A 44,910-nucleotide genomic window follows, 5' to 3' on the forward strand; every position below is an offset into this window, starting at 1 on the left:
CATCGCCGCCGCGGCGCGCGAGGACGGCCGCCACGTCCGCGGCGTCGACATGACGGGTCTGGCGCAGAAGGGCGGCGCCGTGGTCTCCGACGTGCGCATCACCGATGGCGCCGTCGAGCAGTCGGGGCTGGTGCCCGCCGGCGCCGCCGACCTGCTGCTCGCCTGCGACGGCCTGACGTCCGCCGATCCCGCGAACCTCGCCGTGATCGGGGCGTCCCGCACCACCGCCGTGGTCTCGTCGACGTCGACGCCCACCGGCGTGATGTGCACCGACGTCCGCGCCGAGCGTCCCGACGGCGTGGCGCTGGCCGGGGCGATCGGCCGCTCCGCCGCCCGTGCCGTCACCGCCGATGCGGCGGCCGTGGCCCGCGGTCTCTTTGGCGACGCCACCGTGCAGACCACCCTGCTGCTCGGCGCGGCGGTGCAGGCCGGTGCCCTGCCCATCTCCCCCGCCGCCGTGGAAAACGCGCTGCGCTCCAACGGCATCGCCGTCGGGGCCAACATCCAGGCCTTCCGCCGCGGCCGCCAGCTCGTCGCCGCACCGGAGGCCGTGGCCGCGGCGCTGCGGAACGCGACTCCGGGGGCCTCCCGGGACACGTCGTCCGGTGCCGCCACCGACGCGGCCGGCGCGCCCGCCTGGTCCCTGCGCCTCGTCGACGACGTCCTGGGTTCCCCGGTCGAGGGCGGCCTGCCCGTGGAGCTGCCGTCCGATCTGCGCCATTCGATCGCCCTGCGCGTCGCGGAGCTCCGGGCCTGGGGCGACGAATCCGATGCACGCGGCTACCTCGACGACCTCGCGGTGCTCGCCGGCGCCGAGCGGGCGATCGCCCCGCGCGGAACCACCCTGCTGCGCGCCGCGGCGTTCGGGCTCCACAAGCTCACCGCGTACAAGGACGAGTACGAGGTCGCCCGCCTCGCCCTGGACACCGGTTTCCTCGACGGGGTCGCCGGCGAATACGGCGACGGCGCAGACGTGGCGTTCCTGCTGCACCCGCCGTTCCTGCGGGCGCTGGGCATGGACCGGAAGCTCCGCATGGGTGCGGCGGCCCGCCCCGCGCTGCGTGCGCTGACGAAGGCCAAGCGCCTGCGCGGCACCGCACTCGACCCCTTCGGGCGCACCTCCGCCCGACGCTTCGAGCGTGAACTCCGCGATGCCTATCGCACCCGGCTGCTCGGCTTCGCGGCCGAAATGAACGGGGAGGCCGACGACGTCGCCAAGCAGAAGCTGCTTTCCGACGCCACCGCCCTGGCCGCCCTCGCCGACTCCGTGCGGGGTTACGAGGACGTCAAGGAGCGTTCCGCGGCGCCGCTGCTGGCGGCGCTGGGCATGACCGCCGAGGGATGGCCGGAGAAGCCGGAGTAGCCCGACCAGGCGGGAAGGGCCCGCCGCCACCGTAAATGGGGGCGGTGGGGTCGCCCGGGCGGACCTAGTGTCGGAAGCATGTGGTCGGTGAACGTCGATGCGGGCGCAGTGGCCCCCGGAGGCGCAATCGAGGCCGGTCCATAGGATGGATGCCATGAGCCCACGGGTGCCCAAGCTGCGCAGGCCCGATTCGACCGTCGAGGCCGGCATGCTCCGGGCCGCCACCCTGGCCATGGCCTGCGCGTGGCCGCTGTGGTTGATCGAGCGGATCCTGTTCAGCTACCCGGACTCGGCATGGTCCGAGCATTGGTTCCCGTCCGTGACGGCGGCGATCTTCGCATCCTCCATCGTGTTGATGTTCGTGGCGTGGATGACCGGGCGCAGTTCGACGATGATCCTGGCCAACCGCATCGCGGGGTGCTCGGTGCCGATGGCGATGGTCCTGGTCTTCATCGCCGTCGCGCAGGGCGACGTGGGCCCGCAATCCGCGGTGTGGTTCACCGGATTCGCCGGCGTGCCCGCCGTGGCGTTCGCCCTGACGGTTCCCCTGAGGCTGGGCCTCCCCTGGTTCGTGTTCACCGTCGGCGGCGTCACCATCACCAACGCCGTGCTGCAGGGCCGGACGGAATGGGACGAGCTCGTCGGCGACGTCGGATTCGCGCTGATCAACACGTTCGCCTTCGTCGTCTTCGCCGCCGCCGCGATCCGCGTATCGCGGGTCACCGACTCGTTCGAGGCTCGAGCGCGGCTCGATCATGCCCGCGCCGCGACGCTGCGGGCCAGGAACAAGGAGATGACCAGGTTCACGGCGCTGGTCCACGATCACGTGCTCTCCGAATTGGCCGCGATCTCCGGCGGCCTGAAGCCTTCGGGCACCGTCGATCTGCGATTCGGATCGGGGCTCGCGGAATCGAGCGCCGTCGGCGCCGACCGGCTCATCGACATGGTCGCCGAATGCGTCCATCGCGAAACCCCCGACTGCGACGTCATCGTCGGCAGAAGGGAGGTCCGGAGCGGGATGGAGTTCCCCGAACCGATGGTCGCCAACCTCATCCTGTCGCTGGCGGAGGCGGCGCGCAATTCCGCGAAGCACGCCGGACCGGGCGCGCGGCGGCGCTGCACCGTCGACGTCGCCGACTCGGCCGTTCGGGTGACGTACGCCGACGACGGTGCCGGATTCAGCGTCGATGACGTAGCCGACACGCGCGCGGGGCTGCGGATTTCGATCCTCGGCCGCATGGCCTCGGTGGAGGGCGGTTCCGCGAAGGTCGAGTCCGTGCCGGGCACCGGAACCGAGGTGATCCTGTCGTGGGTCGGCGAAGAACCGGACTCCGAACCCGCCCCCTTGCCCGTCGGCTCCGACGAAGAGCCGGTCACGTCGATCCTCGGCATGAACGTGGTCTATTCATGGCAGTTCGGGGCCATGATCGTGTTGGTGATGGCGTTGATCAACTACTCGGGCGGGAACTTCTTCGGGTGGGCGGAGCTGGCGTGCCTCGGTTTGATCACCGTGGGCGTCGTCCTGCTGATGCCCGGTGACCGGCCGAAGTTGCCCCGTGCGCGCACGGTCGGTTTGATCGTCGTCGCTGCGTCGGTGGCCGCGGTCGGCCAATGGAAGACGGTCATCGATGTGGTGTGGAACTGGGATCGCCTGATCTTCCTCAACATGATGGTATTGCTTGCGTCCCTCGTCGCCATCCGCGGGCGCCCGGGCGGGGCTTTCCTCATGGTGGGATCGGCGGCGGTGGTCGTGGAGGTGCTCCGATACGCGGGCGTCTCCCCCGCCCCCGAGGTCACCGCGGCCACCGTGCTCAGCTTCTCGATCCTCGTGGCCGCGGCCGGTTTGGTGAACTGGGGCGTCCGGTACTTCTTCCGGCGGCTTCCGCAGGCGAGGATCGACCAGATGGCGGCTGCGGCGGATGCGGCCTCCGCCGTGGAGCAGAAGGAACGCCGCCGGGACAATCTGACGTGGCTGGAGCGCGAAATCCGCCCCGTCATCGACGCGGCCCGCGTCCTGGACCCGGCCACGGAGCGCCTGCGCCTCCGGGCGCGGCTGACGGAGTTGCGGTTGCGCGACGTCCTGCGCTCCCCGCTTCTCGACGTCCCGGCGCTCAGCGCCGCGATTTGGGATGCGCGCGCGAGGGGCGTGGAAGTCCGTTTGCTCGACGACCGGACCGGGTGGAAGCGCACCGGCGACCACGTGGAAGATGGCGACGACGGTGACGTTGCGGACTCCGGCGACTCCGGCGACACCGGCGATGCCGCCGACGGTCGCGACTTCGGCGGTGATGGCGTGGACGGACCCCGCGCGGTGGAATCGAACCTGGGCGCCATGATCGAGGCCCTCGATGGGGCCGCCGAGGGAGAAACCGTGACCATCCGTTTGTCGCCTCCCCACCGCGACGTCTTCGCCACCATTTCCAACGAATCGGGCGTCGCCCGGCTGACCGCGGGCGGCGTCCGAGTCTGACCGCCGTCGGGGGCACCGCATGCCCCCGCCGTAACGTTCCCCGCGTCACGAACGTGGCCGCCCGTTGGGGCTAACGGTGTGGAAGTGCCGTGACCTGCGGGGTAAGTTTGGAAGCGTGAGCCAGAAGCCGCGCCGAATCGCCGCCATCGATGACCATGAGCTGTCGTTGCGGGGTTTGGCGGCCATCGTCGGCGCAGCCGACGACATCGAGTTGGTGGGCGTCTACCCGACGGTCCCCCAGCTCCTCGACTCGCTGGCCGACGCCGATCGGCTCGATCTCGTGGTGCTCGACCTCCGGTTGGGAGACGATTCGCAGCCGGAGGACAATGTCACGGCGCTGGCGGCAATCACCGACAACGTGATCATCCTGTCGTCCCTGGAGAGCCCTTACCTGGTGCGTCGAGCCCTCAAAGCCGACGTCTTGGGAATGGTGCAGAAATCGGAATCGCCGGAGACGATTCTCGAGGCCATCCGGGAGGCGTCCCTGGGCCGCGGCGTGCCCACCACGGAATGGGCCGCGGTGATCGATTCGGACCCGCACATCGACTCGGTCGGTCTGTCGGATCGCCAGCGTGAAGTGCTGGAACTCTACGCATCCGGCGAGCCGGCGAAGCGGGTCGCGCGGCTCACGGGACTGGCCCAGGACACCGTCAACGACTACCTGGGCCGGATCCGGCTGAAGTACGCGGCCGCCGGCCGTCCGGCTCCGACCAAGGCGGACCTGTTTCGCCGTGCCCAGGAAGACGGCTTCTTGCCCGGTCCCACCGATCCCGAGTAGCCGTGGACGGAGGATGGGGCGAAACCCCGTTGCGGGCGGCGGTTTCGGCTGCGCCACTCGATCATCGCTTCGGATGAATTCGGGGCTGGACAACGGGTGCCCCATAAGTGGTGTCTCGCAAAAGGCCCCGCGTGGGCTTCTAATGGTTGGGTACCCGTCATATCTTGACCCAGGAGCACTACGCCATGACGACCGTCCTCGACACCAGCGGTGCCGCTCTCCACGTGGATTCACTCCTCACCACCCGTGAAGCCCAGGTTCTCGATGCGTGGCTCAATGCCCCGAGCAAGGCCGAAGCCGCCGCAAAGCTGCGGTTGACGGAAAACACGGTGCGCACCCACATCCGCCGTATCCGGGCGAAGTACACCAGCCTCGGCTACGACGTGTCCACGAAGGGGCAGCTCATGGAGCGCGTCATCCTGGACGGGCTGCTCTAGCCAAGCGACGCGAGGGTCCGGCCCACGCAATCGGTCCGCGGCGTGAAAGGGCTTCCGAGCGAAAGACCCTCGTCACCTACAGCTACGCCAATTCGACGATCTCCATGTATTCGTCGTTCCACAGGTCCTCGGTGCCGTCGGGAAGCACGATCACCCGCTCCGGCTCGAGGGCTTCGACGGCTCCGGGGTCGTGCGTGACCAGCACGACGGCGCCCGTGTAGGTCCGCAGCGCGTCCAGCACCTGTTCGCGGGACTGCGGGTCGAGGTTGTTGGTCGGCTCGTCGAGAAGCAGCACGTTGGCCCGGGAGGACACCAGGGCCGCCAGGGCCAGGCGCGTCTTCTCGCCGCCCGACAGCGTGCCCGCAGGCTGATCGAGCTGCACGCCCGAGAACATGAAGGCGCCCAGCAGGCCGCGCAGCTCCTGCTCGTCGACGTCGGGGCACGCGTCGACGGTGTTCTGCCACACGGACTTGTCCGGGTCGATGGTGTCGTGCTCCTGGGCGAAGTAGCCCACCTTCAGGCCGTGGCCGGAGACGATGCCGCCTTCGCCGTCGGTGCGCTCGACTCCCGCCAGCAGCTTGAGCAAGGTCGTCTTGCCCGCGCCGTTGAAGCCGAGGACGACCACGCGCGAACCCTTGTCGATGGCCAGGTCGACGCCGGCGAAGACCTCCAGCGAGCCGTACATCTTGGTCAGGCCCTTGGCGTTCATCGGCGTCTTGCCGCAGGCGGCGGGCTCAGGGAAGGAAATGTGGGCGACCTTGTCGGCGACGCGGACCTCGTCGAGGTCCCCCATCATGCGCTCGGCGCGGGCGACCATCTGCTTCGCGGCGCGGGCCTTGGTGGCCTTCGCGCCCAGCTTGTCGGCCTGCTTCTTCAGCTGCGAGGCCTTCTTCTCGGCGTTGGCGCGCTCGCGGCGGCGGCGGGCCTCGTCGGTCGCGCGGGCGTCGAGGTACTTGGACCAGCCCATGTTGTAGACGTCGGCCTCGGCGCGCACGGCGTCGAGGAACCAGACCTTGTTGCACACGTCGCCCAGCAGCTCGACGTCGTGGCTGATCATGATCAGGCCGCCCTCGTGCTTGGACAGGAATCCGCGCAGCCAGGTGATGGAGTCGGCGTCGAGGTGGTTCGTGGGCTCGTCGAGAAGCAGGGTCGTCGCGGACTTGCCGGCGCCGGCCGAGGCCGCGAACAGAATCTGGGCGAGCTCGACGCGGCGGCGCTGGCCGCCGGACAGCGTCTTCAGTTGCTGGTCGAGGACCCGCTCCTCCAGCCCCAGCGCGTCGCAGATGCGGGCGGCTTCAGCGTCGGCCTCGTAGCCGCCGAGGTCGTGGTAGCGCTCCTCGAGCCTCGAGTACTTCCGGATCGCGGCGTCGCGCTTGCCGTCGGACTCGGAGGTCTCCATGATCTCCTGCTGGCGCTCCATGTTGCGGCGGATGGAGTCCAGGCCGCGGGCCGACAGCACGCGGTCGCGCGCGGTCTGCTCGATGTTGCCCTCGCGGCTGTCCTGCGGCAGGTAGCCGATGTCGCCCGAGCGGATGACCTTGCCGCCGTACGGCTCCCCCTCGCCCGCCAGGATGCGCATCGTGGTGGTCTTGCCGGCGCCGTTGCGGCCGACGAGGCCGATGCGGTCGCCCGGCTGGACGCGCAGCAGCTCGCCCGGGGCATCCAGGAGGGTGCGGGCTCCGACGCGGACTTCGAGGTCATGGGTGACGATCACGTCGCGCCACCCTACCAGCCGCTTTGCCCCGTCCCGGCATCGGTCGAGGGCGGTCCGCGGCGCCGGATATGGTGGGCGCATGAGTTCGCGTTTCCGCGCCGTGGTCCTGGGCCTCGGCCCCGCCGGCCGCATCGCCGCGCATCGAGCCGCCGCACGCGGGTGGGACGTCCTCGCCCTCGACCCGGCGGGCGGGTCCATGCCGTCGACGGTGGGCGCGTGGGCGCATCAGCTCCCCGGCTGGCTGCCCGCCGACGCCGTCGCGTCGCGCTTCCGGCCCACGGTGATCACCTCCGACGGTCGGCGGCGGGTGCTTGACGACGCCTACGTGGTGCTCGACACGGCGCGGCTGTCGGAGCTCGGCGGGTTCGAGGTGCGACGTGAGGCCGGTTTGGGCGGCGGCCGAGCGACGTACATGTCCTGGAACGATGACCGGGACCAGAACGTCGGTCCAGTCGCCCGGTTGAAGGAAGCGATCGGGCGTCTCCGGGAGCTGGTCACCACGGATCCGAGTCAGGGGCCGTCGGTGTCCATCGACCATGAGCATTACCACTCTTCGGACGATGAAATCCCCGATGGTTTCGTCGACCCCAACGGCGTGGGCGGTTCCTTCGCCGCATGGACGAGTCCCGACATCCTCGTCGACGCGGCCGGGGCGGCCCCGGACGCCGCGGTGCTCGAGGCCAGGCAGCTCGCCTTCGGCCATGTGTTCCGCGAAGCGGACCTCCCGGATACCGTGCGGGTGCCCGTGCTCATGGACTTCACCGTGCCCGGCGGCGCAAATGCCGACCGTGAGGGCGACGACGACCACGGGGAGTTTCCGGCCACCTTCTCGTACCGTCTGCCGCTCGGCGACGGCACCTGGCTGATCGAGGAGACGATTCTCGCCGCCCGCGCCTCCTCCGACGCCGATGACCCCCGCCGGGCCGGCCTGCACGCGCACCTGCGGCGAATGCAGTCGCATCGGCTGACCGAGCTCGGGGTCGATCTTGCGGCGGCGATCTCCGACGAGATCGTCGACTTCCCCATGGGCCCGTGGCGGCTGCCGGACAATCGGCCACGAACCCCGTTGCACGAAGCGCTCGAATTGGTGCCGGTGCCGGGCCGCTCCACCATCTCGCTCGACCTGTCTTTCCTGGCCCGCCCCGTCGGCGGGGCGGGTACCCCGGGCTACGGGCACTTCGGCGCCGGCGGAGGCTGGATGCACCCCGCCACCGGCTACTCCGTCGGTGCGGTGCTCGCCGACGTCGACCGATTCCTCGACCGCCTCGCGGCACGCGGCGACGCTTCCCCGCCCGGCGGCCGGATGCTGGCGTGGCTGCACAGGAGGGGCCTGCACGTGATCCTCGGCTTCGACGCCGACCGGACCCGCGAGTTCTTCGACGCGTTCTTCACGCTGCCGGACCGCGCCATCCGCGAGTACCTCACGGGCACGTCGACGCCCAAGACGATGGCGGTCATGGCCCGGATCGCCGTCCCGCTCGCCCGGAGGAGCCCGGCGACGCTGCTCCGGCTGCTCACCACCTTCGCCGACGGCAAGCCGGTCGACGGTTAGGCGGTTTCCCGCCGAAGTTCTCCCGCCGTCCCGCGTCGGCCGTCGCGGCCCCCGCCGAACCACGACGACCCCGAACCGGCCTCCACGTTCCCCGGGCTGCGCGACACCGTCGCAAAGCAATCGCCGAAAGCCCGGGGCGCCGCGGCCCGAGGCATATGATCGGGGAATGACCGCATCCCTCGACGCGAAGGGCCCGCAGGGCCATCCGGGGCAGCTGCAACGCACCCTGCGCGCGCGACACCTGAACATGATCGCCATCGGCGGGGCCATCGGCACCGGCCTCTTCGTCGCCTCGGGTGCGACCATCTCCGAAGCGGGGCCGGGCGGCGCGCTCGTCGCGTACGCGCTCATCGGCTTCATGGTGTGGCTGGTGATGCAGTCCCTCGGCGAAATGGCCGCCTACCTGCCGGTCGCCGGATCCTTCCAGGAGTACGGCACGCGGTACGTCTCCCCCAGCTTCGGCTTCGCGCTCGGCTGGAACTATTGGTTCAACTGGGCCATCACCGTCGCCGCCGAGCTCGTCGCCGCGGCGCTGGTCATGCGCTACTGGTTCCCCGACGTGCCCGCGATCGTCTGGTCGGCCGGCTTCCTGTTGCTGTTGTTCCTGCTCAACGCGCTATCCGCCCGGGCTTTCGGCGAAGGCGAATTCTGGTTCGCCGCCATCAAGGTGATCACCGTCGTCGTGTTCCTCATCATCGGCGTGGCCATGATCTTCGGCATCATGGGCGGCACCTCCCCCGGCGTGCAGAACTGGACCACCGGCGAGGCTCCCTTCGTCGGCGGCGGCATGGGCATCCTCGCGGTGTTCATCGTCGCCGGGTATTCGTTCCAGGGCACCGAGCTCGTCGGCGTCGCGGCCGGCGAGGCGGAGCATCCGGAAAAGACGATCCCCAAGGCGATCCGCACCATCTTCTGGCGGATCCTGCTGTTCTACATCGGCGCCATCGCCGTCATCGGCTTCCTGATCCCCTACACCGACCCGAGCCTGCTCAACGCCTCCGAGGACAACATCGCCGTGTCCCCGTTCACCCTCGTCTTCGACCGGGCGGGCATCGCCATCGCCGCGGGCCTGATGAACGCGGTGATCCTGACCTCGGTGCTGTCGGCCGGAAACTCCGGCCTCTACGCCTCGACCCGCATGCTGTACTCGCTGGCCCGCATGGGGCAGGCGCCGCGATTCTTCGGCAAGTTGTCCAACCACGACGTGCCCATGCGCGCTCTGGTGGCCACGGCGTCGATCGGCATGTTCGGGTTCCTCACGTCCATCGTCGGCGACGGTGCGGCCTACACCTTCCTGCTCACCCTGTCGGCGCTGGCCGGGTTCCTCACGTGGATCGGCATCTCCTACAGCCACTACCACTTCCGCAAGGCGCTCACGGCGCAGGGTGTCCCGCTGACCTCGCTGCCGTACAAGGCGCCGTTCTTCCCCGCCGGAGCGGTCATCGCGCTGCTCATGTGCTTCGGCGTCGTCATCGGCCAGGCCTACGGGCCGATCACCACCGGCGAAAACCTCTTCGCCATCCTCTCGCCGTACCTGGGCATCCCGGTGTTCCTGGCACTGTGGTTCGGGCACAAGCGCGTCACCGGATCGAAGGCGGTCAAGCCCGAGGAAGCGGACCTGTCGCGCGAGTAGCCGAAACGAAAAACCGTCCCGCCCAGTCCACGATCCCCCTCCGAGGAGGCGGAATCGGACTGGGCGGGACGGCTTCATCGACGGCCCCGGGACAGCTTGCGCCGGGACCGGGATCGCTTACACCGAGAAGCCGAGCGCGCGCATCTGCTCGCGGCCGTCCTCGGTGATCATGTGCGGGCCCCACGGCGGGGACCAGACCCAGTTGAGCTGCATCTCGGTGATTTGCGGGTGATCCAGCACCAGCGTCTCCGTCTGGTCGAACAGCATGTCCGTCAGCGGGCACGCGGGCGACGTCAGCGTCATGTTGATGACGGCCTTCGACTTGCCCTCGATCCAGATGTCGTACACCAGGCCCAGATCGACGACGTTGACGCCGAGCTCGGGGTCGACGACGTCGTACATGCGGTCCTCGACCTCGATGACCAGCTGCTCCTGCTCGGGGGTCTGCTCGGGGCGCGGCGGAACCTCGTAGGTGCTGCCGTCGAGGCCCGGGGCCGGGTTCTCGCCGTTCTCGGCGGTCTCGGGCTGCGGGGCAGCGCCGGTCTCCGGGGTCTCCGGAGCGTCGGTCTCGGGGATGTTCGTCTCGGTCATCGGTTCACTTCCTTGTCTCCGGGGTTGTCGGTGCCGGCGTCGGGGGCGTCGGAGCCGGTCAGCGCGTCGGCGGTGGCCGCCTGGAACGCCTTCCAGCCCAGCAGTGCGCACTTGACGCGGGCGGGGTACTTGGCCACGCCGGAGAAGGCGATGCCGTCCCCGATGAGGTCCTCGTCGCCCTCTTCCTTGCCGCGCGAGGTGATCATGCGCTCGAACTCGGCGAGCTTGGCCATGGCCTCGTCGACGGGTTTGCCCACGATCTCCTCGGCCATGACGGACGTCGACGCCTGCGAGATCGAGCAGCCCACGGCGTCGTAGGACACGTCCTCGACGGTGGTGCCGTCGTCGGAAAGCCGGACGCGCAGCGTCAGCTCGTCGCCGCACGACGGGTTGACGTGGTGGACTTCCGCGTCGAACGGATCGCGCAGCCCGCTGTGCTGGGGGTGCTTGTAGTGGTCCAGGATCACTTCCTGGTACATCGACTCCAGCTTCACTCCCGGCTCCTTTCCTTTGCGGCCAGTTCGTGGCCGATCTTCCTTGCTTTGCGACGCCCGCGTTCCCGGGGCATCACGCGCCGAAGAACTCCTTCGCGTCGCGGATGGCGTCCGCGAGGGCGTCGACTTCCTCCAGCGTGTTGTACAGGTAGAACGATGCGCGCGCGGTGGACTGCACGCCGAGGGCGCGGTGCACCGGCCACGCGCAGTGGTGGCCGACGCGGATGCACACGCCCCGGTCGTCGAGGACCTGCCCCAGGTCATGGGGGTGGATGCCCTCGACCTGGAAGGAGATCGCCGCGCCGCGGTTTTCGGCGGTGTCCGGGCCGATGATGGTGACGCCGTCGATCTTCTTCAGCGCGTCCAGCGCCGCGACGGTGAGCTCGTGCTCGTGCGCCGCGATCGCGTCCATGCCGACGGCCGACAAGTACTTCACCGCCGCGCCGAGCCCGACGACCTGGCTGGTCATCATGGTGCCGGCCTCGAACCGCTGCGGCGGCGCCGCGAACGTCGTCTCCTCCATGGTGACGACCTCGATCATCGATCCGCCCGTGAGGAACGGCGGCAGCGTCTCGAGCAGCTCGGGGCGTCCCCACAGCGCGCCGACCCCGGAGGGGCCGAGCATCTTGTGGCCGGAGAAGGCGAGGAAATCCACGCCCAGCTCCGTCACGTCGATGGGCATGTGCGGCACCGACTGGCAGGCGTCGAGGACGGTCAGCGCGCCGACCGCCTTGGCCCGGCGGACCATCTCGGGGACGTCGGCGACGGCGCCGGTCACGTTCGACTGGTGGGTGAAGGCCACGACCTTGACGGACTCGTCGAGCTCGAGCGAATCGAGGTCGATGCGGCCGTCCGGGGTGACCCCGTACCACTTCAGCGTCGCGCCGGTGCGCCGCGCCAGCTCCTGCCACGGCACGAGGTTGGCGTGGTGCTCCAGCTCGGTGACGACGATGACGTCGCCCTCGCCGATACGGTGCTCCCCCGCGCGCTCGTCGCCGAGCGAGAAGGCCACCAGGTTCAGCGCCTCCGTGGCGTTCTTGGTGAACACCAGCTCGTCGTAGCCCGCGCCGATGAACGACGCGATGGCCTCGCGCGCGTCCTCGTAGGCGTCGGTGGCCTCCTCCGCCAACTGGTACGCGCCGCGGTGCACGGGTGCGTTGTGCTGGGTGATGAAGTCCACCTCGGCCTCGATGACCTGGCGGGGGCGCTGCGACGTCGCCCCGGAATCCAGGTACGTCAGGCGGCGCCCGTCGCGCACGGAACGCGACAGGATGGGGAAATCACCGCGGAGCGAGCGATCAAGCATTGACGAACCGCTCGTAGCCGTGCTCCTCCAGCTCGTCGGCCAGCTCGGGGCCGCCGGACTGCACGATGCGGCCGTCGGCGAAGACGTGCACGTGGTCGGGGCGCACGTAGTTCAGGATGCGCTTGTAGTGGGTGATGATGAGGATGCCGCCGTCGTTTTCGTCTTGGTAGCGGTTGATGCCGTCGGAGACGACGCGCAGGGCGTCGACATCCAGGCCGGAGTCGGTCTCGTCGAGGACCGCGAACTTCGGCTTCAGCAGGTCGAGCTGCAGGATCTCGTGGCGCTTCTTCTCGCCGCCGGAGAAGCCCTCGTTGACCGAGCGCTCGGAGAACGACGGGTCGATCTCGAGGTCGGTCATGGCCTCGCGGACCTCCTTGACCCAGTGGCGCAGCTTCGGGGCCTCGCCGCGCACGGCGGTGGCGGCGGTGCGCAGGAAGTTGGACATGGAGACGCCGGTGACCTCGGTCGGGTACTGCATGGCCAGGAACAGGCCGGCGCGGGCGCGTTCGTCGACCTCCATCTCCAGGACGTTCTCGCCGTCCAGGAGGATTTCGCCCTCGGTGACCTCGTAGCGCGGGTGGCCCGCGATGGTGTAGCTCAGGGTCGACTTCCCGGAGCCGTTGGGGCCCATTACGGCGTGGGTCTCGCCCGACTTGATGGTCAGGTTCACGCCCTTGAGGATCGGCTTCGGCTCGCCGGCCTCGTCGGTCGGCAGAACCTGCGCGTGGAGATTGCGGATTTCCAGGGTGCTCATGGGATGGGCTGTCCTTTTCGTTTCGTCTTCGTCGCTGTTCGCGTCTGTGTGGGGTGTGGCTCGGGGCCGGGGCGGCTAGAAGCCGCCGGTTTCGAGCTCGTGGTCGATGAGCGCGATGAGGCGCTCCCGGATCGACTCCACGGGGATCAGGTTGATGACCTCGTTGAAGAATCCGCGGACGACGAGGCGGCGGGCCACGTCCTCCGGGATGCCCCGCGACAGCAGGTAGAACAGCTGGTCATCGTCGAAACGGCCCACCGTTGCGGCGTGGCCGGCGCCGGCGATCTCGCCGGTCTCGATCTCCAGGTTGGGCACCGCGTCGGCGCGGGCGCCCTCGGTGAGCAGGAGATTGCGATTGAGCTCGTAGGTGTCGGTGCCGGAAGCCTCGGCGCGGATGAGCACGTCGCCCACCCACGCGGTGCGGGCATCGGTCTTGCCGGAGCCCGGCTCGCCCTGGAGCGCGCCCTTGTACATGACGTTGGAGCGGCAGTTCGGCACGGCGTGGTCGACGAGCAGGCGCTGCTCGAAGTACTGGCCGGCGTCGGCGAAGTAGACGCCGAGCAGCTCGGCGTCGCCGCCGGGGGCGTTGAACTTCACGCGCGGGACGACGCGGACCACGTCGCCGCCGAAGGTGGCCACGGAGTGGCGCAGGACCGAGTCGCGGCCCAGCGAGGCGTGGTGGCCGGACAGGTGCACGGCACCTTCGTCCCAGTTGGCGAGGCTGACGACGGCCAGTCGGCCGGCGTCGCCGACGACGAACTCGACGTTGTCGGCGTGGACGCCCGTGCCGCGGTAGTCGAGGATGACGACCGCCTCGGCCTGCTCGCGCACGTCGATGACGATGTGGCCGTAGGAGACGTTGCCCTCTCCCGGGCCGTCGACCGTGACGGTGACGGGTCCGGCGGACACGGCGCCCTTGCCGAAGGTGACCACGGTCGCCTGCTCGAAAGACGAGTAGGCCTGCGCGGCGACGCGATCGGTGGGCGTGCCGGCGCGGCCGAGGCGCTCGTCGTCGCGGCCCACGGTCTCGACGGTGACGCCCTCGGCGTCCGCGCCCTCCACCGTGATGGAGGCGGCGACGGGGTCGCCGGCGGTGCCGTCGTGGAGGCCCGCGAGGCGGCGCAGCGGGGTGAAGCGCCACTCCTCGTCGCGGCCGCGGGGGACCGTGAAGTCCTCGACGTCGAAGGAGGCGAAAACGTCGCCCTTGTTGGCCAGCACCCGGCGCTTATGCTCGGACTGGCCCTCGTTGGTGATAACGCTGGTCATTGGATTAACCGACCGAACCTTCCATCTGCAGTTCAATGAGGCGGTTGAGCTCGAGGGCGTACTCCATCGGGAGCTCCTTGGCGATGGGCTCGACGAAGCCGCGGACGACCATGGCCATGGCCTCCTCTTCCTCGATGCCGCGGCTCATCAGGTAGAAGAGCTGGTCATCGGAGACCTTGGAGACGGTGGCCTCGTGGCCGAGCGTGACGTCGTCCTCGCGCACGTCGACGTACGGGTACGTGTCCGAGCGGGAGATCGTGTCCACCAGCAGCGCGTCGCACTCGACGTTGGAGTGGGAGTGCTTGGCGCCCTTGTTGACCTGCACCAGGCCACGGTAGGCGGCGCGGCCGCCGCCGCGGGCGACGGACTTGGACACGATGTTCGACGACGTGTGCGGCGCCATGTGCACCATCTTCGCGCCGGTGTCCTGGAACTGGCCCTCGCCGGCCATGGCGACGGACAGAACCTCGCCGCGGGCGTGGGGGCCGGTCATCCAGACGGCCGGGTATTTCATGGTGACCTTGGAACCGATGTTGCCGTCGATCCACTCCATGGTCGCGCCCTCTTCGGCCTTGGCTCGCTTGGTGACCAGGTTGTAGACGTTGTTCGACCAGTTCTGGATCGTCGTGTAGCGGCAACGGCCGCCCTTCTTCACGATGATCTCGACGACCGCCGAGTGCAGCGAGTCCGACTTGTAGATCGGCGCGGTGCAGCCCTCGACGTAGTGGACGTAGGCGTCCTCGTCGACGATGATCAGCGTGCGCTCGAACTGGCCCATGTTCTCCGTGTTGATGCGGAAGTAGGCCTGCAGCGGGATGTCCACGTGGACGCCCTTGGGCACGTAGATGAACGAGCCGCCGGACCACACGGCCGTGTTGAGCGCGGAGAACTTGTTGTCGCCGGCCGGGATGACGGAGCCGAAGTACTCGTGAAAGATCTCCGGGTGCTCCTTGAGCGCGGTGTCCGTATCCAGGAAGATGACGCCCTGCTCCTCCAGGTCCTCGCGGATCTGGTGGTAGACGACCTCGGACTCGTACTGCGCGGCGACGCCGGCGACGAGGCGCTGCTTCTCCGCCTCCGGGATGCCGAGCTTGTCGTAAGTGTCCTTGATGTCCTGCGGGAGATCCTCCCACGTCTGCGCCTGCTTCTCGGTGGAGCGGACGAAGTACTTGATGTTGTCGAAGTCGATGGTCGACAGGTCCGCGCCCCACGTGGGCATGGGCTTCTTGTCGAAGATCTCGAGGGCCTTGAGACGCGTGTTCAGCATCCACTCGGACTCGTTCTTCTTCGCGGAGATGTCGCGGACGACGGCCTCCGACAAGCCGCGCTCGGCGGCGGCGCCGGCGGCGTCGGAATCGTGCCAGCCGTACTGGTAGGCGCCGATCGAGTCGATGATTTCCTCGTCGGTTTGCGGTGCCTGCACCTTCGCGGATTCGTTCTGGGCGAGGGTCATTGTCCGCTCCTTTCTGCTGGTGCGTGGGTAGTGACTGGGGTCAGGGGGATGTTCGTCGTGCAAATCCCGTTGCCGTCGGCGATGGTCGCCAGCGGCTGGGTGTGCTGCCCCAGCAGATTACTGACCGCCTCATGTTCGGCGGCGCACAGCTGGGGGAAGTCCTGCGCGACATGGCTGATCGGGCAATGGTGGTGGCAGATCTGGACGCTGCCGGTCGTCTCGCTGACCGTCGCCGCGTAACCGTGGCGGCGGAAAGCGGTGACGACCGCCCCGACGACGTCGTCGAGGTCGGTTTCTCCGCCCACCGGCTCGATGCCGGCGAGGATCTCGGCGACCCGCCGCCGCGCGAACGCGGAAACGGCGGCGTCTCCCCCGGCGTCGCGCAGTGCGTCGAGCGCCGCGGCGGCCAGGGAATCGTAGGCGTGCCCGAACTTGGCCCGTCCTTCGTCGGTGAGACGGAAGGACTTGGCGGGCCGTCCGCGTCCGCGGGGGCCGGTCGACGGCGCGGGGGCCGTTTCGGCGAGGCCTTCGTCGACGAGAATGTCCAGGTGCCGGCGCACTCCGGCGGCCGACAGTCCCAGCTCGTCGGCGATGGTGCCCGCCGAGGCCGGATTGTGTTCGAGCAGCGCGAGCAGGATCCTGCGGCGCGTGTCTCCGTCGCCACCCTTGATGGGCGCATCGTCGTTGGCCATGCCGCTGGTTCACCTCCCGTGTGTTGCGGGGCGGGCGATCGCTTCTGCCCGGCCCGTGAGTGGGTCCGCACCCGGTGGCTTCCGGGTATTAGACAACACGAGTGTTCCGTAAATCGCACCAGATGTCCAACGCCCCCGCCCGGCGTGTCCCGCACCAGCGATGATGGCCGCACCGATCGAATGAACAATGTTCGATCCGGTCGTTTGATAGTCGGATTGCTCGCCCGCGATCGCGGCGGCGGGCCCTCTCCCGGCCGCGGCCGACATCGCTTCTGCGCCACGCCGAACCGGGCCCCGTGCGCCAACGGTTAGACTCTACCCGTGCCAGAGACTCCCCTTCGCGGCGGCTCCGCCCGCTGGATCATCGACGCGTTGCCGCGCATCGGCCGCGCCGGTTCGCGGTCGGCCTCGCTGCACCGCGGCGTCGAGTCTCCACTGGCTTTCCGCGTCGATCACCGGGAACTGCGCCGCTTCACGTGGCTGCGGTGGCTCGGCACGCTCGGCGCGATCCTCGTGATGGTCGGCGGCGTCGGCGCGGGCGCCACGCCGGTGGTCGGCAACATGTTCTGGCAGACGTCCATCGGGTCGATGCTCGGCCGGATGCTCATTTCCACGACGATCGTCACGTTCACCGGAATCGGGATGCTCATCGTCGCCTGGCTCGGCGTCGGCGCATTCGTCGCGGCGGGCGCCCGCACCAGGGTGTCGTCGGTGGATACGGGCATGCTCGTTCGCACGTTCGCGGGGTGGGTCATCCCCCTCATCTTCACCGCCCCGCTGTTCACCCAGGACATCTATTCCTATCTCGCCCAGGGCGCGGTCGTGGATCGCGGCATGGACCCGTATGCAGCCGGCCCCGTCGAACTCCTCGGCGCGGAGGACCCGCTGGCCCGATCGGTGCCGTTGATCTGGTCGAACTCCCCCAGCCCCTACGGTCCAACGGCGATGATCGGCGCGTGGGCCATTTCGGCCGCCACCGGCGACGCGGTGCTGCCGTCGGTGTTCCTGCACCGGATCGTGGCGGTCATCTCGCTGTACGTCGTCGCGTGGGCGCTGGTGCGACTGGCGCTGCGGTGCGGCGTCAGCCCACAGTTCGCGCTGTGGCTCGGCGTGCTCAATCCCCTGACCCTGCTGCATCTGGTCGGCGGCGTGCACAACGAGGCCCTGCTTCTCGCACTGCTCCTGTCCGGCCTGGAGCTGTGCCTGGTCGCGCTGCACGGCAAACCGATCCCGGGAACGCCCGACCAGCCCGTCGAACCCCGCGCACCCGCACTGTCCCGCAGGGGGTGGCTCCTGTTCGCGGGCGGCGTCGCTCTCATCTCGTTGGCGGGCATGGTCAAGGTGACGGGTTTCGTCGCCCTCGGTTTCGTCGGCATGGCGCTGGCCCGGCGCTTCGGCTTCACGACGTTCTCCGTGGTCCGCGCAGCCGCCTGCACCGCCGCATTCGCCGCGGTCACCATCGTTTCCGTGTGCCTGGCCTCCGGCCTCGGTTTCGGGTGGATCACCAGCCAGGGCGGCGCCGCGACGGTGCGGTCGTGGATGTCGCTGCCCACCTTGCTGGGCATCGCCGCCGGTTTCGCGGGCCGCGTGTTGGGCATCGGCGACGTTTCCGAAGCGGCGCTCGCGCTGACCCGGGGCCTGGGCATCCTGCTCGCGGTCGCCTGGCTGCTGCGCATGCTGTGGGCGACGTTCCGCGGCCGCATCCACCCGCTCGGCGGCTACGGGCTGGCCATGTTCGCCCTGGTGCTGCTCTTCCCGGTGGTCCATCCCTGGTATCTGCTGTGGGCGCTCGTGCCGCTGTCGGGCTGGGCGAACCGGTCCCAGTTCCGGTGGGCCGTCGTCGCCTACTCGGCGGTGTTCAGCCTCACCGTCCTGCCCCGCGGGCTGGGTCTGCCGCCGGGCACGGTCGTGCAGATCTATCTCGGTTCCGTGGCCGCCTTCGCCGTCGTCATGGCCGTGGTCTTCGCGGTGTCGTGGCGCACGAAGGTGTTCCGGTTGCGCTGATCGGGCACCGGGGCGAGCCCCGGCCGGTCCGGCCCTCGGGGCGCTCGCCTAGTATGAGCTTTCGTGACCAGGAACATCGACTCCCCGGCGCTGGAGCTGACCGGCGTGACCAAGCGCTTCGGCGACGTCACCGCCGTCGACGGGCTGGATCTTTCCCTCCGGCGCGGCCGCGTCCTCGCCCTGCTCGGGCCCAACGGCGCCGGCAAGACGACCACCGTCGAGATGTGCGAGGGCTTCGTGCGCCCGGATGGCGGCGAGGTCCGCGTGCTGGGTCTCGATCCGATGCGGGACACGGACGAGCTGCGCTCGCGAATCGGCATCATGCTGCAGGGCGGCGGGGCGTATCCGGGCGTCCGGGTCGGCGAAATGGTCGAGCTCGTGGCGTCGTACTCCGCCGATCCGTTGGACGTGGATTGGCTTCTCGACGTCGTCGGCCTGTCCCGTCACCGACGCACCTCGTATCGCAGGCTGTCCGGTGGCCAGCAGCAGCGGCTGTCGCTGGCGTGCGCTTTGGTGGGGCGGCCGGAGCTGGTGTTCCTGGATGAACCCACGGCCGGCCTCGACGCGCAGTCGCGGCTGGCGGTGTGGGATCTGGTCAATTCGCTGCGGCGCGACGGCGTCACGGTCGTGCTCACCACCCACTTGATGGACGAGGCCGAAGCCCTGGCCGACGACGTGCTGATCATCGATCGCGGCCGCGCCGTCGCCTCTGGCACGACGGCCGACATCACGGCCGGCACCTCGACGCAGGCCGCGGTCCTCGAAGTCGATCGGGCCATCGACGCCGAATCTCTGGCAGCGCATTTGCGCGGAGCCGGCGGCGACGGACCGGAGATCGCGGTGGAGTCCACCGGCCCAAATCGCTACCGGGTCACCGGCGCCGCCAGTCCCCGCGGGATCGCCGCGATGACCGGTTGGTGCGCCGACCACGACGTCCTGGTCTCCGAATTGCGCGTGGCCAGGCGAAGCCTCGAGGACGTGTTCCTCGACATCACCGGCCGAGAGATGAGGAACTGACATGGCCCCCACGACCCGGTTCCCGGAGGGCACCTTCGCCCCCGCCCCGAAGCGCGCGCCGATGGGCCGCGTGCTGGCTTCCCAGACCAAGCTGGAATCGACGCTGATTTGGCGCCACGGCGAGCAGATGCTGCTGACCATGATCATCCCGTTGGCGATGCTCGTCGGCTTCACCCTGGTGCCGGTGCTCGGCCGCGAGGATCCGATCATCACGGTGTTTCCCATGGTGCTCGCCGTGGCGACCATGTCGTCGGGTTTCACCGGCCAGGCGATCGCCGTCGGCTTCGACCGCAGGTACGGCGCGCTCAAACGCATCGGCGCTTCCGCGCTGCCGAAATGGGGGATCATCGCGGGCAAGGCGGCTGCCGTGGCGATCATGGTCACGGCGCAGTTCCTCATCTTCTCCGCGGCCGCGCTCGCGCTCGGCTACCGCGCGCCCGTCACCGCGTTCCTCCTGGCCTACGTGGTCACGATGATCGGCACGACCGCCTTCACCTCGATGGGACTGCTCATGGGCGGCACTCTGGGCGCGGAGCTGATCCTCGGGCTGGCCAATCTGATCTGGTTCATCCTGCTCGGCGCGGCCACGTTCGTCGCCGTCGGGCCGGAGCTCGGCGACGGCGCACGGATGGCCCTGTCGGTGCTGCCGTCGGTGGCGCTCACCGAGTCTCTGATAGCCGCCTTCGACGGCCGTTTGGCCTGGTTCCCGCTCGCGATCCTCGTCGCCTGGGGCGCCGTGTGCGCCATCGCGGCGACACGTCTGTTCAGGTTCGAGGCCAAGGGGGATTAGCGAACCCCGGGGGGTAAGGTGGGAAGGCGTGAGCGACGCCGACCGTAAACTCCCCCTGTCCTTCCTGCCTCTGCCGACGATCGCCCAACAGCGGGTGATCGCCCTGCTCGTGCTCATCGCCCAGGCGGGCATCGCCGTCACCGGCTCGATCGTCCGCGTGACCGGCTCCGGTCTCGGCTGCGACACCTGGCCGCAGTGCCACGAGGGCAGCTTCACGCCGGTTGCGGGCGCGGCCCCCTGGATCCACCAGGCCATCGAGTTCGGCAACCGGTTGCTGACTTTCGTGCTCGCCGCGCTGACGCTGATCATGTTCCTCGCCGTGCTGCGGGCCGGGCGGCGCAAGGCCATCCTGTGGCTGGCGTTCCTCAACGGCCTGGGCATCATCGTGCAGGCCGTCATCGGCGGCATTTCGGTGCTGGTCGACCTGACCTGGTACTCCGTCGGCCTGCACTTCCTGGCCACCATCGTCCTGGTGTGGCTGGCCGGCATGCTCTACGTCAAGGTGCAGGAACCCGACGACGGCCATCCCGTGCGCATCTACGCCAAGCCGCTCCGCGATCTCGCCGGGGCTTCCGCTCTGGCGCTGACCGCGACGCTGGTCACCGGCACCATGGTCACCGGCGCCGGCCCCCATGCGGGCGACGCCTCGATTTCCCCGGAGGACCGCCTGCAGCTGCCGATCATCGAGCTGTCCCACGTCCACGCGGGCTTCATGTACCTGTACCTCGGCATGTCCATCGGCCTGGTCGTCGCGCTGATCGCCATGAAGGCGGACCAGGGGCTGCGCAAGTGGGGCTGGTGGCTGGTGGCGCTGATCCTCGCCCAGGGCGCGGTCGGCATGGTCCAGTACTGGGCCGGCGTCCCCGAGGCCCTCGTGCCGGTCCACGTGGCGGGCTCCGTCGCGCTGACGGCGGTCACCGCCGTGCTGTGGCAGCTGGGTTGGCGCCACGCGGGCGGCACCGCCACGGCCACCGGTTCTCCGGCCGGGGATGCGGAGCACAATTCCGCCAAGGCGAAGGTCGCCGCCTAACGCCCTGCCGGTGCGCGGCACGCGCCCCGCTCCCGAGCCTCGGGCTGCGGCGCCCCGCCGGTAGTCTGGCCGCATGCGCGGAATCATCATCGAGTCCTTCGGCGGCCCCGACCACCTGATCTTCCGCGAGGACCTCCCCGACCCCGTCCCGGGCACCGGGGAGGTCCTCGTTTCGGTGGACGCGGTCGGCGTCAACTTCACCGACGTGTACCAGCGGGAGGGCATCTATCCCCGGCCGCTGCCGTTCACCCCCGGATCGGAGGGAGTCGGCCGCATCATCGCGCTCGGCGAGGGCGTCGTGGGAGACGCTGCCGACGACGCCGCAACCGCCGACGACGCCGATGCCGACGGCGCCTGGTCGGTCGGCGATCGCGTCGCGTGGTGCAACGCGCCGGACTCCTACGCGGAGCAGGTCGTCGTGCCCGCCGACTCGCTCATCGCGATGCCCGACGGCATCCCCGACGACGTCGCGGCCTCCGTTCTGCTCCAGGGTCTGACCGCCCATTTCCTGGTCCACGACGTCGGTCGGCTCTCCCCCGGCGATACGGTCCTGCTCACCGCCGGCGCGGGCGGCGTGGGGCTTTTGCTCACGCAGCTCGCCGTCGCGGCGGGCGCGCGGGTCGCTTCGGTCGTGTCCTCGGACGCGAAGGAGGAATTGGCCCGGGAGGCGGGCGCGGACCTGGTCCTGCGTTACGACGACGATTTCCCCGCCCGCATCCGCGATTGGACCGGCGACGATTCCCCGTTCGGCCCCGGCGCCGACGTCGTCTTCGACGGGGTCGGCGCGGCCACCTTCGACGATTCGCTGCGCTGCGCGCGCGTCCGCGGCCTCGTGGCGCTCTTCGGCGCCGCTTCGGGGGCGGTCCCGCCGATGGACCCCCAGAAGCTCAACGAACACGGCTCGCTGTCCCTCACGCGCCCCCACCTGCGCCACTTCATCCGCGATCGCGCCGAACTCACCGCCCGCGCCGCCGACGTCCTGGGGCGCATCGCGGACGGCACGCTGCGGGTCCGCGTCGGGGACCGCTTCCCGCTTGCCGACGCCGACGCGGCGCATCGGGCACTGCAGGCGCGGTCCACGACGGGATCGGTGGTGCTGGTGCCGTAGGCGTCGTCAAGCACGGGCCCCGCAACGCGAAAACCCTCCCGCGACCGCCATGGTCCGGGAGGGTTCGCGCGTGAAGGGGCTAGAAGCCGAGCATCTCGGCGACGGTCCGCAGGCCGAGCACCGCATCGACGGACAGGCCCACGCACACCAGCGCGAGGTAGTTGTTGGACAGCAGGAACAGCTTCATCGGCTTGATCTCGCCGCCGGCCTTCACCGACTTGTGCAGCGCGATGGCGCCCCACATGAACCAGACGCCCGCCAGGACGGACACGACCAGGTAGACCCAGCCGGTCGCGGGAATGAGCAGGAACGTGGTCAGCACCGTGGCCAGGGTGTAGGCGATGATGCGCACCGTGACGTACAGCGGCGGGCGGACCACCGGCATCATGGGCACGCCCGCGGCCTCGTAATCCTCGCGGTACTTCAGGCCCAGCGCCCACGTGTGCGGAGGCGTCCAGAAGAAGATGACCAGGAACAGGACGATCGCCTGCCACCAATGCAGCCACCCCGTGACGTCCGGGGCGTTGTCCGTGATCACGGCCCAGCCCACGAGCACCGGCATGCAGCCGGCGGCGCCGCCCCACACCACGTTCTGGTCCGTGCGGCGCTTGAGCCACATCGTGTACACGAACACGTAGAACGCGATGGTCAGGAGGATGAACACGCCTGCCAGCAGCGAATCGCACAGCAGCCACAGCCACAGGAAACTGGCCACGGTGAGCACCGAACCGAAGATCATCGCGTTGCGGTTGCTCACCGACTGGCGAGCGAGCGGGCGCTTGCGCGTGCGGTTCATCACCTTGTCGATGTCCGAATCCGCGACCATGTTGAACGTGTTCGCGGCCGCGGCGCCCATCCAGCCGCCCACCAGGGTGAGGAGGATGAGACCGACGTGGACCTTGCCGCGATCGGCCTGCAGCATCGCCGGAATCGCGGCGACCAGAAGCAGCTCGATCACCCGGGGCTTGGTCAGAGCCACGTACGCCTTGACGGTGTCCAGCAAAGGGGTTCCTCTCACATGAGTTGAAGCTCCAACCCAATCGGTCGGATGGGACGGGCGAAAAGTTCCCGGTCCTTCTGCGACGTCACGGAAATCTCCGGGCTCGGCGGCGCACGGGGCACCGATGGTCCGGACCCGGCAATGGTAGCGCCTGCCGCATGCCCCGGTGGGCACCGGGGGCGCGTGCCGCCACGTGAGTTGCGTCGCGGAGCCCCCTCCCGAGGCTCGCGCGGGCCCGGCGGCGACTCCCCGGGGCCGGAACCGGTGCCCGCAAGTTGCCAATAGTTCCCGCGCGAGTGGCCCCGGAACCGTCCGGTGTTCGGCCTACAATGAAACGGAAATCATTCGCGAGCGAGAATCAGGAGCTTTCACCGTGACCCTCTCCCCCGAGCTGCAGGCCCGCGTCGTGCGGAATTACCCCTCGGACTGGACCGACCTGGACACCCGGGCCGTCGACACCGTCCGAGTGCTGGCCGCCGACGCCGTGCAGAAGTGCGGGTCCGGCCACCCCGGCACCGCCATGAGCCTCGCGCCGCTGGCCTACACCCTGTACCAGCGCGTGATGCGACTCGACCCGAAGAACCCGAAGTGGGCCGGCCGCGACCGGTTCGTGCTCTCCTGCGGCCACTCCTCGCTGACGCAGTACATCCAGCTGTACCTGGCCGGTTTCGGCCTGGAGCTCGACGACATCAAGGCCCTGCGCACCTGGGGCTCGCTGACCCCGGGCCACCCGGAGTACGGCCACACCGACGGCGTGGAGATCACCACCGGGCCGCTGGGCCAGGGCCTCGCCTCCGCCGTGGGCATGGCGATGGCCGCCCGCCGCGAGCGCGGCCTGTTCGACCCGGAGGCCCCGGCCGGCCAGTCGCCGTTCGACCACCACATCTACGTCATCGCCTCCGACGGCGACATCCAGGAGGGCGTCACCGCCGAGGCCGGTTCCATCGCGGGCACCCAGCAGCTGGGCAACCTCATCGTCTTCTGGGACGACAACGGCATCTCCATCGAGGACGACACCACCATCGCCTTCACCGAGAACGTCGCCGACCGCTACCGCGCCTACGGCTGGCAGGTCATCGAGGTCGACGGCGGCGAGGACGTCGCGGCGATCGAGCGCGCCGTCGAGGAGGCCAAGGCCGACACTCAGCGCCCGACGTTCATCCGCGTCCGCACCGTCATCGCCTACCCGGCCCCCAACGCCATGAACACCGGCGCCTCGCACGGCGCGGCGCTCGGCGACGAGGAAATCGCGCTGATCAAGAAGGAGCTCGGCTTCGACCCGGAGCAGACCTTCGAGGTCTCCGACGAGGTCATCGCGCACACCCGCGCCGTCGCCGACCGTTCCGCCGAGGACCGCGAGGCCTGGCAGAAGTCCTTCGACGAGTGGGCCGAGGCGAACCCGGAGGGCAAGGAGCTGTTCGATCGCCTCACCGCCGGCGAGCTGCCCGAGGGCTACGCCGACGAGATGCCGTCGTGGGAGCCGGACGCCAAGGGCGTGGCCACCCGCAAGGCCTCCGAGGCCGCGCTGCAGGCCCTGGGCAAGACCCTGCCGGAGCTGTGGGGCGGCTCGGCCGACCTCGCCGGCTCGAACAACACCGTGATCAAGGGCGAGCCGTCGTTCGGCCCGAAGGAGATCACCACCGACACGTGGACCACCCACCCGTACGGCCGAAACCTGCACTTCGGCATCCGCGAGCACGCCATGGGCTCGATCCTCAACGGCATCGCCCTGCACGGCGGCACCCGCCCGTACGGTGGCACGTTCCTCATCTTCTCCGACTACATGCGCCCGGCGGTCCGCCTGGCGTCGCTGATGGACATCTCGCCGCTGTACGTGTGGACGCACGACTCCATCGGTCTCGGCGAGGACGGCCCGACGCACCAGCCGATCGAGCAGCTGGCCACCCTGCGCGCCATGCCGGGCATGACCACCCTGCGCCCGGCGGACGCGAATGAGACCGCCGCCGCGTGGGTCGCCGCGCTCGAGGGCCCGGCCGGCCCGAAGGCCCTGGCCCTGACCCGCCAGAACGTCCCGGTGCTCGAGGGCACCAAGGAGAAGGCCGCCGAGGGCGTGCGCCGCGGCGCCTACGTCCTGGTCGAGGCCGAGGGCGGTGCCCCGGACGTCATCCTGATGGCCACGGGCTCCGAGGTCCAGATGGCCGTCGAGGCCGCCGAGGTGCTGGCCGGCGAGAGCGTCAAGGCCCGCGTCGTCTCCGCCCCGTCGCTCGACTGGTTCGACCAGCAGGACGACGAGTACCGCGAGTCGGTGCTCCCGAAGTCCGTGCGCGCCCGCGTGTCCGTCGAGGCCGGCATCGCGATGCCGTGGCACAAGTACTTGGGCGACGCCGGCCGCGCCGTGTCCATCGAGCACTTCGGCGCCTCGGCCCCGTACCAGCGCCTGTTCGACGAGTTCGGCATGACCACCGAGGCCGTCGTCGCCGCGGCCCGCGAGTCGCTCGCCGCCGCCGAGTAGCTTCCCGGCGCCGCGGGGTCTCCCCGGCAGTTCGTTCCCGCCGCCCCGGTCGCCTCTCGCGCCGGGGCGGCTTCTGCTTGGCGACGCTAACGTGGGAGCCGCATGGGCGTCGTCAAGCAAGGAGCGGCGAGCTCGGAGAAGCGCGGGCGCGAACCGCAACCGGCGCCAACGCTTGTAGATCACGAACACATCCGAATACTGAAACCGAAGACGAACAAGGAAATGGAAGGGCAACGATGACCAATCCCAATCTCGATGCACTCGCCACCGCCGGCACCTCGGCGTGGCTCGACGATCTCTCCCGCCAGCGACTCGACGGCGGTGAGCTGAAGTCCCTGGTCGACGAGTACGCCGTGGTCGGCGTGACCACCAACCCGGCGATCTTCTCCTCCGCCATGACCACCGGCGACGCCTACGACGCGCAGCTGCGCGAGCTCGCCGCCTCCGGCGCCGACGCCGCCGAGACCGTGTTCACCATGGCCATCGACGACGTCCGCCGCGCGTGCGACGAACTCGCCGACGTCTCCGCCCGCACCGGCGGCGCCGACGGCCGGGTCTCCATCGAGGTCGATCCCCGCTACGCCGACGATTACGACGAGACCATCGCGCAGGCGCGCCAGCTGTGGGAGCGCGTGGGCAAGTCCAACGCGATGATCAAGATCCCCGCGACCGACGCTTCCCTGCCGGCCGTGTCCGACGCGCTCGCCGACGGCATCAGCGTCAACGTCACCCTCATCTTCTCCCTCGAGCGCTACCGCCAGGTCGTCGACGCCTTCATCACCGGCATCGAGCGCGCCAAGGAGAATGGGCGGGACCTGCCGCAGATCCACTCCGTGGCCTCGTTCTTCGTCTCGCGCGTCGACACCGAGATCGACAAGCGCCTCGAGGCCATCGGCGGCGAGGCCCTGGAGCTGCGCGGAAAGGCCGGCGTCGCCAACGCCCGCCTGGCCTACGCCGAGTTCGAGAAGGCCTTCGGCGACGACTCCGAGCGCTGGGCTCCGCTGTCGCAGGCCGGCGCCAACGCGCAGCGCCCGCTGTGGGCGTCGACCGGCGTAAAGAACCCGGATTACCCCGCCACCCTCTACGTCACCGAGCTGGCCGGCCCGCACACCGTCAACACCATGCCGGAGAAGACGCTGCGCGCGACCGCCGACGCCGACCTCGACGGCGTGACCGACACCCTGTCCGGTTACGGTGAAGAGGCTCAGCGGACGATGGACGAGATCTCCGCGGCCGGCATCGATCTCGACGACGTCTTCGCGGTCCTGGAGCGCGAGGGCGTGGAGAAGTTCGTCGACTCCTGGCAGGAGCTGCTGGACTCCATCGACGGCCGGCTGCGGGAAATCCGCGGCTAGTCGCCCGATCCTCGGCGGCGGCGCCGGCGGGACCACGCGGTTCCGCCGGCGCCGCCGATCACCCGTCTTCGCCCCCATCCCTCTCCGAAAGAACTTCAGTGACCTCTGACATCTCCGGCGCCATCGCCGACGATTGGACCAATCCCCTGCGCGACCCGCAGGACAAGCGACTCCCCCGCATCGCCGGCCCCGGCGGCATGGTCATTTTCGGCGTCACCGGCGACCTGGCCCGCAAGAAGCTGCTGCCGGCCATCTACGACCTGGCCAACCGCGGCCTGCTGCCCGCGTCCTTCGCACTGGTCGGCTACGGCCGCCGCGAGTGGTCGAAGGAGTACTTCGAGAACTACGTGCGCGAGGCCGTCGAGGCCGGCGCCCGCACGCCGATCCGCGAGAACGTGTGGCAGCGCCTGGCGGAGGGCATCCACTTCGTCCAGGGCACCTTCGTCGACGACGAGGCCTTCGATCGCCTGGCGGACAAGCTCGCGGAGCTCGACGCCTCGCGCGGCACCGCCGGCAACTGGGCGTACTACCTGTCCATTCCGCCGGACAACTTCCCGGACGTGTGCCACCAGCTCGATCGCGCCGGCCTGGCGCAGGCGGGCGAGGAGAATTGGCGCCGCGTGGTCATCGAGAAGCCGTTCGGCCATGACCTCGAGTCGGCGCAGGAGCTCAACCAGATCGTCAACTCGGTGTTCCCGGAGAAGTCGGTGTTCCGCATCGACCATTACCTGGGCAAGGAGACGGTGCAGAACATCCTGGCCATGCGCTTCGCCAACCAGCTGTTCGACCCGCTGTGGAACTCGCACTACGTCGACCACGTGCAGATCACCATGGCGGAGGACATCGGCCTGGGCGGCCGCGCCGGCTACTACGACGGCATCGGCGCCGCCCGCGACGTGATCCAGAACCACCTGCTCCAGCTGCTGGCTCTGGTCGCCATGGAGGAGCCGGTCGCCTTCACCCCGGAGGAACTGCAGGCCGAGAAGATCAAGGTCCTGCGCGCCACCGAGCCGGTGCGACCGCTGTCGAAGACCACGGCGCGCGGCCAGTACTCCGCCGGCTGGCAGGGCAGCCACTACGTCAAGGGCCTGCGCGAAGAGGAGGGCTTCGACCCCGAGTCGACCACCGAGACCTACGCGGCGTGCACCCTGCAGATCAATTCCCGCCGCTGGGCGGGCGTGCCGTTCTACGTGCGCACGGGCAAGCGCCTGGGCCGCCGCGTCACGGAGATCGCCCTGGTGTTCAAGTCGGCGCCGCACCTGCCGTTCGCCGACACCATGACCACGGCGCTCGGCCAGAACGCGATGGTCATCCGCGTCCAGCCCGACGAAGGCGTGCTCATGCGCTTCGGTTCGAAGGTGCCGGGTTCGACCATGGAGGTCCGCGACGTCAACATGGACTTCTCCTACTCGGAGTCGTTCACCGAGCAGTCGCCGGAGGCCTACGAGCGGCTGATCCTCGACGCGCTCCTCGACGAGGCCAGCCTCTTCCCCACCAACGAGGAAGTCGAGCTGTCGTGGAAGATCCTCGACCCGGTCATCGACTACTGGGGCAAGCGCGGCCAGCCCGACGAGTACCCCGCGGGCACGTGGGGGCCGGCGTCGGCCGACCGGATGCTCGAGCGCGAAGGCCGCACCTGGCGCCGTCCCTGACGGGCGGGACAGGCGAAACAGGTACCAGGAAAGGAATCACCGTGCCAATGATCATCAATCTGCCCGACACCGACACGCGGGTCATCGCCCGCCAGTTGGTGACCCTCCGCGAGACGGGCGGCATCGTCACCACCGGCCGCGTGCTCACGCTCATCGTGCTCGCCCAGCGCGACGATGACCTCGAGTCCATCATCAAGGCCGTCAACAACGTGTCCCGCGAGCACCCGGCGCGCGTGCTGGTGCTCGTCGCCGGCGAGCCGCGCGGGGGGAACCGCCTGGACGCCGAACTCCGGTTGGGCGGCGAAGCGGGTGCCGCGGAGGTCGTCGTCATGCATCTGGAGGGCGAGGTCGGGGCGCACCCGGAGGCGATCGTCACTCCCCTGCTGCTGCCGGACACCCCGGTGGTGGCGTGGTGGCCGTCGACGCCGCCGCAGGTGCCCGCCGCGACGCCGATCGGCCAGATCGCGCAGCGCCGCATCACCGACTCGCTGGCGGATCCGGACGCCAACGCCGTGTACACGCGTCGCACCGGCTACACGCCGGGCGATTCGGATCTGTCGTGGTCGCGCCTGACGGCGTGGCGGGGCGTGCTGGCCTCGGCGCTGGATTTCCCGCCGCACGGCAAGATCACGTCGGCCCGTATCGAGGGCCCGGGCGAGGATCCGTCGGTGGATCTCGCCGCCGGCTGGCTCGCCGATCGCCTGGCCGCGCCGGTGCTGCGCGTGGTCACCGATGAGCCGGAGGTGCCGCTCGACGCCGATGGCGCGGCCAAGCCGCCGGTGACGAAGGTGACTCTGGTCCGCCGTGGCGACGAGGGCGAGTGCACCGACGTCGTCGTGGAGGTGGAGAACGCTTCGACCGCCTGCGTGACCATCACGGGCCGCCCGTCGTTCAAGGTGGCGCTGTCGCGACGCACGACCGTCGATTGCCTGGCGGAGGAGCTGCGCCACCTCGACCCCGACGCCGCCTACGCCCGCGCCCTGCGCGGTTTGGGCCGCATCCGCCGGATGACCATCGAGGAGGCCGAGCAGCGCGAGACCGAGCTTGACGACGGCCCGTCCGCCGCCGTCCGCCCTTCGTCTTCCGCGACCGTCCACGACCCCGAGGAGTCTTCCCGATGACCGAAAGCGCCCCCGCGCCCGAGTTTTCCCGCCACGCCGACCAGGACGCCCTGGTCGAGGCCGCCCGCGCCCGCTTCGTCGACGTCGTCACGGCGGCGCAGGGCGATGACGGGATCGCCCGCGTGGCCGTGACCGGCGGCGGCGCCGGCATCGGCCTGTTGGCCGCACTGGCAGCCGACTCCGGTGGCGTCGATTGGGGCCGCGTCATGGTCTTCTTCGGCGACGAGCGCTTCGTGCCCGAAGAGTCCCCGGACCGCAACGTCGGGCAGGCCCGGGAGGCCCTCTTCGATCACGTGGACATCCCCGAGTCGTACATCTTCCCCATCGCCCCCTCCGGCGGCGCGTACCTCGAGGATCCGGTCTGCGCGGCCGACGCCTACGCGGACATCCTGGCCATGCACGCCCCCAATGGCTTCGATCTGCACCTGCTGGGCATGGGACCCGAGGGACACGTCAACTCCCTGTTCCCCCACACCCCGGCCATCGCCGAGACCGAGCGCACCGTCGTCGAGGTCCGCGACTGCCCGAAGCCCCCGCCGACCCGCGTCTCCCTGACGCTGCCGGCGGTCAACGCCAGCGAGCGCGTGTGGCTGCTCGTCTCCGGCGAGGCCAAGGCCGAGGCGGCCAAGGCCATCGCCGATGGCGCCGACCCCGCCGACTGGCCCGCCGCCGGCGTCCGCGGCGTCTCCGAGACCATCGTCTTCGTCGACGAGGCCGCGGCGTCGATGCTGTAGGCGAAGTGAGCTCTCGCGTCGGACGCGAAAACGGGCCCGGGCGGTGAACACCGCCCGGGCCCGTTTCGTCGTGAAGCGGAAGTCCGTGGAACCCCTACCAGTTGAAGGCCTGGAACAGGCCCAGCAGCACGATCGACGCCAGCCACAGGATGGCCGTGATGATGGTGACGTAGTCGAGGTTCTTCTCCACCACCGTCGAACCGGAGAGGTTCGACTGCATGCCGCCGCCGAAGAGGCTGGACAGGCCGCCGCCCTTGCCCTTGTGGAGCAGGACGAACAGGGACATCAACACGGAGGTGATGACCAGGACGATCTGGATGGCGAGGTACACGCGCACTTCCCTACGGATCTCGACGTTGAAGCAGGTGGATTGTGGGGCGGGTCCGGCTACGGCCGAACCCGCGATCAACTGACCAGGATACCGCACCGGCCGCCGGCCGCGCAGCCGACGGTCCGGCGCGTCCGCGAAGTACGGGTGGCCGGTGTCGGCGGGGCGGGGTCCGACCCAGTCGGAGTCGGCTGGAGTCGGCTGGAGCGGACCGGCCGCCCGGCCTAACCGGAGTTGCGCAGCGCCGTCGCCAGGCCGTTCATGGTCAGCTGGATGCCCCGGCGCACCTTGTCGCGGGCGTCGCCGGCACGGTAGCGGCGCAGCATCTCCAGCTGGATGGCGTTGAGCGGCATGAGGTACGGGAAGCGCATGTCCACCGAACGCGCCAGCAGAGGGTTGTCCTCCAGCAGCGACGAGTAACCGGTGACCTTCATGAACATCTCCAGCGTCAGCTCGTACTCCTCGCGAATGCGGCCGAAGATCCGGTCGGCGACCTCGCGGTCGGAGACCAGGTCGGCGTAGAGCTTCGCCAACGCCAGATCGGATTTCGACATGACCTGCGCCATGTTCGACAGCACCGACTCGAAGAAGGGCCAGGAGCGGTTGAGCTCGCGGAGCTCCTCCAGACGCGAACCATCCTCGTCGTCGCCAATCCACTCGCGCAGGGCGGTGCCCACCCCGAACCAACCGGGGACCATCGACCGTTGCTGCGACCACGCGAGCACCCACGGGATGGCGCGCAAGTCCGAGATCGACGTGGTCTGCTTGCGCGACGACGGACGCGAACCGATGTTGAGGCTGCCGATCTCGCCGACCGGCGTCGAGGTCTCGAAGAATTCGATGAAGCCGGGATCTTCGTGCATCAGCGCCGAGTAGGCGTCGCGGGAGCGCTCCGAAATCTCGGACATCACCTGGTAGGCGCGATGTTGGTCGTTGAAGTCCTCCAGATCCAGCAGCGTCGATTCGATCGTCGCGGAGACCAGGGCCTCCAGATTGCGGCGGGCCGCGACCGGATGGCCGTACTTCGCGGAGATGATCTCGCCCTGCTCGGTGATGCGCACCGACCCCTGCACCGCGCCCTTCGGCTGGGCGAGGATCGCGTCGTAGGAGGGGCCGCCGCCGCGGCCCACCGTGCCGCCACGGCCGTGGAACAGGCGCAGGCGCACCCCCTCTTCACGGGCGGCCTTGGCGATGGCGGTCTCGGCATCGTAGAGCGCCCAGTTCGCCGCGAAGTACCCGCCGTCCTTGTTGGAGTCCGAGTAGCCCAGCATGACCTCCTGGAGGTCGCCGCGGGACGCGACGTAGCGGCGGTAGAGCGGGACGTCCCACGCCTCGCGCAGCACGGAGGCACCGGCCTGCAGATCCTCGATGGTCTCGAACAGCGGGATGACGTCGACGGTGCCGCCGGGGACGCCGTCCTCCACGGAAATGAGGCCAACCTCCTTGAGCAGGATCATCGGCTCGAGCAGGTCCGAGACCGACGAGCACATGGAGATGATGCAGTGCGGGACGACCTCGGGGCCGTAGGCCTCGACCGCGTCCGCGGCGGCCCGCATGATGCCCAGCTCGCGTTCGGTGACCTCGGACAGGGTGACGCCGCGCGGGATGAGCGGCCGGGCCGAGGCGAGCTCGGACAGGAGGATCTCGACGCGCCGGCGCTCGGGCAGGGACCGGTAGTCCTCCGCGACCCCCGACAGCCGGAACAGCTCGGTGAGGATGTCCTCGTGGCTCTCCGAGTTCTGGCGCAGGTCGAGGGAATACAGGTGGAAGCCGAAGACGTCGGTGGCGCCCTGAATGTCCGCCAGCCGGTGATCGGCGATGAGGTCGTCGTGGCTGCGTCGCAACGATGCCTCGACGATGTCCAGGTCCGCGCGCATTTCCGCGACGGACGAGTACGGCTCGTGGTCCGACCAGTCCCCTTCCACCACGGACTGGCCGAGGCGAGAGATGGCCGTGGCCGCCACGCGGCCGCGGATCCCGTGGACGGCGCGGCGGTAGGGCTCGTCGACCCGGTTGGGGACGTCATTCTGTCCGCGGTTGGCCAGCTCCACCAGATCCACCGACACCTGGGTGAGGCGGTCGGAGAAGCTCAGCTCGCGCTCGAGCGAATGGAGCTGCTTGACGTAGTGGCGCAGGATCGTCGCCGCGGCGCGGTCCGTCGCGTAGCGCACGACCTCCTCGGTGACGAACGGGTTGCCGTCGTGGTCGCCGCCGATCCAGGAACCCATGCGCACCACCGGGGTTTCGGGCACATCCGGGCCGCCCAGTTCGCGCATCGCGGCGACGACGTCGCGGTTGAGCTTCGGCACCGTCTCCAACAACGACAGCTGGTAGTAGCGCAGGCCCACCTCGACCTCGTCACGGATGTCGGGGCGATTCATGCGGATCAGCGCGGTCTGCCAGAGCGTCATGATGCGCCGGCGGATCTCCAGGTCCAGCTCCTCGAGTTTCGCGTCGGTCCGCGCCGTGCGCGGAGAGTCGAGGATCGCGTGGCGCTCCCGCATCGAGGACCCGATGTGCTTCTGAACGTCGAAAACGGTGCGGCGGCGGGTCTCCGTCGGATGGGCGGTGAGCACCGGAACGACCTCGGCCGCGTTCATCATCGCCGACAGCTCGGCACCCGGGACGTGCGCCTCCCGCAGCTTCTCCCACGTCGCCTCGAGCGTGGAATCGCGCGGCGGCTCGCCGGCGTCCAGCCCCAGCTCGAGAAGGCGCTCTTCGTGGAGGTCCTCCGCGAGGTTCGCCAGCAGCGCGAAGTGCGTGAAGGCGCGGATGATCGGGGTGGCCTCCGCCGGATCGATGTCGCGGAACAGCCCGGTCAGCTCATCGATCTCCGACTCCCCCCTGTGCAGGCGGAATGCCGTCCGGCGGGCGTTCTCGACCAGATCGAAGACCTCGACGCCCTCCTGTTCCCGGATCACGTCGCCGAGGATCCGGCCCAAATGCCGGATGTCGTCGCGCAACGTTTCGTCGCTCGTCTTCTTCGTGCCCTGGTCCACCATCGTCGAATCTCCCATCATGTCGGGTACCGCATCAGCGTCGTAAAGCCGCTCACAGTGCGAAACGCCCCGGACCAACGATGGAACGTTGCCGGGGCGTGACGTCTGCGGCGCGGGCCGGCCGAGTTACTTGACCGCGTCCGCGGCCAGGGCGGACAGCTTGGCGAAGGCCTCGCCGTCCAGCGACGCACCGCCGACCAGGCCGCCGTCGACGTCGGGCTGGCCGACGATGTCGGCGACGTTCTCCGCCTTCACGGAACCGCCGTAGAGGATGCGCATGTCCTTGGCCAGCTTCTCGCCGCCCAGCTCGGCGACGGTCTCGCGGATGGCCTTGCAGACCTCCTGCGCGTCCGCGGAGGACGCGACCTTGCCGGTGCCGATGGCCCACACGGGCTCGTAGGCGATGACGACCTTCTCCAGGTCCGCCTCCGACAGGCCCTCGAGCGAGCCCTTGACCTGCTCGACGACGTGCTCGACGTGCTTCTCGGCCTCGCGGACCTCCAGCGGCTCGCCGACGCACACGATCGGGGCCATGGAGGCCTTCAGCGCGGCCTTGGCCTTCTTGGCCACCAGCGCGTCATCCTCGCCGTGCATCTCGCGGCGCTCGGAGTGGCCGACGACGACCCAGCGGCAGCCCAGCTTGGACAGCATGGCGGCGGAAATCTCGCCGGTGTACGCGCCCGAGTCGTGAACGGAGACGTCCTGCGCGCCGTAGGTCACGGCCAGCTTGTCGCCCTCCACCAGGGTCTGCACGGAACGGATGTCCGTGAACGGCGGGATGACCGCGACGTCGACCTTGTCGTAGTACTCCTTCGGCAGGGCGAAGGCGAGCTTCTGCACGACGCCGATGGCCTCCAGGTGGTTGAGGTTCATCTTCCAATTGCCGGCGATGAGGGGCTTGCGAGCCATGGTGGGTGTCACTTCCTGAGGTGGTTAAACGAATTGGGGGGTGCGGGCGGCGCGGCGTTCGCGCGCGCCGCCCGCGGGTGGGCCGGTGCTAGGACTCGAGCACCTGCACGCCGGGGAGGTCCTTGCCCTCAAGGTACTCGAGGGAGGCGCCGCCGCCGGTGGAGATGTGGCTGAAGCCGTCCTCGTCGAGGCCGAGGGTGCGCACGGCCGCGGCGGAGTCGCCGCCGCCGACGACCGAGAAGCAACCGTTGTCGCGGGTTGCGTCGATGATCGCCTGGGCGACGAAGCGGGTGCCGTTGGCGAAGGCGTCCATCTCGAACACGCCCATCGGGCCGTTCCAGAAGACCGTCTTGGTGTCGGCGAGCTTCTCGGCGAAGGCCTTCGCGGACTCCGGTCCGACGTCCAGGCCCATCCACCCTTCCGGGATGGCGTCGGCGGCGACGACCTTGTGGTCGGCGTCGGCCGCGAACTCGGAGGCGACGACCACGTCGGTCGGCAGGACGATCTGGTCGCCGTACTTGTCCAGCAGGTCCTTGCAGGTGTCGATCATCTCGTCCTGCAGCAGCGAGTTGCCCACGGAATGGCCCTGCGCGGCGAGGAAGGTGAAGCACATGCCGCCGCCGATGATCAGGTAGTCGACCTTCGGGGCGAGGGCCTCGATGACCCCGAGCTTGTCGGACACCTTCGAGCCGCCCAGCACCACGGCGTAGGGCTTCTCGGGGGTCTCGCCGACCTTGCGCAGCACCTCGAGCTCGGACTGGACCAGGCCGCCGGCGTAGTGCGGCAGCTTCTTGGCGACGTCGTACACGGACGCCTGCGCGCGGTGGACCACGCCGAAGCCGTCGGACACGAACGCGCCCTCCGGCACCAGGGCCGCGAGCTCGGCGGCGAAGGCCTCGCGCTCGGACTCGTCCTTGGAGGTCTCGCGGGCGTCGAAGCGGATGTTCTCCAGCAGCAGGACGTCACCGTCGGTCAGGCCGTTGGCGCGCTCGTGGGCGTCCTCGCCGGACACGTCGCCGGCGACGGCGACGTAGCGGTCCAGGCGCTCGGACAGCGCCTCGGCGACCGGCGCCAGGGACAGGTCCGGGTTGACCTCGCCCTTCGGGCGGCCCAGGTGGGCGGTGACGACGACCTTGGCGCCGGCGTCGGACAGGGCCTTCAGGGTCGGCACCGACGCGTCGATGCGGCCCGGGTCGGTGATCGAGCCGTCCTTCAGCGGGACGTTGAGGTCGGAGCGGACCAGGACGTAACGGCCCTCGACGCCCTCGTCGAGGAGATCCTGCAGGGTCTTGACGGTCATTTCGTTGCTTCCTTCGTTTGATAAAGCCCCAGGGCCGGGGTGCGCCCGCGGGCACACCCCGGCCCTGGGGTCGTGGGTGAAACGGAGAGCTTAGAGGCGCTCGCCGACGTAGACGGAGAGGTCGACGAGGCGGCAGGAGTAGCCCCACTCGTTGTCGTACCAGGAGACGACCTTGACCTGGTCGCCGATGACCTTGGTCAGCGGCGCGTCGAAGATGGAGGAACGCGGGTCGCCCTCGATGTCCTTGGAGACGATCGGGTCCTCGTTGTAGCCCAGGACGCCGGCCAGCGCCTCGGACTCGGCGGCCTTCTTGATCGCGGCGTTGACGGCCTCGACCGAGACCTCCTTCTTCGCGGTGAAGGTGAGGTCGGTGACGGAGCCGGTCGGGGTCGGGACGCGCAGCGCGTAGCCGTCCAGGACGCCCTTCAGCTGCGGCAGGACCAGGGCGACGGCCTTGGCGGCGCCCGTGGAGGTCGGGACGATGTTCAGGGCGGCGGCGCGGGCGCGGCGCAGGTCCGAGTGCGGGGCGTCGTGCAGGCGCTGGTCACCGGTGTAGGCGTGGATGGTGGTCATCAGGCCACGCTCGATGCCGAACTCGTCGTCGAGAACCTTTGCCATCGGGGCCAGGCAGTTGGTGGTGCAGGACGCGTTGGAGATGATGTTGTGCTTCTCCGGGTCGTAGTCGGTGTGGTTCACGCCGACGACGAAGGTCGCGTCCTCGTTCTTGGCCGGGGCGGAGATGATGACCTTCTTGGCGCCACCGTCGATGTGGGCCTTGGCGGCCTCGGCGTCGGTGAAGAAGCCGGTGGACTCGACGACGATGTCGACGTCGTTCTCGCCCCACTTCAGGTTCTTCGGATCGCGCTCGGCCCACGCGATGATGCGCTTGCCGTCGACGGTGATGGACTCGTCGTCGTAGGTGACCTCGGCGTCGAGCTTGCCCATGATCGAGTCGTACTTGAGCAGGTGGGCCAGCGTCTTGTTGTCGGTCAGGTCATTGACCGCCACGATCTCCAGGTCGGCGCCCTGCGCGACCGCAGCGCGGAAGAAGTTGCGTCCGATGCGACCGAAGCCGTTGATGCCTACACGAACCGTCACGATGATCTCCTCCAAAGGAATCGGCTAAGAATTGCCCTTTGGCCCGTGGTCCGGGCCAACTGGTTCACTTAGGAATTGTACGTGTGGTTCCGCCGATCCGCAGGGGTGGAATGCCCGATTCAAGTGAGACGCCTCACCAACGGACATGTCGTGCCCGGAACATGCCCGTTTGGGCCTGATCCGGTGCCAAGGAGGGGATTCGGGGATGGGCGTCGCCGGTTGCCCCGGTGGAATGCCGGGTGCGCGGGGGTTGCTTTGCGACGCCGCCCCCACCCGGCTCCGGCCCCTATTCCTCGTCGAAGAGGTCGTCCGTGACGACGGAGGACGTGTCGGGGATGCCCGTGTCCGCCGCTCGGCGGTCCGCCATGGACAGCAGGCGGCGGATGCGCCCGGCCACCGCGTCCTTCGTCATCGGCGGATTGGCCAGCTGGCCGAGCTCCTCCAGCGACGCCTGGCGGTGCGCCACCCGCAATTCGCCGGCGGTGACCAGGTGTTCGGGGACGTCGTCGCCGAGAATCGCCAGCGCACGCTCGACGCGGGCGGCGGCCACGACCGCGGCCCGAGCGGACCGGCGGAGGTTGGCGTCGTCGAAGTTGGCCAGGCGATTGGCGGTGGCGCGCACCTCCCGGCGCATGCGCTGCTCTTCCCACTCCAGGCGGGTGGTCTGCGCGCCCATGCGCGTGAGCAGCGCGCCGATGGCCTCGCCGTCGCGGATGACCACCCGGTCTCCCCCGCGCGTCTCCTTGCTCTTGGCGGCGATGCCGAGACGCCGGGCGCAGCCCACCAGCGCGAGCGCGGCCTCCGGGCAGGGGCAGGTCACTTCGAGGGCCGACGACCGGCCCGGCTCCGTGAGGGAGCCATGCGCGAGGAACGCTCCGCGCCACGCGGCCTCGGCGTCGAGGACGGTGCCGCCGATGACCTTCGGGGGCAATCCGCGCACGGGGCGGCCGGAGCGGTCGACGAGGCCGGTGCGGCGGGCGAGGTCTTCCCCTCCGTCCGCGACGCGCACGATGTAGCGGGCGGACTTGCGCAGCCCGCCCGGGCTGAGCACCTGCAGTTCGGGTTCGTGGCCGAAGAGCGAGTCGATCATGCCGCGCAATCGGCGAGCGACGGCACCCGAATCGAGTTCCGCCTCGATGACGATGCGCCCGGCCACGAGATGGAGGCCACCGGCGAACCGCAGCATCGCGGCCACCTCCGCCGACTGCGCGCTCTCCTGCTGGACCGGCACGCGCGCCAGCTCGTCCTTCACCTTGGGCGTCAAAGCCATGGGGCCAATCTCCTCACATCGGCGACCCGTTCGCCGTGCACGGCAGTTTAGCCGCCCCGCTCAGCGGGCCAGCAACTCCCCCAGCGCGGCCGCCACCTTCACGGGATCGTGCCTTTCGGTCCAGCCGCCGTCGTCGTCGAGCTCCCGCACGTCGGCGTAGACGACGTCGGCCGACAGAGTTGCCGCGGCCCGCTCCAGGTACCCGCGCTCGGACGTGCCGCCCATCGTCGACTCGTCGACGAGGATGGTGTCCAGCTGCAGGTCGGGCGCGTGCTGCGCGAGCATGTGCACGTGCCGCTCGGAAGAAAAGCCGGCGGTCTCCCCCGGCTCCGACGACAGATTGAGCACGACCACGCGGTGTGCCTCCGTGTCCCGCAGGGCCTGCACCAGCTGGGGCACCTGCAGATGCGGAAGCACCGAGGTGAACCAGGAGCCGGGGCCGAGCGTCACCATGTCGGCGGCCATGATCGCCTCGATGGCATCCGGCGTCGCCGGCGGCTGTTCCGGGATCAGGCGGATGCGGCGCACCTGGCCGGGCGTCGTGGCCACGGCGACCTGGCCGCGGACCGGACGGACCACGCGGGCGTCGTCCTCCAAGCCCACTACCTCCGCCTCGATGTCCAACGGCCGCGGGGACATCGGCAGCACGCGGCCGCAGATGCCCAGCAGGGAGCCCACCTCGTCGAGGGCCTCGACCTCGCTGCCCAGCACGCTGGTCAGTCCCGCGATGATCAGGTTGCCCACGGCGTGGCCCGCCAAGGCGCCGGTGCCGCCGAAGCGGTGCTGCAGGACCTCCTCCCACAGCTTGCCGCGCTCGTCCTCGGCGGACAGCGCCGCCAGCGCCATGCGCAGGTCGCCCGGCGGGATCTGTCCCAGCTCGCGGCGGAGACGCCCGGAGGAACCGCCGTCGTCGGCGACGGTGACCACGGCGGTGACCTCGTCGGCGATGCGCCGCACGGCGCGCAGGGTCGCGAACAGGCCATGGCCTCCGCCGAGGCTCGTGATGGCGGTCATGGGAACAGACTCCTCTGGTGTCGAATCGGGTGACGGTGCGAAAAAGGTCCGCGCCCGGTCAGTCCCTTTCGATGTCGCGGTGGATGACGTTGACGTCGATGCCGTTGAATTCGCCGAGCCTGCGCCCCAGGGCCTCCGACATGGCCACGCTGCGGTGGTGGCCGCCGGTGCAGCCGATGGCGATGGACATGTGGTTCTTGCCCTCGCGCCGGTACCCGGGGAGGATGACGGATATCAGCTGTTCGACCGTGTCCAGCCAGCGCGGTGCGGCGTCCTGCTCGAGGACGTACTCGGACACCGCCCGATCGGTGCCGCGCCCGGAGCGCAGCCCCGGCACCCAGTACGGGTTGGGCAGGAACCGGACGTCGAGCAGCAGATCGGCGTCGCGCGGAGCGCCGTGCTTGAAGCCGAAGGACTGGATGGTCACGCGCTGCCCGCGCGACGAGGGATCCGAGAAGTGGACCTCCAGGGCGCGCCGCAGATCGTGGACCGACATCTTCGAGGTGTCGAGCACGAGGTCGGACATCGCCTTGATTGCCGAGAGCATGCGGCGCTCGCGCTGGATGCCCTGCGTCAGCGTGCCGGACTCCTGCAACGGGTGCGTGCGCCGCACCGAGTCGTAGCGGGCGATCAGCGTGTCGTCGTCGGCGTCGAGGAAGATCACCATCGGCCGCCGGCCGGACTCGTGCAGGCCGTCGAGGACCTCGCCGAGCGATCCCGCGAACGCGCGCGACCGCACGTCGGTGACGATGGCCAGGCGCTCGACGGGCGAATCCGCCTCGAACGACAGCTCGACCATGCGCATGATGAGCTCGGGCGGGAGGTTGTCGGCGACGTACCAGCCCATTTCCTCGAGCACGGCGGCGGCGGTGTTGCGGCCCGACCCGGACATTCCGGTGATCAGGACCAGTGACGTGTCGGGGTCTGCCGCGCCGGCGTTGACGTTGGTCATGAGCCCCAGCCTACGTGCGATCGCCGTGCAGCGCCGCGTGCACGGACTCGGCCAGCGCCGGCCCGAAACCGGGCACCTCGCGGATCTCGTCGACGGTGGCCTGCTTGAGTTTCGCCACCGATCCGAAGTGCTTGACCAGTTCCGACCGCCGCTGCGGGCCTAGCCCCTTGATGCCGTCGAGGGCCGAGGACCGCATCCGCTTCGACCGCTGCTGGCGGTGGTAGCCGATGGCGAACCGGTGCGCTTCGTCGCGGATGCGCTGCATCAGGTACATGGCCTCGGAATTGCGCGGGAGGATCACGGGTTCGTCGTCGCCGGGGACCCAGATCTCCTCGAGCCGTTTCGCCAGCCCGACGAGCGTCACGTCGGTCACGCCGAGTTCGTCGAGGACCGCCTGGGCGGCGGCGACCTGAGGTGCGCCGCCGTCGACGATGAACAATTGCGGCGGGTAGGCGAACTTGCGCCCGCTCACGGATTCCTCCGTCACGCTTTGCGACGCCCCGTCGCCCTCCCCCGCGGCCTCTTCCTCGAACATGACGGATTCGTCTTCGGGCACCGCCAACTTGTCCTCGGCATGGCGGCGGAATCGACGGCGCACGACCTCCGCGATGGACCCGACGTCGTCGGAACGCCCGTCGCCGGCGGCGTCCTTGATCCGGTACCTCCGATAGTCGACCTTCCTGGGCAGACCATCCTCGAACACGACCAGCGAGGCCACGACGTCGGTGCCCTGGATGTGCGAGATGTCCGTGCACTCGATGCGCAGGGGCGCTTCGTCCATGAACAGGGCGTCGCGGATGCCCTCGAGCGCCTGCGAACGCGCGGTGAGGTCTCCGCTGCGCTTGAGCTTGTGCTGCGCCAGCGCTTCCACCGCATTGCGGTGGACGGTTTCCAGCAACGCCTTCTTGTCGCCCCGCTGCGGCACCCGGACGTCGACGGCGCTGCCCCGGATCCCCTGCAGGAACCCGGCGACTTCCTCCGCGTCGTCGGGCTCGGTCTGCACGAGGATCTCGCGGGGCACCGCTTCCGCGGCCCCTGTGGACTCGTCGCCGTCGACCTTCGCGTGTTCGGCGGCGTCACCGTAGAACTGGGTGAGGAACGTCGACAGCAGCTTGGGCAGCGCCGGATCCCGCCCGTCGTCGGGCAGGGGGCCGGTCTCCGAATCGCCGGACTTCTCCACGACCCAGCCGCGCTGACCATGGATGCGGCCGCGGCGCACGTGGAAGATCTGCACCGCCGCCTCGAGCTCGTCGGAGGCGAAGGCGATGAAGTCGGCGTCGGTGGCGTCGCCGAGGACCACGGCCTGCTTCTCCATCACCTTCTCCACCGCCGCCAGGTCGTCGCGGATCTTGGCGGCCTTTTCGAAGTCGAGGTCCTCGGCGGCGGCGTTCATGTCGCGGCGCAGCTGCGCGGTGAGCGGGCCGGTGTGGCCGGCCATGAAGGAGACGAAGCCGTCGACGATCTCCCGGTGCTCGGCCGCCGACACCCGGCCGACGCAGGGCGCGGAGCATTTGTCGATGTACCCGAGCAGGCACGGGCGACCGAGCTGCTGATGGCGGTTGTACACGCCCTTGGAACAGGTGCGCGCGGGGAACACGCGGATCAGCAGATCGAGCGTCTCGCGGATCGCCCAGGCATGGGAGTACGGGCCGAAATAGCGCACGCCCTTGCGGCGCGGACCGCGGTAGACGAACATCCGCGGGATCTGCTCGCCGATGCTGACGGCGAGCATCGGGTAGCTCTTGTCGTCGCGGTACATGACGTTGAACCGCGGGTCATAGCGCTTGATCCAGGTGTACTCGAGCTGGAGCGCCTCGACCTCCGTCCGCACGACGGTCCAGATGACCTTCGAGGCCGACTGCACCATCTGGCGCGTGCGCGGGTGCAGGTTCGCGACGTCCTGGAAGTAGTTGGACAGGCGCGCCCGCAGGTTCTTCGCCTTGCCGACGTAGAGGACCCGGCCGCCGTCGTCGAGGAAACGGTAAACGCCCGGCTCGACCGGGATTGTCCCCGGCGCCGGGCGATACGTGGAGGGATCCGCCATCAGTCTTCCGGCATGTGACGGTCCTCGAGTTCGCGGAAGCGGCGCACGGCCTCGACGACGGAGGCGCCGTCGCGCGACTGCAGCGCCCACATGGGCACGAACTCGAATTCGGGCAGTTCCAGGCGGGCCCACCGGGCATCCGACGGGAAGCTCAGGCCATGGACGACGTCCCACGGGTAGAACCGGGCGCCCAGGAAATTGCGGACCTCGACGCCCCGGTCGTTGACGCGGACCCGCGGGCGCAGCATCAGCAGGCACGCGGCGGAGATGACCAGGCCGAGGATCGGGAAGGCGAGCACGTCGATCGGGGTGACCTGTGCGCCGGTGTCGCCGACGTCGACGACGAAGCCCATGAACAGGTGCACCGCCATCACGACGGCCACGGAGGCCCAGGCCCAGATCTTCATGGTCCGGGACGTCACCACGAGATCCCAGCGGGAATCGGTGCGGTCGGCGGTCTTGTTGTCGCTCACGTGATTCACTCCTCGCCCAGGGCGCGCAGCAATGCCGCGGTGTGGAGCGCGGCGATGGTGGCCTCTCGGCCCTTGTCCTCGACCGATCCCGGAGCACCGGAGCGGGCCACGGCCTGCTCGTGGGTGTCGCAGGTGAGCACGCCGTTGCCGATCGGGGTGCGCTGGTCGAGCGAAATGCGGGTCAGTCCGTCGGTCACGGAGTCGCAGACGTACTCGAAATGCGGGGTGCCGCCGCGGATGACGCAGCCCAGGGCGACCACCGCATCGTGGTCGTCGGCGAGCGCCTGCACGACCACCGGAAGCTCCAGCGCCCCGACGACCGTGTAGTCGCGGACCATGGCGCCGGCCTCCTCGGCGGCGGCGATGGCGTTGGCGCGGAGTTGGCCCGTGATGTCGGCGTTCCAGTGGGCGGTGATGATCGCGACGCTCATCCCCTCGGCGTCGGGCATCTCGATGTCGGGCAGTCCGGCTCCGCTCACTTCTTCTCCTTCTGATCGCCTTCGCCACCAATGTAGTCGGACAGCCACGGGAGGTCATGCCCCATCCGCTGCTGCTTGGTGGTCAGGTACCGCACGTTGTCGGCGTTGACTTCCACGGGCACCGGCACGCGACGGCTCATCTCGAGCCCGTAACCGCCGAGGCCCGCGCGCTTGGTCGGGTTGTTGGTCAGCAGCGCCATGGACCGCACGCCGAGGTCGCGGAGGATCTGCGCGCCGGTGCCGTACTCGCGTGCATCGGCCGGCAGGCCGAGCTGGAGATTGGCGTCGACGGTGTCCGCGCCCTCGTCCTGGAGGTGGTACGCCTCGAGCTTGTGCATCAGCCCGATGCCCCGGCCCTCGTGGCCGCGCATGTACAGGATCACGCCCCGGCCGGCGGCCTGGACGATCTCCATGGACTTGTGCAGCTGCTGGCCGCAGTCGCAGCGCCGCGACCCGAACACGTCTCCGGTCAGGCACTCGGAATGCACCCTGACCAGGACGTCGGATCCGTCGTCGGAGGCGGGATCGCCGACGACCAGCGCGACGTGCTCGACGCCGTCGACGAGGCTGCGGTAACCCACCGCGCGGAACTCGCCGAAGTCGGTGGGCATGCGGGTCTCGACGACGCGCTCGACCAGGTGCTCGTGGCGGCGGCGGTATTCGATGAGCTGCTCGATGGAGATCAGCGCCAGCCCGTGCTCGTCGCAGAAGCGGCGCAGCTCCGGGGTGCGGGCCATGCCCGTGGGATCTTCCTCCGAAACGACCTCGCACAGCACGCCGGCGGGGCGCAGGCCGGCCAGGCGAGCGAGATCCACCGCTGCTTCGGTGTGGCCCGCCCGGGTGAGCACTCCGCCCTGCATCGCGCGCAGCGGCACGACGTGTCCGGGCCTGGTGAACTCCGCGGCCTCGGAGTTGGCGGCCGCCAAGCGCTGAATGGTGTAGGCGCGGTCGGACGCGGAAATGCCCGTCGAGCCGGTCGCCGCGTCGACGGTGACCGTGTACGCGGTGCCGCGGACGTCTTCGTTGCGCGCGACCATTGGCGGAAGACCCAGGCGATCGCAGTCGGCGCCGGTCAGCGGCGCGCAGATGTACCCCGAGGAGTACCGCACGGTGAAGGCCACCAGCTCCGGCGTCGCCAGTTCGGCGGCGAAGATGATGTCGCCCTCATTCTCGCGGTCTTCATCGTCGACGACCACCACGGCCTTGCCGGCGGCGATGTCGGCGATGGCCCGTTCCACGCTGTCGAGTTCAATCACG

At 69.6% G+C, this 44,910-nt stretch carries 37 protein-coding genes; 16 read left to right on the plus strand and 21 right to left on the minus strand.

The window, feature by feature from the left end; genetic code table 11:
• The 4 genes from GX015_RS08245 to GX015_RS08260 all read left to right on the plus strand — a co-directional run.
• A partial coding sequence (locus GX015_RS08245; RefSeq protein ID WP_291344264.1) for a DUF6537 domain-containing protein occupies window positions 1–1,363 on the plus strand: 1,363 nt, incomplete at its 5' end.
• Window positions 1,364–1,517: 154 nt separating this feature from the next.
• Window positions 1,518–3,833 (plus strand): ATP-binding protein, encoded by a 2,316-nt coding sequence (locus tag GX015_RS08250; RefSeq protein ID WP_291344265.1) that lies wholly within the window; start codon window positions 1,518–1,520, stop codon window positions 3,831–3,833.
• A 115-nt stretch (window positions 3,834–3,948) separates the two neighbouring features.
• Complete coding sequence (locus GX015_RS08255) at window positions 3,949–4,611, plus strand: response regulator (protein WP_291344267.1); 663 nt, start codon at window positions 3,949–3,951, stop codon at window positions 4,609–4,611.
• A gap of 164 nt (window positions 4,612–4,775) precedes the next feature.
• The gene (locus tag GX015_RS08260) at window positions 4,776–5,048 is read left to right on the plus strand and encodes a LuxR C-terminal-related transcriptional regulator (protein ID WP_291344268.1); all 273 of its coding nucleotides are present in this window, start codon (window positions 4,776–4,778) and stop codon (window positions 5,046–5,048) included.
• 82 nt (window positions 5,049–5,130) lie between these two features.
• On the opposite strand, the gene GX015_RS08265 is transcribed toward GX015_RS08260, so the two are convergent.
• On the minus strand, window positions 5,131–6,762 hold the full coding sequence (locus GX015_RS08265; RefSeq protein WP_291344270.1) for an ABC-F family ATP-binding cassette domain-containing protein: 1,632 nt from the start codon (window positions 6,760–6,762) through the stop codon (window positions 5,131–5,133).
• 79 nt (window positions 6,763–6,841) lie between these two features.
• Here GX015_RS08265 and GX015_RS08270 point away from each other — a divergent pair, with 79 nt between their 5' ends.
• Window positions 6,842–8,314 (plus strand): lycopene cyclase family protein, encoded by a 1,473-nt coding sequence (locus GX015_RS08270; protein WP_291344271.1) that lies wholly within the window; start codon window positions 6,842–6,844, stop codon window positions 8,312–8,314.
• Between the two features lie 166 nt (window positions 8,315–8,480).
• Window positions 8,481–9,947: an amino acid permease gene (locus GX015_RS08275; protein WP_291344273.1), complete on the plus strand. Its 1,467-nt coding sequence runs from the start codon at window positions 8,481–8,483 to the stop codon at window positions 9,945–9,947.
• 117 nt (window positions 9,948–10,064) lie between these two features.
• On the opposite strand, the gene GX015_RS08280 is transcribed toward GX015_RS08275, so the two are convergent.
• The 7 genes from GX015_RS08280 to GX015_RS08310 all read right to left on the minus strand — a co-directional run bounded on the left by GX015_RS08280 (window position 10,065) and on the right by GX015_RS08310 (window position 16,503).
• Window positions 10,065–10,538, minus strand: a complete 474-nt coding sequence (locus GX015_RS08280) for a metal-sulfur cluster assembly factor (protein ID WP_291344274.1) — start codon at window positions 10,536–10,538, stop codon at window positions 10,065–10,067.
• Window positions 10,535–11,032 carry a Fe-S cluster assembly sulfur transfer protein SufU gene (gene sufU, locus GX015_RS08285; protein ID WP_155870698.1) on the minus strand — a complete coding sequence of 166 codons (498 nt, stop codon included), beginning with the start codon at window positions 11,030–11,032 and terminating at the stop codon, window positions 10,535–10,537. The genes GX015_RS08280 and sufU overlap by 4 nt, the downstream gene beginning before the upstream one ends.
• 73 nt (window positions 11,033–11,105) lie before the next feature.
• On the minus strand, window positions 11,106–12,338 hold the full coding sequence (locus GX015_RS08290) for a cysteine desulfurase (RefSeq protein WP_291344277.1): 1,233 nt from the start codon (window positions 12,336–12,338) through the stop codon (window positions 11,106–11,108).
• Window positions 12,331–13,092: a Fe-S cluster assembly ATPase SufC gene (gene sufC, locus GX015_RS08295; protein WP_102211894.1), complete on the minus strand. Its 762-nt coding sequence runs from the start codon at window positions 13,090–13,092 to the stop codon at window positions 12,331–12,333. The genes GX015_RS08290 and sufC overlap by 8 nt, the downstream gene beginning before the upstream one ends.
• Window positions 13,093–13,167: 75 nt before the next feature.
• On the minus strand, window positions 13,168–14,358 hold the full coding sequence (gene sufD, locus GX015_RS08300; RefSeq protein WP_291344279.1) for a Fe-S cluster assembly protein SufD: 1,191 nt from the start codon (window positions 14,356–14,358) through the stop codon (window positions 13,168–13,170).
• A 4-nt stretch (window positions 14,359–14,362) separates the two neighbouring features.
• Entirely contained in the window at window positions 14,363–15,811 is a 1,449-nt protein-coding gene (gene sufB / locus GX015_RS08305) for a Fe-S cluster assembly protein SufB (RefSeq protein ID WP_046650947.1), read from the minus strand.
• Entirely contained in the window at window positions 15,808–16,503 is a 696-nt protein-coding gene (locus GX015_RS08310; protein ID WP_291344281.1) for a metalloregulator ArsR/SmtB family transcription factor, read from the minus strand. Before GX015_RS08310 ends, sufB begins: the two co-directional genes overlap by 4 nt.
• A 321-nt stretch (window positions 16,504–16,824) precedes the next feature.
• On the opposite strand from GX015_RS08310, the gene mptB reads away from it, so the two are divergent.
• From mptB to GX015_RS08335, 5 genes are all read left to right on the plus strand, one after another.
• Window positions 16,825–18,507 (plus strand): polyprenol phosphomannose-dependent alpha 1,6 mannosyltransferase MptB, encoded by a 1,683-nt coding sequence (gene mptB / locus GX015_RS08315; RefSeq protein ID WP_291344283.1) that lies wholly within the window; start codon window positions 16,825–16,827, stop codon window positions 18,505–18,507.
• A gap of 63 nt (window positions 18,508–18,570) precedes the next feature.
• Entirely contained in the window at window positions 18,571–19,524 is a 954-nt protein-coding gene (locus GX015_RS08320; protein WP_291344284.1) for an ABC transporter ATP-binding protein, read from the plus strand.
• 1 nt (window position 19,525) lies between these two features.
• Entirely contained in the window at window positions 19,526–20,314 is a 789-nt protein-coding gene (locus tag GX015_RS08325) for an ABC transporter permease (RefSeq protein ID WP_291344285.1), read from the plus strand.
• 28 nt (window positions 20,315–20,342) lie between these two features.
• Entirely contained in the window at window positions 20,343–21,344 is a 1,002-nt protein-coding gene (locus tag GX015_RS08330; protein WP_291344286.1) for a COX15/CtaA family protein, read from the plus strand.
• A gap of 73 nt (window positions 21,345–21,417) precedes the next feature.
• Window positions 21,418–22,452: a quinone oxidoreductase gene (locus tag GX015_RS08335; protein ID WP_291344287.1), complete on the plus strand. Its 1,035-nt coding sequence runs from the start codon at window positions 21,418–21,420 to the stop codon at window positions 22,450–22,452.
• Window positions 22,453–22,531: 79 nt separating this feature from the next.
• On the opposite strand, the gene GX015_RS08340 is transcribed toward GX015_RS08335, so the two are convergent.
• Complete coding sequence (locus GX015_RS08340) at window positions 22,532–23,470, minus strand: heme o synthase (protein ID WP_291344289.1); 939 nt, start codon at window positions 23,468–23,470, stop codon at window positions 22,532–22,534.
• Between the two features lie 355 nt (window positions 23,471–23,825).
• Between GX015_RS08340 and tkt the strand changes: the two genes are divergently transcribed.
• From tkt to pgl, 5 genes are all read left to right on the plus strand, one after another.
• Window positions 23,826–25,925: a transketolase gene (gene tkt / locus GX015_RS08345; RefSeq protein WP_291344290.1), complete on the plus strand. Its 2,100-nt coding sequence runs from the start codon at window positions 23,826–23,828 to the stop codon at window positions 25,923–25,925.
• A 236-nt stretch (window positions 25,926–26,161) separates the two neighbouring features.
• Window positions 26,162–27,280: a transaldolase gene (gene tal / locus GX015_RS08350; protein ID WP_291344292.1), complete on the plus strand. Its 1,119-nt coding sequence runs from the start codon at window positions 26,162–26,164 to the stop codon at window positions 27,278–27,280.
• A gap of 98 nt (window positions 27,281–27,378) precedes the next feature.
• The gene (gene zwf / locus GX015_RS08355) at window positions 27,379–28,932 is read left to right on the plus strand and encodes a glucose-6-phosphate dehydrogenase (RefSeq protein WP_291344294.1); all 1,554 of its coding nucleotides are present in this window, start codon (window positions 27,379–27,381) and stop codon (window positions 28,930–28,932) included.
• Between the two features lie 47 nt (window positions 28,933–28,979).
• Window positions 28,980–30,053 (plus strand): glucose-6-phosphate dehydrogenase assembly protein OpcA, encoded by a 1,074-nt coding sequence (locus GX015_RS08360; RefSeq protein ID WP_291344296.1) that lies wholly within the window; start codon window positions 28,980–28,982, stop codon window positions 30,051–30,053.
• Window positions 30,050–30,787, plus strand: coding sequence for a 6-phosphogluconolactonase (pgl, locus tag GX015_RS08365; RefSeq protein WP_291344298.1), 738 nt, complete (start codon window positions 30,050–30,052; stop codon window positions 30,785–30,787). The genes GX015_RS08360 and pgl overlap by 4 nt, the downstream gene beginning before the upstream one ends.
• Before the next feature lie 94 nt (window positions 30,788–30,881).
• Here the strand turns inward: pgl and secG are convergent, their stop codons facing one another.
• The 12 genes from secG to GX015_RS08425 form a co-directional block, all read right to left on the minus strand.
• Entirely contained in the window at window positions 30,882–31,118 is a 237-nt protein-coding gene (gene secG, locus GX015_RS08370; RefSeq protein WP_046650954.1) for a preprotein translocase subunit SecG, read from the minus strand.
• A gap of 221 nt (window positions 31,119–31,339) precedes the next feature.
• Complete coding sequence (gene ppc / locus GX015_RS08375; protein ID WP_291344317.1) at window positions 31,340–34,132, minus strand: phosphoenolpyruvate carboxylase; 2,793 nt, start codon at window positions 34,130–34,132, stop codon at window positions 31,340–31,342.
• Between the two features lie 108 nt (window positions 34,133–34,240).
• Complete coding sequence (gene tpiA, locus GX015_RS08380) at window positions 34,241–35,023, minus strand: triose-phosphate isomerase (RefSeq protein WP_291344301.1); 783 nt, start codon at window positions 35,021–35,023, stop codon at window positions 34,241–34,243.
• Window positions 35,024–35,111: 88 nt separating this feature from the next.
• Complete coding sequence (locus GX015_RS08385) at window positions 35,112–36,323, minus strand: phosphoglycerate kinase (RefSeq protein ID WP_291344303.1); 1,212 nt, start codon at window positions 36,321–36,323, stop codon at window positions 35,112–35,114.
• A gap of 90 nt (window positions 36,324–36,413) precedes the next feature.
• Entirely contained in the window at window positions 36,414–37,421 is a 1,008-nt protein-coding gene (gene gap, locus GX015_RS08390) for a type I glyceraldehyde-3-phosphate dehydrogenase (RefSeq protein ID WP_291344304.1), read from the minus strand.
• Window positions 37,422–37,707: 286 nt separating this feature from the next.
• Entirely contained in the window at window positions 37,708–38,691 is a 984-nt protein-coding gene (whiA, locus tag GX015_RS08395; RefSeq protein ID WP_291344306.1) for a DNA-binding protein WhiA, read from the minus strand.
• 60 nt (window positions 38,692–38,751) lie between these two features.
• Window positions 38,752–39,705: a uridine diphosphate-N-acetylglucosamine-binding protein YvcK gene (yvcK, locus tag GX015_RS08400; protein ID WP_291344307.1), complete on the minus strand. Its 954-nt coding sequence runs from the start codon at window positions 39,703–39,705 to the stop codon at window positions 38,752–38,754.
• Window positions 39,706–39,763: 58 nt separating this feature from the next.
• On the minus strand, window positions 39,764–40,657 hold the full coding sequence (rapZ, locus tag GX015_RS08405; protein WP_291344309.1) for an RNase adapter RapZ: 894 nt from the start codon (window positions 40,655–40,657) through the stop codon (window positions 39,764–39,766).
• A 10-nt stretch (window positions 40,658–40,667) separates the two neighbouring features.
• Entirely contained in the window at window positions 40,668–42,701 is a 2,034-nt protein-coding gene (gene uvrC, locus GX015_RS08410; protein ID WP_291344311.1) for an excinuclease ABC subunit UvrC, read from the minus strand.
• Entirely contained in the window at window positions 42,701–43,174 is a 474-nt protein-coding gene (locus GX015_RS08415) for a PH domain-containing protein (RefSeq protein ID WP_291344312.1), read from the minus strand. Before GX015_RS08415 ends, uvrC begins: the two co-directional genes overlap by 1 nt.
• Window positions 43,175–43,179: 5 nt before the next feature.
• A complete protein-coding gene (gene ribH, locus GX015_RS08420; RefSeq protein ID WP_291344313.1) occupies window positions 43,180–43,653 on the minus strand; it encodes a 6,7-dimethyl-8-ribityllumazine synthase in 474 nt (157 codons plus the stop codon).
• Window positions 43,650–44,909 (minus strand): bifunctional 3,4-dihydroxy-2-butanone-4-phosphate synthase/GTP cyclohydrolase II, encoded by a 1,260-nt coding sequence (locus GX015_RS08425; protein ID WP_291344315.1) that lies wholly within the window; start codon window positions 44,907–44,909, stop codon window positions 43,650–43,652. Before GX015_RS08425 ends, ribH begins: the two co-directional genes overlap by 4 nt.
• Window position 44,910 lies beyond the last annotated feature (1 nt).

It is taken from the genome of Corynebacterium sp., from assembly GCF_012837295.1.
In the GTDB taxonomy this organism is placed as follows: domain Bacteria; phylum Actinomycetota; class Actinomycetes; order Mycobacteriales; family Mycobacteriaceae; genus Corynebacterium.

What these genes read in the sequence shown, in the direction of transcription:
- GX015_RS08250 (WP_291344265.1), top strand. Translation starts at nt 1,518, where the DNA reads ATGAGCCCACGGGTGCCCAAGCTGCGCAGGCCCGATTCGACCGTCGAG.
- GX015_RS08270 (WP_291344271.1), top strand. Translation starts at nt 6,842, where the DNA reads ATGAGTTCGCGTTTCCGCGCCGTGGTCCTGGGCCTCGGCCCCGCCGGC.
- GX015_RS08275 (WP_291344273.1), top strand. Translation starts at nt 8,481, where the DNA reads ATGACCGCATCCCTCGACGCGAAGGGCCCGCAGGGCCATCCGGGGCAG.
- GX015_RS08280 (WP_291344274.1), bottom strand. Translation starts at nt 10,538, where the DNA reads ATGACCGAGACGAACATCCCCGAGACCGACGCTCCGGAGACCCCGGAG.
- GX015_RS08290 (WP_291344277.1), bottom strand. Translation starts at nt 12,338, where the DNA reads ATGCTTGATCGCTCGCTCCGCGGTGATTTCCCCATCCTGTCGCGTTCC.
- sufC (WP_102211894.1), bottom strand. Translation starts at nt 13,092, where the DNA reads ATGAGCACCCTGGAAATCCGCAATCTCCACGCGCAGGTTCTGCCGACC.
- sufD (WP_291344279.1), bottom strand. Translation starts at nt 14,358, where the DNA reads ATGACCAGCGTTATCACCAACGAGGGCCAGTCCGAGCATAAGCGCCGG.
- sufB (WP_046650947.1), bottom strand. Translation starts at nt 15,811, where the DNA reads ATGACCCTCGCCCAGAACGAATCCGCGAAGGTGCAGGCACCGCAAACC.
- GX015_RS08310 (WP_291344281.1), bottom strand. Translation starts at nt 16,503, where the DNA reads ATGGCCAACGACGATGCGCCCATCAAGGGTGGCGACGGAGACACGCGC.
- GX015_RS08325 (WP_291344285.1), top strand. Translation starts at nt 19,526, where the DNA reads ATGGCCCCCACGACCCGGTTCCCGGAGGGCACCTTCGCCCCCGCCCCG.
- GX015_RS08335 (WP_291344287.1), top strand. Translation starts at nt 21,418, where the DNA reads ATGCGCGGAATCATCATCGAGTCCTTCGGCGGCCCCGACCACCTGATC.
- tal (WP_291344292.1), top strand. Translation starts at nt 26,162, where the DNA reads ATGACCAATCCCAATCTCGATGCACTCGCCACCGCCGGCACCTCGGCG.
- GX015_RS08360 (WP_291344296.1), top strand. Translation starts at nt 28,980, where the DNA reads ATGATCATCAATCTGCCCGACACCGACACGCGGGTCATCGCCCGCCAG.
- pgl (WP_291344298.1), top strand. Translation starts at nt 30,050, where the DNA reads ATGACCGAAAGCGCCCCCGCGCCCGAGTTTTCCCGCCACGCCGACCAG.
- ppc (WP_291344317.1), bottom strand. Translation starts at nt 34,132, where the DNA reads ATGGGAGATTCGACGATGGTGGACCAGGGCACGAAGAAGACGAGCGAC.
- tpiA (WP_291344301.1), bottom strand. Translation starts at nt 35,023, where the DNA reads ATGGCTCGCAAGCCCCTCATCGCCGGCAATTGGAAGATGAACCTCAAC.
- GX015_RS08385 (WP_291344303.1), bottom strand. Translation starts at nt 36,323, where the DNA reads ATGACCGTCAAGACCCTGCAGGATCTCCTCGACGAGGGCGTCGAGGGC.
- whiA (WP_291344306.1), bottom strand. Translation starts at nt 38,691, where the DNA reads ATGGCTTTGACGCCCAAGGTGAAGGACGAGCTGGCGCGCGTGCCGGTC.
- yvcK (WP_291344307.1), bottom strand. Translation starts at nt 39,705, where the DNA reads ATGACCGCCATCACGAGCCTCGGCGGAGGCCATGGCCTGTTCGCGACC.
- rapZ (WP_291344309.1), bottom strand. Translation starts at nt 40,657, where the DNA reads ATGACCAACGTCAACGCCGGCGCGGCAGACCCCGACACGTCACTGGTC.
- uvrC (WP_291344311.1), bottom strand. Translation starts at nt 42,701, where the DNA reads ATGGCGGATCCCTCCACGTATCGCCCGGCGCCGGGGACAATCCCGGTC.